Raw genomic sequence first — 52,018 nt, 5'->3', positions numbered from 1 at the left:
ACCCTGTATTGCACACTCTTCCCAAACACGACGCTCTTCCCATCTCTCATAACCCAGAGGTCGCAGGTTCAAATCCTGTCCCCGCTACTGAAGTCGAAGGCCCGGATCCTCAAGGGATCCGGGCCTTCGTGGTGTGCGAACTCATGTGCAGACGACGGGTGCGGCCGCGCCGCCGTGGGGAGTTGGGGAAGCTGTGTTTGACTTGTCTCTCTGTGGGCATGTCGACAAAACGCTGAAGTGACCTCACGGGCTGCGGTATACCGGGTGTACCCAGGTTGCAGGTGGTGCGACGATGGACGTTATGGGGGACAAGGCAACTCTGTACGAGACAGGGCGATTTGTGCAGCCTCCCGGTGAGGAACCGGCCCGCGACGAACTCGGCGAGATGGCGGACGCCGCCGAGGAGGTCCGCCTCCGGCTCGCCGCGGAGTCCGGCGACGTCGAGGCGACGAGCGTCCTCGGAGCCATACTGCTGCGCCGCGGCGACCTCGACGGAGCCGAACCCCAGCTGCGTGCCGCCACCGCGGCCGGCGACCGGGCCGCGGCCAACAACCTCGGCGTCCTCCTCCACCAGCGCGGATACCCCGAGGAGGCCGCCGGCTGGTGGCGGATCGCCGCCGTCGCCGGTTCCGCCGCCGCCGCGCACGCGCTCGGCCGCCACCACCGCGAACGGGGCGACGAGCCCGCCGCCGAGTACTGGCTGCGCCAGTCCGCCGAGCAGGGCCACGCCCTCGGCGCGTACGCGCTCGCCGACCTGCTGGAACACCGGGGCGACAGCGGCTCCGGGCGCTGGATGCGGGCCGCCGCCGAGCGCGGCCACCGCGAGGCCGCCTATCGGCTGGCGCGCGCTCTCGACCGGAGCGCCGTACGAACGGACGAACCGGTGGCCGACAACGCTGTCGAGGAGGCCGAGCAGTGGTACCGGCAGGCCGCCGCGCGCGGCCACCGGCGGGCCGCGCTGCATCTCGGCGCGATCCTGGAGAAGCGCGGGGAGCTGAAGGAGGCCGGGCGCTGGTACCTCACCTCCGCCAAGGACGGCGAGGCGCGGGCGGCCTGCGCCCTCGGGTTCCTGCTGCGGGACGCCGGGGACACCGAGAGCGCCGCCGTGTGGTGGCTGCGGGCCGCCCAGGACGGCGACGGCAACGCGGCCAACGCGCTCGGCGCGCTGCACGCCGAGCGCGGTGAGACGCAGACCGCCGAACGCTGGTACCGGGCGGCGATGGACGCCGGGGACGACAACGGGGCGTACAACCTCGGGCTGCTCTGCGCCGAGCAGGGCCGCACCTCGCAGGCCGAGGAGTGGTACCGCCGGGCCGCCTACGCCGGGCACCGGGAGGCGGCGAACGCGCTGGCCATCCTGCTGCTGCGGGGCGGCGACACGACCGGCGCCGAGCCGTGGTTCTCCAAGGCCGCCGAGGCGGGCAGCGTCGACGCCGCCTTCAACCTCGGCATCCTGCACGCCGGGCGCGGCGAGGAGCGCGGCGCCCTGCGCTGGTACGAGCGGGCCGCCGCCGCCGGGCACACCGAGGCCGCGCTGCAGGTCGGGATGGCCCGGCTGCGGGCGGGGGACGAGCCCGAGGCGGAGCGGCACCTGCGCTGCGCGGCGGGCGGGGGCAGCGCGGAGGCCGCGTACCGGCTGGCCGCCGTGCTGGACGCGCGCCGGCCGCCGGAGCCGGCCCATGAACTCGGCGAGACCGTGCACGAACGCACCGAGTGTGAGGAGTGGTACGAGCGCGCGGCCACGCAGGGGCACCGGCGCGCCCAGGTGCGGGTCGGCATGCTGGCCGCGGCCCGCGGCGACGTGGTGGAGGCGGCGCGCTGGTACCGGGCGGCGGCCGAGGCCGGCTCCCGCAACGGAGCCTTCAACCTGGGGCTGCTGCTGGCGCGGGAGGGGAGCGAGCCGGAGGCGGCGGTGTGGTGGACCCGGGCGGCGGACGCCGGGCACGGCCGGGCGGCGCTGCGGCTGGCCCTGGTCTACGCCCGCCGCGGCGAGCTGGCCGAGGGGCAGCGGTGGGCCGACCGGGCGGTGCTGCTGGGGCCGGCCGAGGTGTCGGAACGGGCGGGACGGCTGCGGGACGCGCTGCGGGAGGAACTCTCTGCGTGACGCTGCGCTGGGCTTCGGCGGATTTGCTTTCCCGCCCACCCGCCCGACTCGCTTGGCCGGACGGTGGCCCCGCCCAGCCTGAGGTAATCGATTTGCTTCTGCCGGGATTCCTCGCGTAGTGTCGTGTTCACCGACGCGGGGTGGAGCAGCTCGGTAGCTCGCTGGGCTCATAACCCAGAGGTCGCAGGTTCAAATCCTGTCCCCGCTACTGATGATCGAGGGCCGGAATCCAGAGATGGGTTCCGGCCCTCAGTCGTTCAGCCCTGGGACGTTTCTACGGCGTTCTTACGCGCTCGCGCAGGTCGGGCACAGCCCCCGGTACGTCACCTCGACGTTCGACACCGTGAAGCCGAAGCGCTCGGAGTCGGGCAGGTCGGCGAGCGGGTTGCCCGTCGGGTGGACGTCACGGATCGAGCCGCACCGGGCGCAGATCAGGTGGTGGTGCGGCTGGTGCGCGTTCGGGTCGTACCGCTTGGCGCGCTGGTCGGTGGTGACCTCGAGCACCTCGCCGAGTGTGACCAGCTCACCCAGCGTGTTGTAGACCGTGGCCCGGGAGATCTCGGGGAGCTTGGCGACGGCCCTGGCGTGCACCTCGTCGGCTGTCAGGTGCACGTGCTCGCCGTCCAGGACCTCGGCCACGACGCGACGCTGTGCGGTCATCCGCCATCCGCGTCCACGCAGCCGTTCCAGAAGGTCGCTCATGGCTACCAGACTAACAGCAAGGGGGACCAGGTCAGGAATAGGTGTGACTTTGGATCGTTACCCGACTTAGACAAAGTCCGAGGCGTGGAGGGCCGCTGCCGGCTCCCGTGCCGGGGCCCAGCAGCGGATGATGTCGCGCACCGAGACGATCCCGGCGGGTTCGCCCCGGTCGAGCACGATCAGGTGCCGGAAGCCGCCGTGGGCCATGGCGCGGGCGGCCTCCTCCAGGGTCCAGGTCGGGGCGGCGAAGACGACGTCGTTGGTGGTGTGGGCGTGGATGGGCTCCGTGTCCGGGTCCTGGCCCAGGCCGACGGAGTTGAGGATGTCGCGTTCGGTGAGGATGCCGATGCCGCCGGCGTCCGGGTCGTGGACGATGGCGGCGCCGATCCGGCGGGCGGACATCAGGGCGGCTGCCTGGCGGAGGGTGTGTGCGGGGCCGACGGTGAGGACCACCGTGCTCATGGCGTCACGGACGAGCATGGGATGGGGCCACCTCCTGGTCCCTGATTGTTCAGGGATTCACAAGTTCACAAGTGGGCGGTGGCTTCAGAGTGCCAGGTAAAGGGAAAGTCAACAAGAGGGCGCGCGAGGACAGTTGAGGGCGTGCGCAGGTGTCCCGTGCTGCTCAGTGGCGCTGGTTGAGATACCCCAGCATCTCGTCGTGCAGCAGACCGTTGGAGGCGGCCGCGTTGCCGCTGTGCGGACCCGGGCTGCCGTCGAGGCCGGTGAAGCTGCCGCCGGCCTCCGTCACGATGATCGCGTTGGCCGCCATGTCCCACAGGGACAGCTCCGGTTCGGCGCACAGGTCCACGGAGCCCTCGGCGACCATCATGTAGGGCCAGAAGTCGCCGTACGCGCGCGTGCGCCACACCTCTCGGGTGAGGTCGAGGAAGCCGTTCAGCCGGCCCTGCTCCTCCCAGCCGGAGAGAGAGGAGTACGCGAAGGACGCGTCCGCGAGGCTGCCGACGCGGGAGACGTGCATGCGGCCGGCGGAGGTCAGGCTGCGGCCGGTGAACGCGCCGTGGTCCTTGGCGGCCCACCAGCGGCGGCCGAGGGCGGGGGCGGAGACGAGGCCGACGACGGGCTGGTAGCCGGTCTCACCCGCCTCCATCAGGGAGATGAGGGTGGCCCAGACGGGGACGCCTCGAACGTAGTTCTTGGTGCCGTCGATCGGGTCGATGACCCAGCGGCGGGGGCCGGTGCCGGTGATGCCGTACTCCTCGCCGAGGATGGCGTCCCGGGGGCGGGCGCGCTGGAGCTGGCCGCGGATGAGTTCTTCCGCGGCCTTGTCCGCCTCGCTCACCGGGGTCATGTCCGGCTTCGTTTCCACCTTCAGGTCGAGGGCCTTGAAGCGGGCCATGGTGGCGGCGTCGGCGGCGTCCGCGAGGACGTGGGCGAGGCGGAGGTCGTCGAGGTAGTCCGGCATGTGAGGAACGGTATCTGTCCGGGGTTGTGCGGGGCTACAGGGGGCGGTGGTGCGGGCGCGTCCCTCTTCCGATCGGGAGGTGGGACAACTCCCCGGCGCTGCGAGGGCACCCTGCGCTGCACCGGCCCAGGGCTGGGTCCCGCTCACCGGCGCCGGCCGGGTGCCTCCCCAGACACTTAAGGCACTGGGGGAGGCACGCATGCCCGCAGCTACGAACGTACGTGCCCCGTAAGGGGCGCGTGGAACTGCGCGATCAGCCACTGCGGGCCCGCACGTGACAGTGCGCCTCGCCCCCCGTGATCCCGGCCCGGGGCCCCTTGACAGTGCCTGGCGCCCCGTCAACTCTGGGCGCAGAGCCGATCGTCCCGCAGGGAGGCGATGATGCCTGGAGCCCGGGAGTCGTTGCTGGACGCCGCTGCGGCGGCCCTCGCGCGCCGGGCGTGGTCGGCGGTGCGGATGGTGGACGTGGCCGCGGCGGCCGGGGTGTCACGGCAGACCCTGTACAACGAGTTCGGCAGCAAGGACGGCCTGGCGCGCGCCCTGGTGCGGCGGGAGGCCGACGGCTATCTCGCCGGGGTCGACCGCGCCCTCGCCGGGTCCGCCGAACCTCGGGAGCGGCTCGCCGCGACCGCCGAGTGGACCGCCTCCGTCGCCGGCGGCAACCCGCTGGTCCGGGCCATGCTGACCGGCTGCTGGAGCGAGCGCCTGCCGGCGCCGGCGCTCGCGGCCGTGCCGTCCACCTCCGCCGTACCCGCGCAGCGCCGTGCGGACGGGCTGCTGCCGTCGCCCGGCGACTTCGTGCGGATGGTCCGGGACCGCGCGGTCGCCGCCCTGACCGGCCCGGCGGCCGCCGCCGGCCTGAGCCGCTCCTGTGAAGTGGCCGTCCGCCTCGGCCTCTCCTGCGTCGCCGCACCACCGGCCGACGGCAGTGTCGCCGAACTCGTACTCGCCGCCCTGGCGGCACCTAGTGGGACGACCCCGACAACTGCAGGCCGATCACGCCCAGGATGACGAAGCTGATCGAGACGATCTTGAGGGTGGACACCAGATCGCCGAGGAAGACCATGCCGTAGACGGCGGTGCCCGCGGCGCCGATGCCGGTCCAGACCGCGTAGGCGGGGCCGACGTCGAGCCGCTTCAGGGACAGGGTCAGCAGACCGAAACTGCCCAGCGCGAACGAGGCGAAGGCGACCGTCGGCCACAGCCGGGTGAATCCGTGGGAGAGCTTCAGGCACACGGCGAAACCGGTCTCCAGCATCCCGGCCACTATGACCAGCAGCCACGCCATGTGCGGTCCTCCCGTAGATCCGGATCTCCGGCTCGGTGCGATTATGCACTTGCCGGACCCGGGGCCCCGCAAACAACGCGGTGCTCAGTCGCCTTCCTTGCGCTCCCGCGTGGACAGCAGCCGGCGCAGCGAGTACAGCCGTGCGGGGTCCGCGTGGCCCTCCGCCACCCACGCGTCGAGCGCGCAGTCCGGCTCGTCGTGGCTGCACGCGCGCGGGCAGCCCTCGGTGCCCGGCTCCAGGTCCGGGAAGGCGTGGATCACCCGGGACGGGTCGATGTGGGCGAGCCCGAAGGAACGGACGCCCGGGGTGTCGACGACCCAGCCGTCCCCGGCGCCCAGGGGGAGGGCGAGCGCGGACGTCGTGGTGTGCCGGCCCCGGCCCGTCACCGCGTTCACATGGCCGGTCGTACGGCGCCGCTCCTCGGGCACCAGCGCGTTCACCAGCGTCGTCTTGCCCACGCCGGAGTGCCCGACGAAGGCGGTGACCCTGCCGTCCAGATATTCCCGGACCCGGTCCGCCGCGCCGCCCTTCTCCAGCTCCTCGCGGCTGGTGACGACGTACGGGATGTCCAGCGCGCCGTACAGCTCCAGCAGTTTGTCCGGCGGCGCCAGGTCCGACTTGGTCATCACCAGCAGCGGTTCCAGGCCGCCGTCGTAGGCCGCGACCAGACAGCGGTCGATCAGGCGCGGGCGCGGCTCGGGGTCGGCGAGTGCGGTCACGACGGCCAGCTGGTCGGCGTTGGCGACGACCACCCGCTCGTAGGGGTCGTCGTCGTCGGCGGTACGGCGCAGCAGCGACGTCCGCTCCTCGATGCGCACGATCCGCGCCAGGGTGTCCTTCTTGCCGGACAGGTCGCCGACCAGGGCCACCCGGTCGCCCACGACGGCCGCCTTGCGGCCCAGTTCGCGGGCCTTCATCGCGAGGACCGTGCGGTCCTCGACGAGGCAGGTCAGCCGGCCCCGGTCGACGGTGAGGACCATGCCCTCGGCCGCGTCCTCGTGCTTGGGCCGGATGTGCGTGCGCGGCCGGTTGCCCTTGCGGTTGGGACGGCTGCGGATGTCGTCCTCGTCGGTGTGCTTGCCGTAGCGGCGCATGACCCGTCCCTACTGTCCGAGCATCCCGGTCCACAGGTCGGGGAAGTCGGGCAGCGTCTTCGCCGTCGTCGCCACGTTCTCGATCTGTACGCCGTCGACCGCCAGGCCGATGATCGCACCGGCGGTCGCCATGCGGTGGTCCTCGTAGGTGTGGAAGATCCCGCCGTGCAGCGCGCGCGGGCGGATGTGCAGGCCGTCGGCCGTCTCGGTGACGTCGCCGCCGAGTTCGTTGATCTCCTTGGTGAGCGCGGCCAACCGGTCCGTCTCGTGCAGCCGCAGGTGGGCCACCCCGCGCAGGGTCGAGGGGGAGTCCGCGAGGGCGGCCACGGCGGCGATGCCCGGGGTCAGCTCGCCCACCTCGCCGAGGTCCACGTCGATGCCGTGGACCGCGCCGGAGCCGGTGAACTCCAGACCGTACTCGGTCAGTTCGCAGGAACCGCCCATCTCGGTGAAGATCTCCCGGAGTCGGTCACCCGGCTGGGTGGTCCGGGCCGGCCAGTCCGGGATCAGCACCTTGCCGCCGGTGACCAGGGCCGCCGCCAGGAACGGCTGGGCGTTGGACAGGTCCGGCTCGATCGTCAGGTCCCGGCCGAGCACCGCGCCCGGCGTCACCCGCCACACGTTCGGCTCGCCGCCGGACTCCGGGGTGTCCACCTGGGCCCCGACCGCGCGCAGCATGTCCACCGTCATCCGGATGTGCGGCATGGACGGCAGGGTCGCGCCGGTGTGCCGGACCTCCACGCCCTGGTTGAAGCGCGGGCCGGACAGCAGCAGCGCCGAGACGAACTGGGACGACGAGGAGGCGTCGATCGACACCGGCCCGCCCTCCAGGGCACCCCCGCCGTGCACGGTCAGCGGCAGCGCGCCCCGGCCGTCGTCGTCGATCCGGGCGCCGAGCGCGCGCAGCGCGTCGATCACGCCGTGCAGGGGACGCTCGTACGACCGCGGGTCGCCGTCGAACCGGATGGGGCCGTCGGCCAGTGCGGCCACCGGCGGCAGGAAGCGCATCACGGTGCCGGCGTTGCCGACGTCGACCGTGGCCGGGCCGTGCAGACCCGTCGGCAGGACCCGCCAGGCCTCGCCGCTGCCGTTCGGGCCGCCCGCGACGGTGGAGCTGGAGGAGACGGTCTCCTCGATCTCGACGCCCATCGCGCGCAGCGCACCCGCCATCAGCAGGGTGTCGCGTGAGCGCAGGGGGCGGCGCAGCCAGCCCGGCTCGGAGGCGAGGGCGGCCAGCACGAGGGCGCGGTTGGTGACCGACTTGGACCCCGGCACGTGGACGGTCGCGTCGACGGCTCCGCTCGCGAGCGGTGCGGGCCAGAGGGCGGTGTGGGCGGTGTTCGGGGCCATGGGGCCACTTTATAAGGAGCGGTCGCCGTCAACCTTCCAGCAGCCAGCGCCCTCCGCCGATCAGTGAGCACACGGACACCGCGTGGAACAGGAACAGCCACAGCCCCGCCGGTACGTGCGTGAGGCGGGCGAGCTGGTCCGCGTCCGAGTCCCCGGCGCCCCCGCGGGACCGCTTGGCCTGTAGTTCGAACGCCGGACGCACCCCGCCGAACAGCAGGAACCACACCACCACGTAGGCGAACGCCGCCTGCACCTGCGGCCCCGCCAGCCACGACACCAGCAGGAACGCGCCACCCGTCACGACGACCGTCAGTACCCCGTACGCGTTCCGGATCATCACCAGCATCACCACCAGCAGGGCCGTCGCCGCCCACAGCAGCAGCGTGACGCGCCCGGCGGCGAGCAGGGCCGCCCCGCCCAGACCCAGCAGCGGCGGGGCCGTGTAACCGGCGGCCGCGGTGAGGATCATGCCGAGCCCGTGCGGCTTGCCGCGGCTGACGGTGAGGCCGCTGGTGTCGGAGTGCAGGCGGATGCCGGTGAGCTGCCTGCCGGTGAGCAGCGCGACCAGCCCGTGCCCGCCCTCGTGCGCGATGGTGATCGCGTTGCGCGACAGGCGCCACAGCGGATGCGGTACGACGACGGCGAGCGCGGCGGCCAGCGTGACGAGCACCACCCACAGATCGGGGTCGGGCTGGGAGCCGGTGAGACGGTCCCAGAGATCGGGCAGCGCGGTGGCGGCTGAGCTGTCCATGTTCGTCGGTTGCTCCCTGTGCTCCGGACCGAGTCTGGCAGTGTGGCACGTATGTGCGGACGGTATGCATCCAGTCGTAGGCCCGAGGATCTCGCGGGGATCTTCGAGATCGAGAAGTGGGAACCCGAGGAGACCCTGGAACCGGACTACAACGTGGCGCCGACCAAGGAGGTCTACGCCGTTCTGGACCGTCCCCTGAAAGACGCGGACGACCCGGCTCCGGTTCGCCAGCTGCGCAAGCTGAAGTGGGGGCTCGTCCCCTCCTGGGCCAAGTCGCCCGAGGGCGGCGCCCGGATGATCAACGCGCGCGCGGAGACCGTGCACGAGAAGCCGGCCTACCGCCGCGCCTTCGCCGCCCGGCGCTGCATCCTGCCCGCCGACGGCTACTACGAGTGGGTCACCGGCCGGCAGGAGCGCGACCTGGAGGTCGAGGGCAAGAAGAAGCGGCCGCGCAAACAGCCGTACTTCGTGCTGCCCGCCGACGGCTCGGTGTTCGCGATGGCCGGGCTGTACGAGTTCTGGCGGGACCGGACCCTGCCCGACGACCATCCGCAGGCCTGGTGGGTGACCTGCTCGGTGATCACCACCGAGGCCGAGCAGGCCCCGCTGGCGGTCGCCCCCGCCGACGGCCCGCACGCCCTGGCGGACATCCACCCCCGGATGCCGCTGATGCTGACCCCGGACCGCTGGGACGCCTGGCTCGACCCCGCCCGCACCGACCCCGACGACCTGCGCGAGCTGCTGGCCCCGCCCCCGCCCGGCCTGATGCGCGCCTTCCCGGTGTCCACGGCCGTCAGCAACGTCCGCAACAACGGCCCGGAGCTGATGAACGAGCTGACGGCACCGGAAGTCGGCACACTGTTCTGACGTGACAGACGTGACGGCCATGAATGAAGAAGCAGGCGGGACGAGCGTGACGACAGAGACCGCCGAGACCGACGCCGGAACCGCCCGCATCACCTGGCACGCGGCCGAGAGGGCGCGCCTCGTCCTCGCCGTCAGCCATGGCGCCGGCGGCGGTGTCGAGGCCCGTGACCTCCAGGCGCTCGCCCGGACCCTGCCCGCGGACGGTGTGAGCGTCGCCCTCGTCGAACAGCCCTGGCGGGTGGCCGGCAAGAAGGTCGCGCCCGCACCGAAGACCCTCGACACCGGCTGGCGCGGCGTCTGGCCCGCGCTCGCCCGGCCGGGCCTGCCGGTGATCTCCGGCGGCCGCAGCGCGGGTGCCCGCGTCGCCTGCCGTACGGCCGCCGAACTCGGCGCCCACGCGGTGCTCGCCCTGAGCTTCCCGCTGCACCCGCCCGGCAAGCCGGAGAAGTCCCGCGCCGACGAGCTGCTCGGGGCCGGGGTGCCCACCCTGGTCGTCCAGGGCGGCAACGACCCCTTCGGCAGGCCGGAGGAGTTCCCCGACGGACGGTTCGAACTGACCGAGGTGCCGTACGGCGATCACGGCTTCGCCGTCCCCAAGCGCGCGGAGATCACCCAGGACCAGGCCCTGGACCTCGTCACGGGCGCCGTCGCGCAGTGGGTCGCGTCACTCGGGTAGCCCCTGGGAATGCCGGGCGGCGGCCCGCTGTTGTGGCGGACAAGACGTGCTGAGGCACCGGCACCGACGTCGTACGAGAGGAAGTCCGCCGCATGGGTTCGACCGCTTGCCCGCCCCGCAGCGCCCGTACCGATCTTGACTGGACGGTGCTGCACGCGGCGAGGACCGCGCCTATTCGAGGGGCGGCGGGGACGGATCGTCGTCTATCCTCCGATTCGAGTGGGGTCGGCTTCGGTCCCACGACCACACTGGAGGAGGTGGGTCCGGTTCCCGGTACCGACGCAGGGACCGACAACGGCCAGGCGGAGCTGCCCGAGGGCCGGGGCGACAGCCCGGAGTCGAGCGCGGAGCGCACCGCGCGCTTCGAACGGGACGCGCTCGAATTCCTCGACCAGATGTACTCGGCCGCGCTGCGCATGACGCGCAACCCGGCCGACGCCGAGGACCTGGTGCAGGAGACCTACGCCAAGGCGTACGCGTCCTTCCACCAGTTCCGCGAGGGCACCAACCTCAAGGCGTGGCTGTACCGGATCCTGACCAACACCTTCATCAACTCCTACCGCAAGAAGCAGCGCGAGCCCCAGCGCAGCGCGGCGGAGGAGATCGAGGACTGGCAGCTCGCGCGTGCCGAGTCGCACATGTCGACGGGCCTGCGCTCCGCCGAGTCGCAGGCGCTGGACCACCTGCCCGACTCGGACGTGAAGGAAGCGCTGCAGGCGATCCCCGAGGAGTTCCGCATCGCCGTCTACCTGGCCGACGTAGAGGGCTTTGCGTACAAGGAGATCGCGGACATCATGGGGACACCCATCGGTACGGTGATGTCCCGGCTGCACCGGGGCCGCCGCCAGCTGCGCGGCATGCTGGAGGACTACGCCCGTGAGCGTGGACTGGTCCCGGCCGGCGCGGGAGAGTCGAACGAAGCGAAAGGCTCGGGCTCATGAGCTGCGGAGAGCCGCACGAGACGGACTGCAGTGAGGTCCTCGACCACCTGTACGAGTTCCTCGACAGCGAGATGCCGGACGTCGATCGCGACAAGTTCCAGCACCACTTCGAGGAATGCTCGCCGTGCCTGGAGAAGTACGGCCTGGAGCAGGCCGTGAAGAAGCTGGTCAAGCGCTGCTGCGGGCACGACGACGTACCGGCCGACCTGCGCGCCAAGGTCATGGGGCGGCTCGACCTGATCCGCTCCGGCCAGGCCGTGCCGGATCACGACGTGACGGCGACACCCCAGGAGTCCTGAGCGACCCCCGCCGGGGACCCGTCACCCGAATGCGCTAATCCTCGGCTCATACGCCCCGCACCCCGAATTCCCGTCCTAGGCTCCGAGCCTGACAGGCACGGTCGGGGGAGGTGCGATGGAGGCGGTTCCGGCACGCGCGCGCGTCTACGTGGCCTGCGTCGCCCTGCCGGCCGGCTGCTGCCTGTGGCCGCTCCCGGGCACCCACACCCGCTGGTGGGCGCTCGCCCTGCTCGCCGCGCTGTACGCGGTCTGCGAACACGTCGTACGACGCCGCGCCGGCGGCACGTTCTACCCCGTCCTGCTCGCCGGAGCCTTCCTGCTGCCCCCGCCGGCCGCCGCCCTCGTCCCGCTGCCCGCCGCCCTGCTCCCGCCGGCCGGACCCCGCGAGGCGCCCGTGCGGCGGGTGTGGCGGGCCGCCGAACAGGTGCTCGCCGTCTGGGCCGCCGCCCGGGTGCACTGGGCGCTCGGCGGCCGGGACGCCGTCGTCGCGCCCGCCTTCCCGTACGTCCTCGTGCCCGCCGGCGCGGCCGTCCTCGCCTTCTGCCTGGTGCTCGCCGCACTCGACGGCGGCATCCTCGTGCTCGCCGTCGGCGTGCCGGCCCGGCGGGCCTGGCGCGGACTGCTCTCCCGCTCCCTCGCCCCGGTCGCCGTGCACGGACTCGCCGGGCTGATGATGGCCGTGCTCTGGCGCAGCCCCTACGGCCCGGTCTCCGCGCTGCTCGTGCTGCTGCCGATGTGCGTCTCCTGCTGGGTGTTCGCCCAGTACCACCGCGAACGCGCCGCCCACCAGGCCACCATCCGCGCACTCGTCCAGGCCGTCGACATCAAGGACGGCTACACCCGCGGCCACAGCGAACGCGTCGGCCACGCCTCCGTGCTGATCGCCCGCGAACTCGGCATGGACGGCGAGCGCGTCGAGGTGCTCCGTTTCGCCGGCATCCTGCACGACGTCGGGAAGCTCGGCGTGCCCACCCGGCTGCTCCGCAAGAACGGGCCGCTCACCCCCGAGGAACGGCGGATCATCGAACTCCACCCCGAGTACGGCCACGAGATGGTGCGCGGCATCTCCTTCCTCGGCGAGGCCCGCGCGGCGATCCTGCACCACCACGAACGGCTCGACGGCAGCGGCTACCCGTACGGCCTCGTCGGCACCCAGATCCCCGAGTGCGCCCGGATCGTCGCCGTCGCCGACGCCTTCGACGCCATGACCTCCACCCGCTCCTACAGCCGGGCCCGGCCCGTCGGGACGGCGCTCGCCGAACTCGAGCGGTGCGCCGGCACCCAGTTCGACCCGCGCGTGGTCACCGCCCTCACCCGTGCCCTCGACCGGTACGGCTGGCACCCCGCCGTCACCGCCGACGAGCCGCCGGGCGCCGTTCCCGCGGCGCGCGCGGACACCAGCACCACCGGGGCGCCCCGGTGACGCCGCTGCGGCTCATCCACGCCTGCGCCGCGCTCACGGCCGCCACCTGCCTCGCCGCCGTGCTGTGGTCCGGCGTCGAGCAGGGCGGCGTCGCGCTCGCCTTCGGCGTGCTCATCGCCGTCGGCGAGCTGACCCGCTGGACCGGGGACCGGCCCCGGCAGGCCGCGCCCCTCGGCACCGCCGGCTCGCTGTCGTACGCGCTGCTGGGCGCCGACGCCGGACAGCCCACCCTGCACGGCGCGACCCAGGTGGTCACCGTCGTCCTCGCCGCCTCCCTGCTCGGCAGCGTGCCGCACATCTGGCGCGGCAGCAGCCCGAGCCTCGACCACCTCGCCCGCCGCGTCCTCACCGTCGGCTTCGCCGCCGTCTGCTTTCAACCCCTCTACAACCGGGGCGAGTTCGACCGCTGGAGCGGCCACGCCTACGCCCTGCTGCTCGTCGCGCTCCTGCTGCTCACCGCCCTGTGCGACGCCGTGCTCGCCGCCGCCCTCGCCCACTCCCGCACCCGCTGGCCGTTCCTCCCGCTGCTCCGCGACGAACTGCGCGGGCTGTACGGCATCGGGTCCGCGGTGTGCGCCACCGGCGCCGTCATCGCGCTCGGGGTCGCCGTCGTCGGCCTCTGGGCCCTGCCCGTGTTCTGCCTGCCCCTGCTGCTCACCCAGCTGTCGATCCGCCGGTACGCCGCCGTGCGCGCCACCTACCGGCAGACCATCGCCTCCCTCGCGCGGGCCACCGAGATAGCCGGCTACACCCCCACCGGGCACGCCCGCCGCGTCGCCGCCCTCGGCCTGGCCGTCGGCCGGGACCTGGGCCTGAGCCGGCTCGAACTGACCGTCCTGGAGTACGCGGCCCTCATGCACGACATCGGCCAGCTCAGCCTCCTCGACCCGGTCCCGGCGGGGGCCACCGCCGGCCTCCCGGCGCAGGAGCAGCGCCGCATCGCCCTCCTCGGTGGCGCCGTCGTACGGCAGACCGGGGTGGACGCCGAGGTCGCCGTGGTCGTGGAGCGGCAGGCCGACCCCTACCGGGAGCAGCCGGTCGCCGCGCGGATCGTGCGCGCGGTGAACGCCTACGAGGAGAAGGCCCGCGACGCCGGCCCCGAGGGACCCCTGACGGCCCTGGAGGAGCTGCGCCTGGCCACCGCCGCGGATTACGCTCCGGACGTCGTGGACGCACTGGCCCGCGTCCTCGCCCGGGACTGGCTGACCATGCCCCGGGCGGGGTAGTCCATGGGAGCAGGCTGGGTAACCCATGGGTAATGAGCGCCCGTCCCGTCGTACGTGGTTGGATGCGAGGGAGATGGTGTTCGGGGGCACAAGCCAGCCCAAGGTGTGGAAACTGGAACTGGCAGGCGGGAATCGTGAGGATCTTCGGCAAGGGACGGCACCGGCCCTCCGCCTCCTGGCGGCAGGCCACCGACCGGGCGTTCACGCTCATCGGCGACGGCCGGTACGAGGACGCGGGCGAGCTGCTGACACGCGCCGCCGACCTGGAACCCTGGCTGTCGGAGTCCTGGTTCAACCTGGCCCTGCTGCACAAGTTCCGGCACGACTGGGAGCAGGCGCGCGCCGCCGGACTGCGCGCGGTCGCCCTGCTCGACCGGGAGGCCGGCGCCCCCGACTGGTGGAACGTGGGCATCGCCGCGACCGCCCTGCAGGACTGGCCGCTGGCCAGGCGCGCCTGGCAGGCGTACGGCCTCAAGGTGCCCGGCGGGACGACCGCGCCCGGTGAGCCGCTCGGCATGGACCTGGGCAGCGCGGCCGTACGGCTGTCCCCGGAGGGCGAGGCCGAGGTCGTCTGGGGCCGCAGGCTGGACCCCGCCCGGATGGAGGTGCTGTCCATCCCGCTGCCCTCGTCCGGGCGCCGCTGGGGCGAGGTCGTGCTGCACGACGGGGTCCCGCACGGCGAGCGCACGACGTCCGCCGGGCAAACCTACCCGGTGTTCGACGAGATCGAGCTGTGGGCGCCCTCGCCCGTGCCGACCTGGGTGGTGCTGCTGGAGGCGGCGACCGAGGCGGACCGCGACGCGCTGGAGCAGCTGGCGGCCGACGCCGGGTTCGCGGCGGAGGACTGGTCGTCCTCGGTGCGGCTGCTGTGCCGGATGTGCAGCGAGTCCCGGATGCCGTCGGACGAGGGGGACGGGGTGCACCTGGACCCCCACGACCACAGTGAGCCGGGACATCCCGGGCCGCTGGGACACCGCACGGACGGGCAGCTGTGGGTTCCGGAGCGGGAGTGCGGGGTGGCTGCGCCGGCTTCGCTGGTCCGGGGGTTGCTGGACGGGTGGGTCGCCGACAGTCCTGATTCCCGTGACTGGCGGGATCTCGAAGAGGTGTGCTGACGGCCGCCTTCCGACTGCGGGTGCGTTGTGGCTGGTCGCGCAGTTCCCCGCGCCCCCTACGAGGCGCCCCGCGTACCCTGTATCAGCATTCACTCCCAGTTTTTTGCAGGAAGGCGTACGTCGGTCATGGCGCAGCAGGACACCGATCAGCAGCACGTGGGCGTGCTCCCCGTGGATGACGAGGGGTACGTCGTCGACACGGAGGACTGCGAGGAGCGCGAGGCCGGCTGGCGGGAGCGTGGCACCTCGCGGCCGATCACGGTCGTCGGCAACCCGGTGCTGCACACGGAGTGCAAGGACGTCACCGAGTTCGGTGAAGAGCTCCAGCAGCTGGTCGCGGACATGTTCGCCTCGCAGCGCACCGCCGAGGGCGTAGGCCTGGCCGCCAACCAGATCGGCGTCGACCTCAAGGTCTTCGTCTACGACTGCCAGGACGACAACGGCGCCCGGCACGTCGGCGTGGTCTGCAACCCCAAGCCGGTCGACCTGCCGGCCGAGCGGCGCAGCCTCGACGACAGCAACGAGGGCTGCCTGTCCGTGCCGACGGCGTACGCCCCGCTCGCGCGTCCCGACTACGCCGAGGTGACCGGCCAGGACGAGAAGGGCAACCCGGTCAAGGTGCGCGGCACCGGGTACTTCGCGCGCTGTTTGCAGCACGAGACCGACCATCTCTACGGCTACCTGTACATCGACCGGCTGTCCAAGCGCGACCGCAAGGACGCGCTGCGGCAGATGGCCGAGAACGAGCCACGCTACCCCGTGGTCGCCAACGACTAGTGGACACGTGTGACGCCGGGGCGCCCGGCCGGGATCCCTCCCGGCCGGGCGCCTTCGTACTGCCGGGCCGGGCGGGTCTGTTCCGTACGCCTGGGGCTCGTTAATCAGTCACACAAGGGGGGTTTCTCGGCACCTTGGGGTAGTGAGTGGAGCAAATCCGTTCCCAGACCGGTCAGTTGTGGTGCTGAATGTAAGTGCGGGGATACGCAACGCGCACGTCCGGCACAGCGGTAGGGGGGTGCGCTCCTGGCGGCTGAGAGGGGTTTGTACGTGCATGCTTTCCCACACGGCACCACATCGACGCCTACGACGGCGGTAGTCCCACCCTCGCTGGCACTCCCGGTGATCGAGTCCGCCTTTCCTCGGCAACTGCACCCGTATTGGCCCAAGTTGCAGGAGAAGACCCGGCTGTGGCTGCTCGAAAAGCGGCTCATGCCGGCGGACAAGGTGGAGGAATATGCCGACGGTCTTTGCTACACGGACCTCATGGCGGGGTACTACCTGGGCGCCCCCGACGACGTCCTGCAGGCCATCGCCGACTACAGCGCCTGGTTCTTCGTCTGGGACGACCGGCACGACCGCGACATCGTGCACGGCCGGGCGGGGGACTGGAGGCGGCTCAGGTACCGGCTGCACACCGCGCTCGACGCCCCCCGGCACCACCTGCGCCACCCGGATCCGCTGGTCGCCGGGTTCGCGGACGGCGTGCTGCGGCTGTACGGCTTCCTGCCGCACACCTGGGGCCGGCGGTTCGCCCGGCACTTCCACGCGGTGATCGAGGCGTACGACCGCGAGTTCCGCAACCGCGTCGAAGGCTACATACCCGGTGTCGAGGAATACCTCGCCCTGCGGCGCCTGACCTTCGCACACTGGATATGGACGGACCTGCTGGAGCCGAGCGCCGGGTGCGAACTCCCGGGCGCCGTGCGGAAACACCCGGCATATAACCGTCCGGCGCTGCTCAGCCAGGAATTCGCCGCCTGGTACAACGACCTCTGCTCGCTGCCGAAGGAAATAGCGGGCGACGAGGTGCACAATCTCGGAATCAGTTTCGTCACCCATGAGGGAATGACTCTGGAAGAAGCCGTGGACGCGGTGCGTTGCCGGGTCGAGGAATGCATCAGTGAATTCCTGGATGCGGAACAGGACGCGTTGCTCTTCGCCGACCGTCTCGCCGACGGCACGGTGTACGGAAAGGAACTGAGCGCCGCCGTGCGTGCCTGCGTCGGCAATATGCGGAACTGGTTCAGCTCCGTCTACTGGTTCCACCACGAGTCCGGCCGGTACAGGGTCGACAGCTGGGACGACCGGTCCACGCCCCCGTACGTCAACAACGAAGCGGCAGGTGAGAAATGACCGTCGAGTCTGTGAAGCCCGTGACCGAGGAGACGTGCGTACCGCGGGAGGCGCCACTGGCAGGCGGCGCGGTGCCGGTGCTCGGACACGGCCTGAAACTGGTCCGCGACCCGCTCGCCTTCATGTCCGGGCTGCGGGAGCACGGGGACGTCGTACGCCTGAAGCTCGGGCCCAAGACGGTGTACGCGGTCACCACGCCGGAACTGACCGGCGCGCTCGCGCTCAGCACCGACTACAGGATCGACGGACCGCTGTGGGAGTCGTTGGAGGGCCTGCTCGGCAAGGAGGGCGTGGCCACCGCCAACGGGCCGCGCCACCGGCGCCAGCGGCGCACCATCCAGCCGGCGTTCCGGCAGGACGCCATCCCCGCGTACGGCCCGGTCATGGAGGAGGAGGCGCACGCGCTGACCGAGCGGTGGCGGCCGGGGGGGACCATCGACTGCACCTCCGAGTCGTTCCGGGTCGCCGTGCGGATCGCCGCCCGCTGCCTGCTGCGCGGCGAGTACATGGACGAGCGGGCCGAGCGGCTGAGCGTCGACCTGGCGACCGTCTTCCGCGGGATGTACCGCCGGATGGTGATCCCGCTCGGGCCGCTGTACCGGCTGCCGTTCCCGGCCAACCGCGAATTCAACCGGGCACTGGCCGATTTGCATCTGCTGGTCGACGAGATCGTCGCCGAGCGCAGGGCATCTGGTCAAAAGCCGGACGATTTGCTGACGGCATTGCTGGCGGCGAAGGAAGACAATGGCGAGCCCATCGGGGAACAGGAGATCCACGACCAGGTGGTCGCGATACTCACCCCGGGAAGCGAAACAGTCGCCTCCACGATCATGTGGCTGCTGGAGGTGCTCGCGGCACATCCGGAACACGCGGAGAAGGTGCGCGCCGAGGTCGAATCCGTGACCGGCGGTCAACCCGTCGGATTCGAGCACGTGCGCCGGCTCACGCACACCAACAATGTCGTCGTCGAGGCGATGCGGTTGCGTCCCGCCGTATGGATTCTCACGCGGCGGGCGGTGACCGACACCGCACTCGGTGGCTATCGCATTCCGGCCGGGGCGGACATCGTCTACAGCCCGTACGCCGTCCAGCGCGACCCCCGCTCGTACGGCCGCCACCTCGACTTCGACCCGGACCGCTGGCTGCCCGAGCGGGCGGGGGAGGTGCCGAAGTACGCGATGAGCCCGTTCAGCGTGGGCAACCGCAAGTGCCCCAGCGACCACTTCTCGATGACCCAGCTGAGCCTGATCACCGCGGCGGTCTCGGCGAAGTACCGGTTCGAGCAGGTCAGCGGATCGAACGACGGCACACGGGTGGGCATCACGCTGCGGCCGCACAAGCTGCTGCTGAGGGCGCGGCCCTGGTAGGCGCCCGTGCCCGCCGGCGCGGGTTCAGGCGGCCCGCGGGCCCCGGAACGCGCGCCGGTAGGCCTGCGGGGTGGTGCCGAGCACGCCGACGAAGTGGTGGCGCAGCGCGGCCGCCGTGCCGAAGCCGGTCTGCCCGGCGATCGCGTCCACGGTCTCGTCCGTCCGCTCCAGCAACTCCTGCGCCAGCAGCACCCGCTGGCGCAGGATCCAGCGGTACGGGGTGGTTCCCGTCTCCTGCTGGAAACGGCGGGCGAAGGTGCGCGGGGCCATGTGGGCGCGGGCGGCCAACTGGTCGACGGTGACCTCCTGGTCGAGGTTCGCCTCCATCCAGGTGAGCACCTCCCCGACGGTGTCGCAGGGCCCCTTGGGCAGCGGCCTCTCGATGTACTGCGCCTGCCCGCCGTCCCGGTGCGGCGGTACGACCATCCGCCGGGCGATCTTGTTGGCCACCTCCGGGCCCTGTTCCTTGCGCACGAGGTGCAGACAGGCGTCGATCCCGGCGGCGGTGCCGGCGGAGGTGATCACCGGGTCCTCGTCGACGTACAGCACGTCCGGCTCGACCTCGACCCGTGGGAAGCGCCGCGCGAGCTGTTCGGCGTGGTGCCAGTGGACGGCGCAGCGCCGTCCGTCCAGCAGGCCGGCGGCGGCCAGCACGAACACCCCGGAGCAGACGCTGAGCACGCGCGCCCCGCGGCCGACGGCCCGCCGCAGCGCGTCCAGCATCTCCTCCGGGTACTCCCGCGTGGCGTACGTGTCACCGGCGGGCACCGCGATCAGATCGGCCTCCTCCAGCCGCTCCAGCCCGTGCGGCGTGTGCACGGTGAACCCGCAGTGCGTGCCCAGGGCGGGTCCCTCGGCACTCACCACGGCGAAGTCGTACACCGGAAGACCCTCGTCGCTCCGGTCGATCCCGAACACCTCGCACACCACACCCAGCTCGAACGGATGCACCCCGTCCAGCAGCACCGCGGCCACGTTCTTCAGCATGCCCCCAGTGTGCCCCACCGCTGGCAGTTATTCGATGGTGTACGGCAGTCCTGCCACTCCCGGTCAGGGGTGCGGCGCACGACAGTGGTGTCCATGAACGCAAACCAGATCCAGGCCCTCGTCGGAATGCTCGCCACCTTCGCCCTCCTGGCCTTCATCGCCCTCCCCTCCTTCCTCGGCCTCCTGCACGAGAAGCGCATCGACCGCGAACTGAGGGAGGCACAGGAGAGGCACGGAGGCGAGCCCCGGCAGCGGCAGACTCAGAAGTCCTCGTCCAGGTCCACCGTTCCCTCGACCGCCACCTGGTACGCGGAGGGGCGGCGTTCGAAGAAGTTGGTCAGTTCCTGAACGCCCTGCAGCTCCATGAAGGAGAAGGGGTTCTCCGCGCCGTACACCGGGGGGAAGCCGAGGCGGGTGAGGCGCTGGTCGGCGACACACTCCAGGTACTGGCGCATCGAGTCGGTGTTCATGCCGGGCAGGCCGTCGCCGCACAGGTCGCGGGCGAACTGCAGCTCCGCCTCGACGGCTTCCCGGAGCATGTCGGTGACCTGCTGCCGGAGCTGGTCGTCGAACAGGTCCGGCTCCTCCTTGCGGACCGTGTCGACCACGTCGAAGGCGAAGCTCATGTGCATGGTCTCGTCACGGAACACCCAGTTGGTGCCCGTGGCGAGGCCGTGCAGCAGACCCCGGCTGCGGAACCAGTAGACGTACGCGAAGGCGCCGTAGAAGAACAGGCCCTCGATGCACGCGGCGAAGCAGATCAGGTTGAGCAGGAAGCGGCGGCGATCCGCCCTCGACTCCAGGCGGTCGATCTTCTCGACCGAGTCCATCCACCTGAAGCAGAACTCCGCCTTTTCGCGGATGGACGGGATGTTCTCCACGGCCGCGAACGCGGCGGCCCGGTCCTCCGGGTCGGGGAGGTAGGTGTCGAGCAGCGTCAGATAGAACTGGACGTGCACGGCCTCCTCGAAGAGCTGGCGGGAGAGGTAGAGCCGCGCCTCGGGGGAGTTGATGTGCTTGTACAGGGTCAGCACGAGGTTGTTCGCGACGATCGAGTCGCCCGTCGCGAAGAACGCCACCAGGCGGCCGATCAGGTGCTGTTCGGCGGGCGTCATCCTCGCCAGGTCGGCGACGTCCGAGTGGAGGTCGACCTCCTCCACGTGCCAGGTGTTCTTGATGGCGTCCCGGTAGCGCTCGTAGAAGTCCGGGTAGCGCATGGGGCGCAGCGTCAGCTCGAAGCCCGGGTCGAGCAGGTTGGTGTTGCGGGAAGTCATTACTGGCAGGCCTCGCAGGACTCGGGGTTTTCCAGGGAACAGGCGACCGCGTCGGGGTCGGCGACCTGCTGCACGGGTACGGTCGCCCGCGCGGCCGCACGGGCGATGCGCGTCGCCGGTCGGGAACGCAGGTAGTACGTCGTCTTCAGGCCCTGTTTCCAGGCGTACGCGTACATCGAGGAGAGCTTGCCGATCGTCGGCGTCTCCAGAAACAGGTTCAGGGACTGGGCCTGGTCCAGGTACGGGGTGCGGGCCGCGGCCATGTCGATCAGGCCGCGCTGCGGGATCTCCCACGCCGTGCGGTACAGCCGCCGTACGTCCTCGGGGATCCACGCGAAGTCCTGCACCGAGCCGTTCGCCTCGCGCAGCGCCTCCCGGGTGCGGGCGTCCCACACGCCGAGGTCCTTCAGGTCCCGCACCAGGTAGGAGTTGACCTGGAGGAACTCACCCGACAGCGTCTCGCGCTTGAACAGGTTGGACACCTGCGGCTCGATGCACTCGTACACGCCCGCGATGGAGGCGATCGTCGCGGTGGGCGCGATCGCGAGGAGCAGCGAGTTGCGCAGGCCGACCCGCGCGATCCGCTCGCGCAGTGCCGCCCAGCGCTCCGGCCAGATCCGCTCGGTGTCGTAGTGGTCGGGGTGCAGGACCCCGCGGGCGGTACGGGTCTTGTCCCAGGCCGGGAGCGGGCCGTTGCGCTCGGCGAGGTCGGCGGACGCCTCGTACGCGGCCAGCATGATCCGCTCCGCGATCCGGGTGGACAGCGCCCGCGCCTCGGGGGAGTCGAAGGGCAGCCGCAGCTTGAAGAAGACGTCCTGCAGGCCCATCGCGCCGAGGCCGACCGGACGCCAGCGCGCGTTCGAGCGGCCCGCCTGCTCGGTCGGGTAGAAGTTGATGTCGACGACCCGGTCGAGGAAGGTGACGGCCGTGCGGACCGTCTCGTCCAGCCGCTCCCAGTCGATGTCCCCGCCGGCCACGAACGCGCCGAGGTTCACCGACCCCAGGTTGCAGACCGCCGTCTCCCCGTCGTCGGTGACCTCCAGGATCTCCGTGCACAGGTTGGAGGAGTGGATGACGTGGCCCGGCTCGGCCGTCTGGTTGGCGGTGCGGTTGGCGGCGTCCTTGAACGTCATCCAGCCGTTGCCCGTCTGCGCGAGGGTCCGCATCATGCGGCCGTACAGCTCACGCGCCGGCATCGTCTTCTTCGCCAGGCCCTTCGCCTCGGCCGCGCGGTAGGCCGCGTCGAACTCCGCACCCCACAGGTCGACCAGCTCCGGCACGTCCGCCGGGGAGAACAGCGACCAGGGCCCGTCGGCGTCCACCCGGCGCATGAACTCGTCCGGCACCCAGTGCGCGAGGTTCAGGTTGTGCGTACGGCGGGCGTCCTCACCGGTGTTGTCCCGCAGCTCCAGGAACTCCTCGAGGTCGGAGTGCCAGGTCTCCAGGTACACCGCCGCCGCGCCCTTGCGTCGGCCGCCCTGGTTCACCGCGGCCACGGAGGCGTCGAGCGTCTTCAGGAACGGCACGATGCCGTTGGAGTGCCCGTTGGTGCCGCGGATCAGCGAACCCCGCGAGCGGATCCGGGAGTACGACAGCCCGATGCCGCCGGCGTGCTTGGAGAGGCGGGCGACCTGGTGGTAGCGGTCGTAGATGGAGTCCAGCTCGTCCAGCGGGGAGTCGAGGAGGTAGCACGACGACATCTGGGGGTGCCGGGTGCCGGAGTTGAACAGGGTGGGGGAGGAGGGCAGGTAGTCGAGGCGGCTCATCAGGCCGTAGAGCGCGGCGACCTCGTCCACGGACCTGGAGGTGTCGTCCTCGGCCAGCCCGCTCGCCACGCGCAGCATGAAGTGCTGGGGCGTCTCGATGACGCGCCGGGTGATCGGGTGCCGGAGCAGATAGCGGCTGTGCAGGGTGCGCAGACCGAAGTAGCCGAACCGGTCGTCGGCGGCGGTGTCGACCAGCGCGTCCAGCCGCTCGGCGTGCAGCCGCACGAACTCGGCGGTGCGGTCGGCGATGAGCCCCTCGCGGTGACCGACGGCCACGGACCCGGTGAAGGAGGTCACGCCCTGCGAGGCGGCCTCGGCGCGGATCGCGAGGGTCAGCAGCCTGGCCGCCAGCTTCGAGTAGGCGGGGTCCTCGGAGATGAGGCCGGCCGCGGCCTCCGTGGCCAGCTCGCGCAACTCCGCCTCGTCCGCGCGCGCCGACCGCCCGCGCAGCGCGGCGGCGGCGACCCGGCCGGGGTCGGCGTCGGGGAGGTCGGCGGTCAGCTCGGTCAGGGTCCGCAGCAGCGCGGCACCGGGACCGTCGGTCTTCAGCTCGGTGACTGAAGCCGGGTCGGCTGGCGCGATGGTCACGTGGGGCTCTCCCTCGCTCGGCACGGGGCCTTGCGGAGGGCAGCGGGCAGCGCGAGCGCGCACGGCGCCGCGTCCGCCGGCCCACTCCACGAGGCCCGGACGTCTGTGGACACCCGGACCAGGAAGGGCCGGGCGCGCTGTCGGCAGGTCCTCGGACTGACTCCTGTGCGCGGCGTCCCTACGGAACAGACACGCACAAGTACACCGTTGCGGGACAGTTCCGGATTCGCACCGGATTCCCCTGCGGCGACAGCGAGCATGAGCATACATCTTGTGCTGGGCTGTGGTGTCACCCCCAGATGTTGTGTTGCGTCCGCTTCATAGCGTCAACTTGTAGGTAAGGAGCGTGAAGTCGTCCAGCTCCGGCACGGGATTCCAGTCCCGCTCGGGCGTTCGCACGAAGCCCAGACGTTCGTAGATGCGGTGCGCTGTGTGCATGGTCGGCTGGGTCGACAGCACGACGGCTGTGCAGCCCGCGTCCCGCGCGCGGTCCAGGCAGGCCCGGACGAGGGCCTCACCGGCACCCCGGCCCCGTGCTTCGGCGGCGACGGCGAGGGCCCTGATCTCGGCCTCGCCGGGGCGCGCGATGTCGGCGACGGGTCCCCCGGACGGGACGAAGGCGACGCCCCCGAGGAGGTGGTCGCCGGCGACGGCGACGAGGACCTCGGCGTGGGCGGCGCGGGCCGCGACGTCCTTGAGGACCGGAAGGTAGGGGTCGCTCTCGCCGTAGTCCAGGAGGCCGTCGTCCAGGTAGGCGCGGCCCGTCATCTCTCCCAGCGCCTGGTATTCGGTCGGGTCGGCGGGGCGGATGTGGATGTCCATGCCGGTCAGTGTGTACGACAGCGGGCCGCCGATGGTGGTGCGTTTCGGCGGCCCGCTGCGGGTGGTGAGGCTTGATCGCTCAGTGAGCGCTTCCCGCCGTTGCCGGAGGCAGTTCCACCTGGACTCCCGCGTCGCCGGCGTCGGCCGTGTAGTCGTCGGGGGATGTCTCGTCGATGCCCGCCGGGGCGTTCACGGCCCTCAGGACGAAGGTGAGGACCACGGTGACGGCGACGTTGAGGACGAACGCCGTGAGGGCGATGTACCCCATCTCGCCGATGCCCGGGATCTTCGCCGCGGAGCCGCCGAAGTGCGCCTGCGTCGGCGAGGCGACCCCGTACGCGGCGACCGTGCCGTAGACCATGCCGACCGCCCAGCCGGCCAGCAGCGCCCAGCGGTGGAACCAGCGGGTGAACAGGCCGCCGACGAGGGCCGGGAAGGTCTGCAGGATCCAGATGCCGCCCAGCAGCTGGAAGTTGATGGCGACCGTCTTGTCCATGGTGAGGACGAAGACCAGCGCGCCCAGCTTCACCAGCAGCGACACGATCTTGGAGACCTGGGCCTCCTGCTTGGGCGTGGCGTCCGGCTTGATGAAGTCCTTGTAGATGTTGCGGGTGAACAGGTTCGCGGCCGCGATGGACATGATGGCCGCCGGCACCAGCGCGCCGATGCCGATCGCCGCGAAGGCCACGCCCGCGAACCAGTCCGGGAACATGTTCTCGAACAGCTGCGGGATCGCCAGCTGCCCGTTGGTGACCTTCACCCCGGCCGCGATCGCCATGAAGCCCAGCAGGGCCAGCAGGCCCAGCATCAGCGAGTACAGGGGCAGGATCGTGGTGTTGCGCCGGATCACCTCACGGCTGCGCGAGGACAGCGTCGCGGTGATCGAGTGCGGGTACATGAACAGGGCCAGCGCGGAGCCGACCGCCAGCGTGGCGTACGTCCACTGCTTGTCGGCGCCCGGGACGAGACCGCCCGCGCCCGTCGTAGTGAACTTGTGGTTCGCCGCGGCGAAGATGTCGTCGAACCCGCCCAGCTTGATGGGGATGTAGATGATGGCCACCGCGATGACGATGTAGATCAGCGCGTCCTTGACGAACGCGATGAGCGCGGGGGCGCGCAGCCCGGAGGAGTAGGTGTACGCGGCCAGCACCGCGAACGCGATGAGCAGCGGCAGGTCCTTCACGAACCCGTTGGCGTGCGCCCCGCCGCCGACGCCCATGACGTCCAGTACGGCCTGGATGCCGACGAGTTGGAGGGCGATGTACGGCATGGTGGCGAGGATGCCGGTGACGGCGACCGCCAGCGACAGGCTCTTGGAGCCGAACCGGCCGCGCACGAAGTCCGAGGTGGTCACATAGCCGTGCCGGTGCGAGACCGACCACAGCCGGGGCAGGAAGGTGAAGATCAGCGGGTACACCAGGATCGTGTACGGCACCGCGAAGAAGCCGGCCGCGCCCGCCGCGTAGATGGCGGCCGGTACGGCGACGAAGGTGTAGGCCGTGTACAGGTCGCCGCCGAGCAGGAACCAGGTGACCCAGGTGCCGAACGACCGCCCGCCCAGGCCCCATTCGTCCAGGGAGTGCTCGTCGTCGGCCTTGCGCCAGCGGGCGGCCAGGAAGCCCATGACGGTGACGGCCACGAAGAAGAAGATGAAGACGCCGAGAGCGACGCCGTTGACCCCGGTCTTCATTCCGCCGCACCACCCTTCTGCGAGGTGCGGGCGCGCTGGTCACGCTGCCACAGCTTGTACGCCAGCATGGTCAGGGCGGTCGCGATGATCACCCACAGCATCTGGTACCAGTAGAAGAACGGGATACCGATGAACGCCGGGTCGCTCTTGGCGTACGAGCCGACCCACATCATCGCCACGAACGGTGCGCACAGGCACAGGGCGATGGTCACGCGCACCGGCGTGACCACCGCTGGTTTCACTTCACTTGACTCCGGCATGCGGCCGCTCCGTCCCCTTTGCCGATCAGGTGTAATGCGCAGGCAATGTAAGCGACGGTTTCCGCCCCGGGGAAGGCCCGCGGAAACAGCGAATCCGGCAGGCGGCTTCACGATGACCGGGGCGGATGGTTCCGTCCCTCATGAGTTGCCGTACTGCCGGATTCGGTTGACAGCGGATCGGGGTCGTCCCCGGAACGTCGTATCCGGACTTCAGTCCAGCGGCCGCTTGAGCCGGGCCACGAACTTGTAGCGGTCCCCGCGGTACACCGACCGCACCCATTCGACCGGTTTGCCCTCGCGGTCCAGCGAGTGCCGGGACAGCATCAGCATGGGCAGGCCGACGTCGGTGCCGAGCAGGCCGGCCTCGCGCGGGGTGGCCAGGGAGGTCTCGATGGTCTCCTCGGCCTCGGCGAGGTGGACGTCGTAGACCTCGGCGAGGGCGGTGTAGAGGGAGGTGTACTTGACCAGCGAGCGCCGCAGGGCCGGGAAGCGCTTGGCGGACAGGTGCGTGGTCTCGATGGCCATGGGCTCGCCGTTGGCCATGCGCAGCCGCTCGATGCGCAGCACCCGCCCGCCGGCCGTGATGTCGAGCAGTCCGGCGAGCCGGTCGTCGGCGGTGATGTAGCCGATGTCCAGCAGCTGGGAGGTCGGCTCCAGCCCCTGGGCGCGCATGTCCTCGGTGTACGAGGTCAGTTGCAGTGCCTGGGAGACCTTGGGCTTGGCGACGAACGTGCCCTTGCCCTGGATCCGCTCCAGCCGGCCCTCGACGACCAGTTCCTGAAGGGCCTGGCGGACGGTCGTGCGGGAGGTGTCGAACTCGGCCGCCAGCGTGCGCTCCGGCGGGACCGGCGTGCCCGGCGCCTGGGTCCGGGTCATGTCGAGCAGGTGCTTCTTCAAGCGGTAGTACTTGGGCACGCGCGCGGTACGGACGGTTCCGCCGGCCTCGTTCTCCGCACTGCTGACGTCGGTGCTCATGCTCTGCCTTCCCGGCTCCTGATGCCGACTGCGACGGCATCCCATCGGCCACGGCTCACATCGTGGCACGGCTTCGTGTGACAGGGGTCCACCCGCACGCTCCGTGATCTCCTCTGTATACCGTCGTGACCCCGGTTGGTCTAGTCCAACGGTGCGGTCGGCGGGCGCTGTCCGGCGGAACTGGTCCGTCCGATCTGTCGCTTGCGCAATGAAAGGTTCCTGCATATCTCGGTCCCGTCACGGACGCCCGGAGCCCTGTTGAACACCCTTGACAGGCCTATTGGTCTGGGCCAAGCTCCCCCTACTGGTCTACACCATTGGTCCAGGTCCCGGCCCCGTGGGCGGTACGCACCTTCAACGGTCACCGCAGGGAGCCTGGGGGGTTTGAGGCATCCCTGAGGAGGGTGGCGTGAAGCGCAAGCTGATAGCCGCGATCGGTATCGCGGGCATGGTCGTCTCCATCGCGGCGTGTGGCAGTGACAAGGACGACAGCAAGGCCGGGGGGACGGACGCCAAGGAGCTGACCGTCTGGCTCACCGTCGACGCCCAGAACAACTGGCCGAACCTGGTGAAGGCCGCCGACGCCGCCGTCCAGAAGGCGCACCCGGGCATCAAGATCAAGCACGAGTACTACGGCTGGCCGGACAAGAACACCAAGCTGGACGCCGTCCTCGCCACGGACAAGGCCCCCGACGTGGTCGAGATGGGCAACACCGAGATGCTCGGCTACATGGTCAAGGGCGCCTTCGCCCCCGTCGACCCGGCCAAGTTCGACAACTCCTCCGCGTGGCTGGACGGCCTCAAGGCCTCGGTGACGTACGACGGCAAGACCTACGGCGTGCCGTACTACGCCGGTGGCCGCGTTGCCACCTGGCGCAAGGACATCGCCGCCTCGGCCGGGATCAAGTCGACGCCGAAGACCTACGCCGAGCTGACCGCCGACCTGGACAAGGTGCAGAAGAAGGAGGGCGGCAAGTTCAACGCCTGGTACCAGCCCACCCGTGACTGGTACGCGGCCATGTCCTTCGTCTACGACGCCGGCGGCTCCATCGCCAAGCAGGACGGCGGCCAGTGGAAGGGCAACCTCTCCTCGCCCGAGTCGATCAAGGGCCTGACCGAGTTCAAGAACGTCATCGACAAGTACATGCACGGTGACAAGACCAAGGACGAGTCCGACCGTTACATCGTCTACGGCCAGGGCAAGTCCGACCTGATCTTCGGTGCCGCGTGGGAGGGCGCGACCGCGGCCGACCCGAAGAACGACAAGACCGGCAAGCTCAAGGACGACCTCGAGAACTTCGTGATGCCCGGTCCGTCCGGCAAGAACATGCCGGTCTTCCTCGGCGGCTCCGACCTCGCCATCCCGGTGAAGTCCAAGGCGCAGGGCGTGGCCGCCGAGTGGATCAACGCGTTCACCGGCGCCAAGGGCCAGAAGGGCCTGATCGCCAAGGGCAACCTGCCCAACAACAAGACCGACCTCGCGACGCTGAAGAGCGACCCGGCGACCGCCGTGCCGGCCACCGCCGCCGAGTCCAACTGGTTCGTCCCGATGGCGCCCGGCTGGGGCCAGGTAGAGAAGGCCCAGGTGCTGCAGACCATGCTGCAGAACATCGGCACCGGCAAGCAGTCGGTCCAGGCCGCCGCGAAGACGGCGGACGCCGCGATCGACAAGGTCATCAACACCAAGTGACGTGACGGCAGGGCCTCGTAGAGCCTTGGGGGGTTCCGGGGGCGGGGCCCTGCCGCCCGTACGGCCGTGCGACCGAGGCGTCGCGCGGCCCTGCCGGATGTGCGCCGTGCGAGCCCGACCACCCCGCACGGCCGGGTCTTCGTACCGCCAGAGGGACCGCTGAGGAGCGCGCGATGAGTGCCGCAGACACGACCACCCCCGCCAAGGTGCCGCCGCCGCGGCACGCACCGCCACCAGGCGTCCAGGCCGGACCGCGCACGTCGCGCAGAACGGGCGGGGCCACCACCCCCTGGCTGCTGCTCGCGCCCTGTCTGCTGGTCCTCGCCGTGGTCATGGGCTACCCGCTGGTCCGGCTGGTCTCCCTGTCCTTCCAGAAGTTCGGGCAGTCCCAGCTGTGGGGCTTCCAGCCGGCCGAGTCCGTCGGCTTCCACAACTTCTCCGCCGTGCTGGGCGACAGCGAGTTCTGGCAGGTCGTCGTCCGCACGATCGTCTTCGCGGCCGGCTCGGTCATCCTCACGATGGTCCTCGGCATGCTGGTCGCCCTGCTGCTCCAGCGTGTCTCCGGCTGGGTGAAGACCCTCATCAACATCGCCCTGGTGGCCAGCTGGGGCATGCCCGTCATCGTCGCCACCACCGTCTTCAAGTGGCTCTTCGACGCCGACTACGGCATCCTCAACGCCCTGCTCAGCAAGCTGCCCGGCGTCGACATGATCGGCCACAACTGGTTCGCCAGCGGACCCCAGGGCCTCGCCGTCATCATGCTGCTGGTGGTCTGGGGCGCCGTGCCCTTCGTGGTCATCACCCTCAGCGCCGGCCTCACCCAGGTCCCCAAGGAACTGGAGGAGGCCGCCCGGCTCGACGGCGCGACCGCCTGGGGCGTCTTCCGGCACGTCACCCTGCCCATCCTCAAGCCGATCATCGTGATGCTCACGACCCTGTCGGTCATCTGGGACATGGGCGTCTTCCCCCAGGTCTTCGTCATGCGCGGCGGCCACCCGGAGGCCGACTTCCAGATCCTGGCGACCTACTCCTACGACCGCGCCTTCGTGCTCAACGACTACGCGCAGGGCTCGGCGATCGCCCTGATCACCGTCCTGCTGCTGCTCGGCGTGGTCGCCGTGTACATGCGCCAGATGCTGAAGATCGGAGAGGTCGAATGAGCCTCGCTGCCGCACCCCGCCGCAAGTCCCGGCTCGGCTGGAACATCCTCGGCCTGCTGGTGTTCCTGACCGTCGGCTTCCCCGTCTACTGGATGCTCAACACGGCGTTCAAGCCGGCCAAGGACGCCATCGACCCGGACCCGAGCCTGTTCCCCACCGGGATCACCCTGGACAACTTCCGCCGCGCGCTGGACATAGCCGACTTCTGGGGCCCGGTCGGCCGCAGCCTGATCGTGTCCCTGTCCGTCGTGGTGGTCGGCATCGTCGTCGGCATGCTCGCCGCGCTCGCCATCTCCCGGTTCGCCTTCCGCGGCCGCAAGGTCGTGATCGTCGGCATCCTCGCGGTGCAGATGGTCCCGCTGGTCGCCATGATCATCCCGGTCTTCCTGCTGCTGAACGACCTCGACCAGTACGACAAGCTGTCCGGTCTGATCATCACCTACCTGACGTTCGTCCTGCCGTTCACCGTGTGGACGCTGCGCGGCTTCATCGTCAACATCCCCAAGGAGCTGGAGGAGGCCGCGATGGTCGACGGCTGCTCCCGCACCGGCGCCTTCATTCGCGTCGTCTTCCCCCTGCTGGCCCCCGGCATGGTCGCCACCTCCGTCTACGCCTTCATCCAGGCCTGGAACGAGTACCTCTACGCCCTGATGCTGCTCAGCCAGGAACACCAGACCGCGACCGTGTGGCTCAGCAACTTCAGCACCAAGCACGGCACCGAATACGCCCCGATGATGGCCGGAGCCACGATGATGGCCGTGCCGATCGTCGTTCTGTTCCTCCTCGTCCAGCGCAAGATGGCCGCGGGCCTGACCGCGGGCGCCGTGAAGGGATAACGCCACCCGATGACGACATTCGCCAGCGGCACCGACACACTCACCCGGGACGCGCTCACCGTGCTGCAGCCCGGCTTCACCGGAACCACCGCCCCCGACTGGCTGCTGCGCCGCCTCGGCGAGGGCCTCGCCTCCGTCGGACTGTTCGGCCGCAACATCGCCACACCCGCCCAGGTCGCGGCCCTCACCGCCCAACTGCGCGCCGAACGCGACGACGTGCTGGTCGCCATCGACGAGGAGGGCGGTGACGTCACCCGCCTGGAGGTGCGCACCGGCTCCTCGTTCCCCGGCAACCACGCCCTCGGCACCGTCGACGACGTCGAGCTGACCCGCCAGGTGGCCCGCGAGCTCGGCCGCCGCCTGGCCGCCTGCGGCGTCAACCTCAACTGGGCCCCCTCCGCCGACGTCAACTCCAACCCCGCCAACCCGGTCATCGGCGTCCGCTCCTTCGGCGCCGACACCGGCCTGGTCGCCCGGCACACCGCCGCCTATGTCACCGGCCTGCAGTCGGCCGGCGTCGCCGCGTGCACCAAGCACTTCCCCGGGCACGGCGACACCGCGGTCGACTCCCACCACGCGCTGCCCCGCATCGACGTCGACACGGCCGTCCTCGCCGCCCGTGACCTGGCGCCCTTCCGCGCCGCCATCGCCGCCGGCACCCGCGCCGTGATGAGCGCCCACATCCTGGTCCCGGCCCTGGACCCGGACCGTCCGGCAACGTTGTCGCGGCCCGTCCTCACCGACCTGCTGCGCGGCGAGCTGGGCTACGGCGGCCTGATCGTCACCGACGGCATGGAGATGAAGGCGATCGCCGACACCTACGGCATCGAGCACGGCAGCGTCCTCGCGATCGCCGCGGGCGCCGACGCGATCTGCGTGGGCGGCGGCCTCGCCGACGACGAGACGGTACGGCGCCTGCGCGACGCCCTGGTCGCGGCCGTACGCTCCGGCGAGCTGCCCGAGGAACGGCTCGCCGACGCCGCCCGCCGGGTCCGCGAGCTGGCCGCCTGGACCTCCGGCGCCGCCACCACGCGGACCGGGCCAGACCCCGAGGTGGGGCTGCGCGCCGCCCGCCGGGCGGTCCGGGTGACCGCCGGTGAGCTGCCCTTCGGCCCGCTCACCGAGGCGCCCTACGTCGCCGCGTTCACCCCCGTCGCCAACATCGCCGTCGGCGACGAGACGCCCTGGGGCGTGGCCGCCGAACTCGCCCGGCTGCTGCCGGGCACCGTGACGGGCAGCTTCACCGGCGACGACGCGGGCCACGCCGCCCTCACCGCGGCCGGCTCCCGCCGCGTGGTCGCCGTGGTCCGCGACGAACACCGCCACCCCTGGATGAGCACGGCCCTCGACACCCTCCTCAAGGCGCGCCCCGACACGATCGTCGTAGAAATGGGCGTCCCCCAGTCCCCACCCCGAGGCACCCTCCACGTGGCCACCCACGGAGCTTCTCGCGTCTGCGGCCAGGCAGCGGCAGAGGTACTGACGGGCGCCTGAGCGCCCGAAGGGGCGCGGGGAACTGCGCGACAAGCCACAGTCAACCCGCGCCCCGAAGTCAACCGAACCCGGCAGACGGATCCGCTAAATCCCCTGCCACTCAGGCTTGTTCACATAAGTGTGCCGGAAGTAATCCGCAAGCTTCAGCTTGGAAGCCGCCCCCTCGTCGACGACAACCGTCGCATGCGGATGCAACTGCAACGCCGACGCCGGGCACACCGCGGCCACCGGCCCCTCCACACTCGCGGCGACGGCGTCGGCCTTCCCCTCGCCCGTCGCGAGCAGCACCAGATGCCGCGCCTCCAGAATCGTCCCGATGCCCTGCGTGATCACGTGGTGCGGCACCTGGTCGATCCGCCCGTCGAAGAACCGCGCGTTGTCGATCAGCGTCTGCTCGGTCAGCGTCTTGATCCGCGTCCGGGACGCAATTGACGAGCACGGCTCGTTGAACCCGATGTGCCCGTCCGTACCGATCCCGAGCAGCTGCAGGTCCACCCCGCCGGCCGCGGCCAGCGCCCGGTCGTACGACACGCACGCGGCCTGGACGTCCTCCGCCGTGCCGTCCGGCCCGATGAACGCCTCCATCGGGATCCCGAGCGGCTCCAGCACCTCCCGGCGCAGCACCGAGCGGTAGGACTCGGGGTGCTCGGACGGCAGCCCCACGTACTCGTCGAGCTGGGCTATCCGCGCCCGTGAGGTGTCCACGGCACAGGCGCGCACCTTGGCGCTCAGTGCCTGGTAGACGGGCAGCGGGGTCGAGCCGGTGGCCACGCCGAGCAGGGCGTCGGGCTTGCGCCGCAGCAGCTGGGCCATGGCCTCGGCGATCAGCTCGCCGCCCGCCGCGGCGTCCGGAACGATGACAACTTCCACGCTGGGCCTGCCGTTCTGAAGTCGCTATGTGGTTTAGACCAATCTAACAGAATTCAGCCTCCCAGGCCCGTGCCGGGAAGCCAGGCGAAATTGCCATGACCATCTGTCCCCGCGGGGCACCCGCGCGGGCTAGGCTGCGTGGCATCACGTGCCATCAAGCCATTGGCGGCGCACCCGCTCCGGTGCATGGACAGGCGTTCGTGGTCTAGTCCACAATGTTCTGGAGCGATACAAAAGCCTCCGCCCTCCCCGCACAGGAGGACGGACCGAGGAACCGGCGCTCTCTGCCCTGACTGCCCCGGCTCCTCGACCTCGGCCGACCGGGACCGCACACCCCACGGCCGATGATGCTCCGGGCTGCGGTGCCGGGTGGGTTGAGGGTCCCTCCCAGGCGCCGCGGCCCGCGGGTGTTTTTCGGCCCCTCGCGTCCCGCCGGGTACGCTCGCACACGTGCCCTCCATGAACGACCTCGTACGCGAGCACACGGCCCTGGACGACTCCGACCTGGAGTGGCTCCACCTGCTGGTCTCGGAGTGGCAGCTGCTCTCCGACCTCTCCTTCGCCGACCTCGTCCTGTGGGTGCCCACCCGCGACGGCACGCGGTACGTCTCGGTCGCCCAGATGCGCCCCAACACGGGCCCGACCTCGTACCAGGACGACATGGTCGGCCACCTCGTCCCGCGCGGCCGCAGGCCCATGCTGGACGCGGCGCTCGACGAGGGCCGGATCGTGCGCGAGGGCGACCCGGAGTGGCGCGAGGAGGTCCCCGTACGGGTCGAGTCCATCCCCGTACGGCGTGAGGGCCGCGTCCTCGGTGTCATCGCGCGCAACACCAACCTGCTCACCGTCCGTACCCCGAGCCGCCTCGAACTGACGTATCTGCAGAGCGCTTCCGACCTCGCCCAGATGATCGCGGCCGGCTCCTTCCCGTTCCCCGACCAGCAGGTCGACATGGACGCCTCGCCGCGCGTCGGCGACGGGCTGATCCGGCTCGACGCGGACGGCCTCGTCCAGTACGCCTCGCCGAACGCCCTGTCCGCCTACCACCGCCTCGGCCTCGCCTCCGACCTCGTCGGCCAGCCGCTGGGCCAGACGACGGCCGAACTCGCCCCGACCCGGGGTCCGGTGGACGAGGCGCTCGCCAAGGTGGCCAGCGGATGGGCGCCGCGCGAGTTCGAGATCGAGGCCACCGAGGGGGTGATCCAGTTCCGGGCGATCCCGCTCAAGCCCAAGGGCACCCGCATCGGTTCGCTGGTGCTGCTCCGGGACGTCACCGAACTGCGCCGCCGCGAGCGCGAGTTGATCACCAAGGACGCGACCATCCGGGAGATCCACCACCGGGTGAAGAACAATCTCCAGACCGTCGCCGCCCTGCTCCGCCTCCAGGCCCGGCGCATCGGCTCCGACCGTGGCCGGGAGGCCCTGGAGGAGGCCGTACGGCGGGTCGGCTCGATCGCGATCGTGCACGAGACGCTCTCGCAGAACCTCGACGAGCGCGTGGAGTTCGACGACATCGCCGACCGGGTGCTCGCGATGGTCGCCGAGATCTCACCGGGCAAGGTGGCCGGCCGGCGCAGCGGGCGGTTCGGGATCCTGGACGCCGAGGTCGCCACCCCGCTGTCGATGGTCCTCACCGAGGTCCTGCAGAACGCCCTGGAGCACGGTTTCCGGGAGGGCGACACCGGCACGGTCGAGGTCTCCGCGCTGCGCGGTGGCACCAGCAAGGAACCGCGCCTCCTGGTCACCGTCCAGGACGACGGGGTCGGCCTGCCCGAGGGCTTCGACCCGCACCGCTCGGGCAACCTCGGCCTGCAGATCGTACGGACGCTGGTGGAGGGGGAGTTGGGCGGCGCGTTCGACATGGTCCCGGCGCCGGAGCGGGGGACGCGGGTGATCCTCGACCTTCCCGTCCGGGCGCAGAAGCAGGGCGAACGGACCGGCGCCGAACAGCATTGACGCACGGGTGCGCAGGGAGCCCGAGACAGCATTGAGCCCCGGATCACTGGGTGATCCGGGGCTGAAGCTCGAAGCTATGCGCATCGGGGGTACTGCGCGCTGCGGCTCGGGGGCGGGAGATGCGTGCTCGCTGCACGCGCCGCCAAGCTCAGGCTGTCAAGCAGGGTGGGAGTGTCAGGCGGAGGCCTGACGAGCCCGGTTGCGAGCGGCGCGGCGCTTCATCGCGCGGCGCTCGTCCTCGCTGAGACCACCCCAGACGCCGGAGTCCTGACCGGACTCGAGCGCCCACTGCAGACACTGCTCAACAACAGGGCAGCGACGGCAGACGGCCTTGGCTTCCTCGATCTGCAGCAGCGCAGGACCGGTGTTGCCGATGGGGAAGAAGAGCTCGGGGTCTTCCTCGCGGCAAACGGCGTTGTGACGCCAGTCCATGGCTGCTACCTCTCCTTGGTATTACATGCAAGTTGCTTGTGAATGTGAACGCTTTCACGAATCCCTCAACAAGTGAAGGGCCGACCGTCGAGTCTCCCCGGCGTTGGTCCTGGGTTTGAAGAGGGGTTCTGGTGATCAGTGGAGGCCGGTGTTGCGGGCCGTCCCGATCGCCATGTAGAGACTCGCAAACCTCGGCGGCGGATACAACCCCTTCCGGAAAGTTTTTTTTGATTCCTCGGTGTCGACTAGGTCACAGCCGTACTTCCATGGGGTGGATCCTGGCCTAAACGTTCGAGTGAAAGGAGTTTGGCGCGTTCCGCTCACACAATCACACGCAGTGCACGGCGTACACCTGTGAACGTCACGCTCGTACGCAGTCCCAGGTGGTCGCCGTCCATCTGGAGCGGCAGGGGCGCCTTCGAATGCAAGGTGAACCGGTCCAGGTCGTGCAGTGACAATGCGTGCCTGCCGTGGGGGCCGCGCTCGGGGGACGAAGTGAGCAACTGCGTCCCATACCGGGCAACCGAGGCGGTCGAGAGGCGGCTGAGACCGAGCACGTCGATGCCCGTGTCGAACGAGGCCTTAGGTGACGTGTACATCGGGCGATTGCCGAGATACGTCCAAGGGGACGTGTTCGAGACTATGGCGACAACCAGGTCGGTGACCGGGTCCGCGCCCGGCCGCTCCAGTGTGATGTTCCCGTGGCGGCGGTTCGGCTCGCCGAGGAACTGCCGGACGACCTGACGGACGTACAACGCGTGCGTCGACTTCTTCCCGCGCTCCCGCTGCTGCTCGACCCGGCCGACCACACCCGCGTCGAAGCCGAGGCCGGCGTTGAAGGTGAACCAGCGGGCCGGGACCGTCTCGTCCTCGCTGCCGGGCGTGCCGGAGGCCAGGCCGAGGCCGACGACCCGCTCACGGCCCTCGCGCAGCGCGTCCAGCAGGGCGCCGGTGGCCTCCACGGGCTCGTTGGGCAGGCCCAGGGCACGGGCGAAAACATTGGTGGAACCGCCGGGCACCACGGCGAGGCCCGGCAGCCGCTCGGGGTCGGGGCCGGCGTGCAGGAGTCCGTTCACGACCTCGTTGACGGTGCCGTCGCCGCCGAGGGCCACAACCATGCGGATGTCGTCGCTCTCCGCGGCCTGCTGCCCGAGGTCGCGGGCGTGGCCCCGGTACTCGGTGGTGACCACCTCGAGCTTCATCTCGCTGGCCAGGGCGTGGATCAGCACATCGCGCCTGCGGGCACTGGTGGTGGTTGCCGCCGGGTTGACCACGAGAAGTGCACGCATGGAGGGCAGCGTACCTACTGGGAAGTACCGGGCCCAGCCCGAGGTAGGGATCCGGTAAGAGACCGACTGCGCGAGCCGGACCGAGTGAGCCCAGGGCCGGTTCCCGCCTGCGGGTGCGCCGTGGCCGGCCGCGCAGTTCCCCGCGCCCTTTACGGGGCTGCCCCGCTCGCGCCGTCTTCGCCTGCGGGCCCGCCGTGGCCGGCCGCGCAGTTCCCCTCGCCCCTGACGGGGCACGTCCCAGCCCGCCGTAGCTGCGGGCATGCGTGCCTCCCCCAGTGCCTAAGGGCCTGGGGGACCCCCAGGGCGTCACGGGTGGGCGCAGCGGCACCCCGCAAGCGCGGGCTGGTGTACCCCCCGGCCCGCTGCGGTGCTGGGCGGCTTGGCGGCGCCGGTGGGTGCAGTCGTCGTACCTCGGGGCGGCGCGGATACCCTGCAAGGGTGAGCCGTGAGCAGAACCCCACCACCGCGCCCGCCGAAGCAGCCGCCACCGAGGAGCCCCGCCCCCGTCGGCTGACGTACGCCGCCGCCCTCGCCGCCCTGGAGGGCATCGCGCTGCTCGCCGCGGGCGTGTGGGTGTGCGTCGAGGCCCTCACCGGCTCCCCCGACAGCCGGCAGCAGGCCGTCGCCCTGGGCATCACCCTCGGCCTCCTCGCCCTGCTCCCGCTGCTCGCCGCCCGCGGTTTGCTGCGCCGCCGCGGCTGGAGCCGCGGCCCGGCGGTCATCACGCAGATCATGGGCCTGTTCTGCGCCTACTACCTGCTCCAGGCCGACAGCCTCGCCATCCCGGCCGGCATCGTCATCGCGGCCATGTCCGTCGCCGCCCTGGTCCTGCTGGTGAGCCCCACGACGGCCCAGGCCCTCGGCATCAAGGGACCGGGCCGCACCGAATAGGGGCCTACCCCCTACTCCTCGACGAGCAGCTTCTCCCGCAGCTGCGCCAGCGTGCGGGCCAGCAGCCGGGACACGTGCATCTGGGAGATGCCGACCTCCTGCGCGATCTGCGACTGGGTCATGTTCCCGAAGAAGCGCAGCAACAGGATCCGCTTCTCGCGCGGCGGCAGATCCTCCAGCAGCGGCTTGAGGGACTCCCGGTACTCCACGCCCTCCAGCGCCTCGTCCTCGGCGCCGAGGGTATCGGCCACCGCCGGGGACTCGTCGTCGGTGTCGGGGACGTCCAGCGACAGCGTGGAGTACGCGTTGGCGGACTCCAGGCCCTCCAGGACCTCCTCCTCGGAGATGGCCAGCTTCTCGGCCAGCTCATGGACCGTGGGGGAGCGCCCGTGCAGTTGGGACAGCTCCGCCGTGGCCGTCGTCAGCGCGAGACGCAGCTCCTGCAGGCGGCGCGGGACGCGCACCGCCCAGCCCTTGTCGCGGAAGTGCCGCTTGATCTCGCCGACGACGGTCGGGGTGGCGTACGTGGAGAACTCCACGCCGCGCTCCGGGTCGAAGCGGTCAACGGACTTGATCAGGCCGATGGTGGCGACCTGGGTGAGGTCGTCCAGCGGCTCGCCGCGGTTGCGGAAGCGGCGCGCCAGGTGCTCCACGAGCGGCAGGTGCATGCGGACGAGCTGGTTGCGCAGCTCCGCGTACTCCGGGCTGCCCGCGTTGAGCTTGCGCAGCTCGACGAACATCGCCCGCGCACCGCTGCGGTCGTGCGGATCGTGCGGTGCGGCCCGCACGGCCTCGGCGCGCAGCGCGTCGTCCCCGGCGTCTCGCTCGTGCTCGCTCATCGCTCCGCCCGTCGCCCTTTCACGAGCCCTCGCCCCCGCGCGGGCGGCGGATCCGGTTCCGCGCTGCGCTTGAGGGGGCGCGCTCTGCACGGCACCGTCCCGGCCGGCCGGCCCGGAGTCGTCCTCCGGGTGTGGCCTGGCCTGCTCGGGAATGCCGTCGATGCCGTCCGCCATGCGTCGGGAACCGGCCGCAGGGCCCGCGCCCTGCGTCGGTAGCTCCCGTGTGCCGCGCTCTTCGTCCTGCACCGGCCCGTCCCCGTCCCTCACGCCGGCCCGGGTCCCGCGCCGCGCTGTTTGTAGAGGCTGATCGACACGGTCTTGTCCTCGTCGACGGCGGACGAGACCTTGCCCGCGAGGGCCGAGAGCACGGTCCACGCGAAGGTGTCCCGCGAGGGCGCGTGTCCGTCGGTGGTGGGCGCCGACACCGTGACCTCCAGCGAGTCGTCGACCAGCCGGAAGACACAGCTGAGCACGGAGCCCTGCACGGCCTGCTGGAGCAGGATCGCGCACGCCTCGTCCACGGCGATGCGCAGATCCTCGATCTCGTCCAGGGTGAAGTCCAAACGGGCCGCGAGGCCGGCCGTGGCCGTCCGCAGCACCGACAGGTAGGCACCCGCGGCCGGCAGCCGGACTTCCACGAAGTCCTGGGTCGCGGGCTCGCCTGCGATCTGGGACACCCTCACCTCCATGGTGGTACAAGCTTTACGGGGCCGAGGGTCGCCCCCCGGGGTAACGCGTCGGTGGTTCCGCGGTGACGCTATCGCGCTCGGAACGTTCCTGTCCCCGGGGCCCCAACCCCCTGGCGTCACTCACAGTAAACCTCTGTATACGCTCCGTGTCTAGAGGGTCTGCGGGCCCAAATGGGAAGTGCGCGCGCCGGGTTGACGTACCCATGCGTCACACGCTCGAACCGTCGACGTCAGCGGTCACATGCAGTGTCACACGAGAACGCGGCCGGTCACAGGAGAACCCGATCCGTCATACAAGATCCGTCATGCAAGGATCCCTCAGACGAGAACGTGGTCGACGAAGCACCAGCGCCAGTCCTCGCCCGGCTCGAAGGTCCGCATCACCGGATGCCCGGACTGTTCATGGTGTTCCGTCGCGTGTCTGCCCGGCGAGGAATCGCAGCAGCCGACGTGGCCACAGGTCAGGCAGAGCCGCAGCTGAACCGGATGCGTCCCGCGCGCGAGGCACTCCGGACAGGTCTCGCCGAGCGGACGGGGTTCGGGGTGCGGCAGCGCGTCGGCATGCGTGCACTGTTTCATGATTGCCAGATTACGACGGGTGTGCGGGTGGCCGCGCGGAGAAAGAGGGCGGGCGAAGATCATGGACGTGATGCCGCTGCTGTTGCTGGTGGCGGGCAGTGCGGCGGTGGCGGCGGCGGCCCGGCGCACCCCGGCGCCGGCCCCCCTGCTGCTGGTCGCGGTGGGCCTGGTGGTGTCGTACGTGCCGGGGGTGCCCGACTACACGCTCGACCCGGACATCGTCCTGCCGCTGCTGCTGCCTCCGCTGCTGTACACCTCGGCCGTCGACAGTTCCTACCTCGACCTGCGCGCCCAGCTGAGACCCGTGGCGCTGCTGTCCGTCGGGTACGTGCTCTTCGCGACCTTCGCCGTCGGCTGGGCCGCCTATCTGATTGTTCCCGGGCTGCCGTTGACCGCCGCGCTGGTGCTCGGCGCCGTGGTCGCGCCGCCGGACGCCGTCGCCGCCACCGCCGTCGCGCGCCGGGTCGGACTGCCGTCCCGGATCACCACCATCCTGCAGGGCGAGTCCCTGCTGAACGACGCCACCGCGATCACCGCCTACAAGGTGGCCCTCGCCGCGGCCGTCGGCGAGGGCGCGACCTGGGCGGGCGGCATCGGCGAGTTCCTGCTCGCGGCGGTCGGCGGCGTCGGCGTCGGCCTGGTCCTGATGGCGCCCCTGCACTGGCTGCGCACCCACCTGAAGGAGCCGCTCCTGCAGAACACGCTGTCCCTGCTGATCCCGTTCGTCGCCTACGGCGTCGCCGAACAGGTGCACGCCTCCGGGGTGCTCGCCGTGGTGGTCGTCGCCCTCTATCTCGGTCACCGCGCGTGGGAGGTCGATTTCGCCACCCGCCTTCAGGAGGACGCGGTGTGGAAGATGGTCGCCTTCATCCTGGAGTCGGCTGTCTTCGCGCTGATCGGCCTGCAACTACCCGTCGTCCTCAAGGGCCTCGGGGCGTACGAGGGTCTCGACGCCGCCTGGTACGCGGTGGCGGTCTTCCTGGTGGTGGTCGTGGCCCGGTTCGCCTGGGTCTACCCCGCGGCCTTCGTCCCCCGCCTGCTGTCGGCCGGCATCCGGGAACGCGAGGAGAACCCCACCTGGCGGGGCGCGATGGTCACCGGCTGGGCCGGCATGCGCGGCGTCGTCTCCCTCGCCATCGCCTTCTCCATCCCGCTCACCGTGCACGGCGGCCACCCCTTCCCGCAGCGCAACCTGATCCTGTTCCTGACCTTCACCACCGTCATCGGCACGCTGGTCGTGCAGGGCGTGACCCTGCCCCCGCTGATCCGCCTGCTGAAGTTCCCCGGACGTGACCGGCAGTCCGAGACGCTCGCCGAGGCCAACGCCCAGGCACAGGCCTCGCGCGCCGCCGAGAGCCACCTGGACGACCTCCTCGCCGACGAACGCAACGCCCTGCCCCCGCCGCTCGCCGACCGCCTGCGCTCGGTCCTGGAGCGCCGCCGCAACGCCGTCTGGGAGCGGCTCGGCCAGGTCAACCCGGTCACCGGCGAATCCGTCGACGACACCTACCGACGGCTGTCCAGCGAGATGATCAGCGCCGAACGCGAGGTGTTCGTCCGGCTCCGCGACCACCGCTACATCGACGACGAGATGCTCCGCGCGCTGCTCCGCAGACTCGACCTGGAGGAGGCGGCCGCCTACCGTGAGGCCGGTTAGGGCTCTCCACAGGTGTCTACGGGAACGGCCGCCCCGTCACGACCGCGGCGATCGTCGTCCCGCGCGCGAAGGCGCCCTCCTCGGCGAGGACGACAAGTCCATGGAGCAACTTGGCGACATAGAGACGTTCGACGGGCAGGCCGTGCCGTTGCCCGAAGTCCGCGGCGAAGGCGTCGAGCGCAGGGGTCGTACGGGCGTAACCACCGAAGTGGAACCGGTCGTCGACGGTCCACGTGCCGCTGCGGGCGCCGAACGCGCGCTCCTGCAGGGCCTGTATCTCGGCCGTGAGGAAGCCGCCCTTGAGGACCGCCATGCCGAGCGCGCGCTGGTCCGGGGCCAGCCCGGCCGCGAGCCCGGCAAGGGTGCCGCCGGTGCCGCACGCCACCGCGACGACGTCGGCGTGCCCGCGCAGCTCCTCGCCGAGGGCCCGGCAGCCGCGCACCGCCTCGGCGTTGCTGCCGCCCTCCGGCACGACGTATGCCCCCTCGGCGCCGGCCGCGCGCAGGATCGCGGACAGCGTCTCCGGCTCGGTCTTGCGCCGGTACACCGACCTCTCGACGAAGTGCAGGCGCATACCGTCGGCCGCGCACCGGCTCAGGGACGGGTTGAGGGGGCGGCCGGCCAGTTCCTGCCCGCGGACCACCCCGGTGGTCGGCACGCCGAGCAGCCGTCCCGCCGCAGCGGTGGCCCGCAGATGGTTGGAGTAGGCCCCGCCGAAGGTCACCAGCGCCCGGCCCCGCGCCGCCTCGATGTTCGGCACCAGCTTGCGCCACTTGTTGCCGATCAGCTCCGGGTGGATCAGATCGTCCCGCTTCAGCAGCAGCCGCAGCCCGTGCCGGCCGAAACGATCGTCCCCGACCTCCTGCAACGGCGAGGGAAGGCACGGGGCGAACGGCTCGACACTGGTCACCCCACCATTCTCGCCCGCACCCACCCCGCCGCCCGCGCTCAGTCCGTCAGTCGCACACCGTCCGTGGGCTCGACTCGGTCCGCCCGTCGCGCTCGATAGCCGCGCTCAATCCGTGAGCCGCGCTCACCCGCCGGTCGCGCTCGCCCGCCGCCCGCGCTCGCCCGTCAGCCGCAGTCGGTCCGCCCGTCGCGCCCAGCCCGTCAGCCGCACCCGGCCCGCCGGCCGCACGCAGTCCGCCAGTCGCGCTCCACCAGGCAGTCGCATTCAGCCCGTCGGCCCCGCGCAGCGCGTAAGCCGTACTCAGCCCCTGGGCCGCGCCCTCAGTCCTTCAGTCGCTCCCTGACCCGCTCCCGTAGCCAGGTCATCGTGAAGCCGCGTGGGTCGATCTTGCCCGGCTGCCATTCCCGGTGGCCGATCACCGATCGCTCCGTCCAGCCGTGGTGCCGGCAGAGGGCCGCCGCGACCCGCTCGATCGCGTCCAGTTGCGCATGCGGCCACGGATCCTCACCGTCGCCGAGGTTCTCGCACTCGAAGCCGTAGAAGTGCCGGTTGCCGTCGGTGTTCGCCTCGTTGTCCGGCGGCAGCCCCTTCTCGGCGATCACCGCGCGCAGCACGTCGTCGTCGCCGAGCCCCGCGTGGTTGGCGCGGCCGTAGCCGACCAGGTGGACCCGGCCGTCCTTGGTGATCACGCCGTGGCACAGCGGACCCGGCAGCCCCGCACGGCCGTCCCGGCAGACCTCGACCGTGCCGGCGGCGCCCCGCGTCGCGGTGTGGTGGATCATCACCCCGTGGACCGGCCCCCAGGGACCCTTGTGGTTGCGGTTGTGCTGCCGCCAGTCGCCGACCTCGACGACCGTGACGCCCTCCCCGCGGAGTGCGTCCAGAAATCCGCTCGCGGACATGGGTGGGGCCATGACCGCCTCCTTCGCACCGTGCCGGATGGCCGCCGGACGCGGCCCTTTCGTCCTGCCTGCTTCTACCGAAACCGGACGTCCGGGACGACATCGTTCGCACACTGTGCGAGCCGATCCGGACAAGTGCCGGGCTTGAGGGGCATCGAGGGCGGCGCCGGACAAGATCCCTCTTTCTGCCCAGTCGTGCGATGATCCATTCCCGCTCTTTCGGGTAATGGCGCGACCGCGCTCCGTGATGGAAGGCTCGACCACGAGACCGGTGGCCCGTGCGATTCGGCACCGGGCATACATGGGAGGGCATTTCTTTATGTCGGTAGGCGAAGAGGTCCGCACGGAGCAGGGCAAGCCGCAGCAGTCCCTCGGCACGGCGGCCGCGCGGAACCTGGCCACCACCACCAAGTCCGTGCCGCAGATGCAGGAGATCAGCTCCCGCTGGCTGCTGCGCACACTGCCGTGGGTGGATGTACAGGGCGGCACGTACCGCGTGAACCGGCGGCTGACGTTCGCCGTCGGGGACGGCCGCATCACCTTCGTGAAGACGGGGGACCAGGTCGAGGTCATCCCGGCCGAACTCGGCGAGCTGCCGGCCCTCCGCGCGTACGAGGACGACGAGGTACTGACCGAGCTGTCCCGCCGCTGCCGCCAGCGCGACGTCGCGGCCGGTGAGGTCATCGCGTCCTTCGGCAGCCAGGCGGACGAGGTGTACCTGCTCGCCCACGGCAGGGTGGAGAAGATCGGCACGGGCCCGTACGGCGACGACTCCGTCCTCGGCGTCCTCGCCGACGGCGCCTACTTCGGCGAGCAGGCGCTCCTCGACCCGGACGCCATCTGGGAGTACACCGCACGCGCGGACACCGCGTGCACCATGCTGATCCTCAGCCGCCAGGACTTCGAGCAGGTCGCCGAACGCTCGGACTCGCTGCGCGAACACGTGCAGCACCTGCGTTCGATCCCCGATCAGCGCACCAACAAGTACGGCGAGAAGGCCGTCGAGCTGTCCGCCGGCCACAACGGCGAGCCGGACATCCCGCACACCTTCGTCGACTACGAGGCCCGGCCCCGCGAGTACGAACTGAGCATCGCCCAGACGGTGCTGCGCATCCACTCCCGCGTGGCCGACCTGTACAACCAGCCGATGAACCAGACCGAGCAGCAGTTGCGGCTCACCGTCGAGGCACTGAAGGAGCGCCAGGAGCACGAGCTGGTCAACAACCGCCAGTTCGGCCTGCTCCACAACTGCGAGTACGACCAGCGGCTCCAGCCGCACGACGGCGTGCCCAGCCCGGACGACATGGACGAGCTGCTCAGCCGCCGACGGGGCACCAAGCTGTTCCTCGCCCACCCGCGGGCGATCGCCGCTTTCGGGCGCGAGCTGAACAAGCGCGGACTGGTCCCGGAGACCATCGAGATCGGCGGCAACCGCATTCCCACCTGGCGTGGTGTGCCGATCTACCCGTGCAGCAAGATCCCCGTCAGCGAGGCCCGGACGACGTCGATCATCGCCATGCGTACCGGCGAGGCCGACCAGGGCGTCATCGGCCTGCGGCAGTCCGGCCTCCCCGACGAGATCGAACCCAGCCTCTCCGTCCGTTTCATGGGCATCAACGAGCAGGCCATCATCAAGTACCTGGTGACGGCGTACTACTCGGCGGCCGTACTGGTCCCCGACGCGCTGGGAGTGCTGGAGAACGTCGAGATCGGCCGGTGGAGGTGACGTTTCCGCACTTCGCGGCCGTGTCCGCACCGGCCGGGGCGGGTAGACCCTCGGGGGTACGCGTCCAGCCGGTGCGGGAACACAGCCGTCCGCGGACTCCGCGAGGGGGAGCCATGACCGAGTTCATGACGGAGGCCAAGGAGCGTGTCCCCGGGACACCCCGGCCCGGGCCGCACGTGTCCAGGGGCGTGGCCGGGAAAACCGTCGGCGCGAGCTGTGCCTGCGCGCACGACGGGCAGGAAGCGGTGATCCTGCTGGAGCGCACCCGGGCCGTCGTCGACCCGGAACTCCGCGCCGCGATCGAGTCGTTGCCCGGCTCCATGCGCGCCGTCGTGCTCTACCACTTCGGCTGGCAGCACGCGGACGGCACCCCGGCCGCCGGCAGCGCGGGCAAGGCCATAAGGCCCGCGCTCGTCCTCGCCGCGGCTGCCGCACTCGGTGGTACGGCGGCCAGGACCGCGGCCGTCCGGGCCGCTGCTGCGGTGGAACTGGTCCACAACTTCACGCTGTTGCACGATGACGTGATGGACCGGGACACCTCCCGCCGCCACCGGCCCACGGCCTGGACGGTGTTCGGCGACGCCGACGCCATCCTCGCCGGGGACGCCCTCCAGGCACTGGCCCTGCGGCTGCTCGCCGAGGACACGCACCCGGCGGCGCCCGCGGCGGCCGCCCGCCTCGCGGCCTGCGTCGTCGAACTGTGCGCCGGACAGCACACCGACACGGCAATGGAGCGGCGCGCCCCGGACGAGGTCACCCTCGACGAGGTGCTCGCGATGGCCGAGGCGAAGACGGGTGCGCTGCTGGGCTGCGCCTGCGCCATCGGCGCGCTCTACGCGGGCGCGTCCCAGGAGGAGGTCGCTGCGCTCGACGGCTTCGGGCGCCAGGCCGGGCTCGCCTTCCAGTTGATCGACGACGTCATCGGGATATGGGGCGACCCCGGGCGCACCGGGAAACCGGCCGGCGCGGACCTGGCCGCCCGCAAGAAGTCCCTGCCGGTGGTGGCCGCGCTGACCTCAGGAACCCCGGCGGCGGACGAACTCGCCGAGTTGTACGCCAAGCCGTACGCGGAGGGCGACGCGGACAACGGGGAGATCGCCCGCACCGCCGTGGCGGTGGAACGGGCCGGTGGCCGGGACTGGGCGCAGACCGAGGCGGCCGACCGAATGGCCCACGCCATGCAGGAACTGGCACGCGCGGTGCCGGACCCGGAAGCGGCGGACGGCCTGCTGGGACTGGCCGAGTTCGTGACCCGCCGCACCAGCTGAGTCTGCCGCCGGCGGACTCCGGCCGGACGGGCCCCGCGCATCCCCACAGTGCGCGGGGCCCGTCCGGTGCCCGGTACCCGGTGCCGAGGCGGATGCCGGAGGCGTGGCGCCCGGTCGCGGCCTACCCTGAGGACATGGGCGGCGAGGAGCATGTCTGTCCGGTCTGCGGGCGGCCCGTCGACACGGTCGTCCGGCGGCACAAGACGCTGGGCGCCTGGGTGCCGGTGTGGGGCCCCGGCCCGTGCCACGCCCCGGACTGCCCGTCCCGCACCCCACCCGATGACGCGGCCACCGCTGCCACCGGCCCCGGGGACGGCGAGGGCTCCCGGCCCGGGACGACCGTCGCGAGGAATTCAGGCGCCGGCCGCCCCGCCACGCCGTAGCGTGACCGTATGCCGAAGCTCCCGCACATCGTCCACCTTACCGAGCGTTCCCTGTGGGACGCGGCCCGAGAACGCGGCACGTACGAGGTCTCGACCCGTGGCCGCACGCTCCGGGAGGAGGGATTCATCCACTTCTCCGGCCGCGAGCAGCTCCCGCGCATCGCCGCCTTCCTGTACGGCGACTACGACGGGCCGGACGAACTGGTCGTGCTGGTCGTGGATCCCGCCCGGCTCGGCGTGCCCGTGAGGTACGAGTCCATGGAGCCGGGCGGCGAGGAGTTCCCGCACGTCTACGGCCCGGTGCCGGTCGAGGCCGTCGTCGAGGTGGAGCCCTGGAGCTGAGGGAGGAAGGACGTCAGCCGGCGGGACGCTGGAGGAACCGCAGCATGTTGCCGGCCGGGTCGCGGAAGGCGCAGTCGCGCACCCCGTACGGCTGGTCCGTCGGCTCCTGCAGGACATCCCCGCCGGCCTCGCGGACCCGCTCGTACAGCGCGTCGCAGTCGGTGGTGGTGAAGATGACCCCGCGCAGCATGCCCTTGGCGAGCAGTTCGGCCATCGCCTGCCGGTCGGCGGGGGAGGCGTCCGGGTTCGCGCCCGGCGGCTCCAGGACGACCTCCACGTCCGGCTGGAGCGGGGACCCCAGCGTCAGCCAGCGCATCCCCTCCCAGGACACGTCGTTGCGCACTTCCAGGCCCAGGACGTCGCAGTAGAAGGCGACCGCCTTGTCATGGTCGTCGACGGCGATGAAGCACTGCTTCAGTTTCAGATCCATGGGCCCACGCTAGGCGCTGCGCGAGCCGGAAGCCGGTGTGTCGGGCCGTACGACGTCCGCGGGTCCGCCGTGTGCCGGTGGCTCGTCAGCTCATGGTCCAGACGTAGGGGTCGTGGGGGACGGGTTGGCCGGTCGGGCGGGCCGCGGCCGGGCGGGGCCGGGTGGTCCGGATGCCCGAGGAGGCGGCCAGGGCCTGGACGACGTCGGCCTCCGTGACCTCGTGCGGCTCCTTCGAGGGCGCGTCCGAGCGGGCCCGGCGGGTCCTGACCAGCGCCGCCGCCTCGTCCAGCAGGCTCACGGCCGCACCGGGCAGGGCTTGATCGGGGACGTGGTCGCGGGCGAGGGCGGCGGCGGCCTCCAGGGCGTCGTCGGTGAAGCCCGCCTCGTGGTGGAACATCAGCCGGGGCCGGACGACACGGAGAATCTCCCGTACGTCGTCCTCGGGAGGCTCCTGGAGGAAGACGGGCTGCACGAGCCGTTCCAGACCGGGGTCGCGGTCCCGGCGTTCGTACTCCGCCCGGCCGCAGTCGCCGATGACGCGGACGGCGGGTTCTTCGAGCAGGGAGCGGAACAGACCGAGGGGTGTGGTCGTGCCCTCCGGGAGATGCAGGGGAGTCAGCGCGCCGTCGAGGTGGAGGATCAGCCCCCGCCGGCCGGCGACCTCGGCGAGCAGCTCGGCGATCAGCGCGCCCGCGCGGGCCCGGTGCCTAGGGTCGGCCAGCACCGCGGCGAGATCCAGCGACCGCAGGGTGCGCCCGCCCAGGCTGTCCGGGACCCGGCGCTCGGCGACGGCCCGCGCGACCCCCACGGTCACGGCCTCCTTGCCGATGCCCGGCTCCCCCACCAGGAGGGGGACCCGGCGCCGGTGCCGGGTCAGGACCTGGACCACCCGGTCGATCTCGGCGGCACGGCCGATGACCGGCACCGCGTCGCGGCCGGGGTCGCGGGTGAGCGTCTGGAGCAGGCCGGCGGACCGCAGGCGCTCCGCGATCCGGGACCGGGCCCCGCCGGTGTCGGCGCCCAGATTGCGCAGGACACCGGCCACCGTGTCGTCATCCTGGAGGAGCAGGGCGAGCAGGATGTGCACAGGCTCCACGTACCCGTGGTCGGAGGAGGCGGCCTCCTGACCGGCGATGTCGAGCGTGGCCGCCGCCTCGGCGGTGTAGTAGACGGGAGGGCGTCCCGGGTTCTTGGGCCCCTTGTCGAAGGCGGCCCGCGTCGCGTCGACGACCGCGCCGGTCGGCACCCCGAGCAACTGCTCGAACCCGGAGGCGGTGCCGCTCTCCTCGGCTTCCAGGGCGACGGCCAGCAGCAGATGCCCCGGCCTCAGGTAGTTCTGGCGGAGCAGCTCCACCTGCTCGAAGCCGACGGCCACCACCCGGTCCGCCCGCTCACTCCTGTGCGGGCTGCGGCTCTTGGCCATCGGCCGTCCCCTCCAGTGTCCCTTCCAACGTCCCTTCCATCCCCAGCAGATCGTCCCGCGCCCGTGCCGTGTGCGGATGCTCAGGGCCGAGCAGCCGCTCGCGCTCCGCCACCAGCTGCCGCAGCAACGCCAGCGCCTCCTCCCGTTCGCCGGCCGATTGTTCACCGGCCGACCGCTCGCCGGTCCGCGCGAGGTTGCGGGCCAGCATGTGCCGGGTCCGCAGGGTGTGCGGATGTTCGACGCCGAGGACCCGGCTCCGGTCGGCGAGCAGGATGCGCAGCATGCCCACGGCCTCCTCCCGGTGCCCCGCCTCGCCGAGGTTGACCGCCAGGAACTGCCGTGTGCGCAGCGTGTCCTCGTGGTCGGGGCCCAGCAGCCGTACCTGGTCGGCGAGCAGCCGGCGCAGCAGACCCGCGGCCTCCACCGGGGTGCCCGCGCCGCCCAGGCTGTGCGCGTAGGACTGCCGGGTGCGCAGGGTGTCGGCGTGCTCGGGGCCGAGGACGCGGGTCTGCTCGTCGAGGATCTTGCGCAGTTCCTCGGCCGCGCCCGTCCAGTCGCCGTCCTTGCCCCGGTCGACGGCGGCGACCTGCCGCTTGCGCAGCTCGGGGCCCGCCGTGGCGGCGAAGGCGCGGTTGATGCCGAGTGCGATGCGGTGCGCGGTGCCGCTGCCCCGGTTGAGCGGCCGGGGCAGCCCCTCGGACGCCATGACGGACTTCAGCCGCTGGTACAGGTCCTCGACCGTCAGCAGTTCCGGCCCGCCGACGACGCCCTCGCGCAGCAGCCGTATCAGCCGCCCGGAGAACGCGGTGTGGTCCTCGCCGGGCAGCGCGAGGGCCACCTGGTCGCGCTGGGCCGAGGTCATCACGTACGAGCCGGCCACGTCCAGCTGCCCGAGCCGCTCGTCCTCCGCGCCCAGCGCGTCGCCGACGGCCCGGCCGGAGAAGCAGCAGTCGAGGACGACGACCTTGGTCTCGGCGGGACTGTCCAGCACGGCGTCGCGCAGCTTGTCGTACTCCAGGGAGTTGAACTCGGGGGCGGCCCACTCGCTGTCGGGCAGCGCCAGGTACAGCTCGTGCCGGCGGCCGCCGACCAGGCCGTGACCGGCGTAGTAGACGAGCAGCAGGTCCTCGGCCTCGGCCACCGCCGACCGCAGCCGCCCTCCGACGGTGCGCAGGTCGCCGTCGTCGAGCAGCAGCGTGCAGTGCGCGGAGGGGACCAGCCCGAAGTACGGGTCGGTGAGGAGCGCGGCCAGATCGGTGAGGGTGCGATGGACGGCGGGCAGGTCCGGCAGCGCCGGGTCGGCGTACCGGCCGGCGCCGATCAGGACCAGCCGGGAGCGGTGGCGGTCGGGCAGCCGCACGTCACTCCCGCGCGTCCGGGCCCGAAGTCCCCTCGGGGTTCCCCTGTGCGGCCCCCTCCGGGGCCTCCGCCAGCGCCTCCCGCAAAAGCTCCGCCACATCCTCGGCCGCGACCCGCTTGGCGTCGATCTCCACCGTCGGCCCGCCCTCCCGACGGATCTCCAGCCGTACGTCGCTGCGCCGGGGCTGGGTGATCCAGGCGCGCAGACAGGAGGCGAGCACGGTGAGCGGGCCGCCGGCGCCGAGCAGGACGGTCACCGTGTCCAGCGCGGTGCCGAGATGCCCGTCCACCGGCTCGGACCCGGTCAGCCGGACCCGTCCGGCCAGCCCCGCGTCACCGCGCAGCCAGTCCGTCAGCGACTCCGCGTCGGAAACGGGATCCTTGCTGAGTACGGAGATGAGTGCGGTCGCCACGGTCCCCCCGAAGTCCTCGAAGTCCTCGACGCGCTACGGCGTTGAGGAGATCCAGTGTAGGGCGGGACGGGCCGGGAGTGACCGCTCGTCACAGAGGAGGACCGTACGGCGCCGGTGCTCACCAGGGCCGGCGGCGTGGCCGCGTGAACGTCCGGGCCACGCAGGTCGGGATCACCGCGCTCTCCTCGTGCGGCCGGGCCCGGTACGCGCTCGGCGTCTCTCCGACCAGCTCGGTGAACCGGGAGCTGAATGAGCCCAGCGAGGTACAGCCGACGGCGAGGCACACCTCCGTCACGCTGAGGTCCCCACGCCGCAGCAGCGACTTCGCCCGCTCAACCCGGCGTGTCATGAGATAGCTGTACGGCGTCTCCCCGAACGCCTTGCGGAAGCTGCGCTGGAAGTGCCCCGGCGACATCAACGCCCCCCGGGCCAGCTCGGCCATGTCGAGCGGCTCGGCGTACTCACGGTCCATCCGGTCCCGCACTCGCCGCAGCCGCCTGAGGTCCTCCAAGGTCACGCAACCAGAATGGCACGCCCGTTCGCCGGGCGGCCCCGTTTCCGCCCGACGGTCACCGTCACCCGGCGGTGCGCACGCTCAGGGCCGCGACCGACCAGTCGAGGGCGGGCGCGAGGGGTTCCGGGGCCGGCCAGCCGTTGACGACGGCCAGCAGCTGTGCGTACCGCTCGCGCCGGGAGTCGTTCGCGGTGCACAGCCGCCGCAGCATCCAGGGGCGCAGCCCGCTGTCGTCGGGCCGGCCGAGGAGACGCGCGCAGTCCGCGCCCAGCGCCGCGACGACGCGCTCCGCCTCGGGGGAGCAGGGGTCGATACCGCACGCGAGGGCGGCGTTCGCGTGGTCCCGGGCGAGGGCGGCCACATCCGGCCGGGGCGGCCGCCCGGTGCGACCGTCGTCCGTATGATCCTCGACCGCGCGCCGCACACCGGCGCGGAACGCCGGGTCCTCGAGCAGTTCCGCCAGCTCCACCCACGCGGCGAGCTGCTCCTCCGTGGGTGCGCCGGGCAGTTCGGGCGTGAGGGACCGGCGGGCGCCGGCGTGGGCGCCCCCGCCGCTCCCCGCGAAGACGGCGTCGAGGAACTCGCCGGTCAGTCGTCGGCGCTCGTCCTCGCCGAGCCGGGCCAGTCGGTGCATGCGTGCCATCTCCTCAGGGCCGGCCCCGCGCTCGGCCACGGCCGTCAGCACGGCCCGCCGCAGACGCAGGACGCCGATCTGTGCCTCCAGCGCGGCGGCGTGCCGCGCGGCGACCTCACCGAGCGACAGCTCCCGCTTCACGACCCGCCGGATCACGTCGAGCCCGAGCCCCAGCTCGCGCAGCGTCCGCACCAACGCCAGCCGCGC

The 52,018-nt window shown here is 71.5% G+C and carries 52 protein-coding genes, 1 tRNA gene and 1 riboswitch (1 of these 54 only partly in view); of the genes, 25 read left to right on the top strand and 28 right to left on the bottom strand.

The genetic code is table 11. From position 1 onward, the window contains the following. Window positions 1-292: 292 nt before the first annotated feature. Together ABZ854_RS09565 and ABZ854_RS09560 are read left to right on the top strand one after the other, a co-directional pair. Window positions 293-2,104 carry a tetratricopeptide repeat protein gene (locus ABZ854_RS09565; protein ID WP_361206803.1) on the top strand — a complete coding sequence of 604 codons (1,812 nt, stop codon included), beginning with the start codon at window positions 293-295 and terminating at the stop codon, window positions 2,102-2,104. Window positions 2,105-2,238: 134 nt separating this feature from the next. Further along, window positions 2,239-2,312 (top strand) — tRNA-Met (locus tag ABZ854_RS09560). A 77-nt stretch (window positions 2,313-2,389) separates the two neighbouring features. Here ABZ854_RS09560 and ABZ854_RS09555 read toward each other — a convergent pair. The 3 genes from ABZ854_RS09555 to hisN all read right to left on the bottom strand — a co-directional run bounded on the left by ABZ854_RS09555 (window position 2,390) and on the right by hisN (window position 4,232). Continuing rightward, entirely contained in the window at window positions 2,390-2,806 is a 417-nt protein-coding gene (locus ABZ854_RS09555; protein ID WP_129306713.1) for a Fur family transcriptional regulator, read from the bottom strand. 66 nt (window positions 2,807-2,872) lie between these two features. Next, window positions 2,873-3,286 carry a CBS domain-containing protein gene (locus ABZ854_RS09550; protein WP_361206799.1) on the bottom strand — a complete coding sequence of 138 codons (414 nt, stop codon included), beginning with the start codon at window positions 3,284-3,286 and terminating at the stop codon, window positions 2,873-2,875. A gap of 145 nt (window positions 3,287-3,431) precedes the next feature. Then, window positions 3,432-4,232, bottom strand: coding sequence for a histidinol-phosphatase (gene hisN, locus ABZ854_RS09545; RefSeq protein WP_361206797.1), 801 nt, complete (start codon window positions 4,230-4,232; stop codon window positions 3,432-3,434). A gap of 381 nt (window positions 4,233-4,613) precedes the next feature. On the opposite strand from hisN, the gene ABZ854_RS09540 reads away from it, so the two are divergent. Further along, window positions 4,614-5,243 carry a TetR/AcrR family transcriptional regulator gene (locus ABZ854_RS09540; protein WP_361206796.1) on the top strand — a complete coding sequence of 210 codons (630 nt, stop codon included), beginning with the start codon at window positions 4,614-4,616 and terminating at the stop codon, window positions 5,241-5,243. On the opposite strand, the gene ABZ854_RS09535 is transcribed toward ABZ854_RS09540, so the two are convergent. The 4 genes from ABZ854_RS09535 to ABZ854_RS09520 form a co-directional block, all read right to left on the bottom strand. Further along, window positions 5,197-5,520, bottom strand: a complete 324-nt coding sequence (locus ABZ854_RS09535) for a multidrug efflux SMR transporter (RefSeq protein WP_361206794.1) — start codon at window positions 5,518-5,520, stop codon at window positions 5,197-5,199. The genes ABZ854_RS09540 and ABZ854_RS09535 overlap by 47 nt on opposite strands. An 84-nt stretch (window positions 5,521-5,604) precedes the next feature. Continuing rightward, a complete protein-coding gene (gene rsgA / locus ABZ854_RS09530) occupies window positions 5,605-6,615 on the bottom strand; it encodes a ribosome small subunit-dependent GTPase A (protein WP_361206791.1) in 1,011 nt (336 codons plus the stop codon). Window positions 6,616-6,624: 9 nt separating this feature from the next. Continuing rightward, on the bottom strand, window positions 6,625-7,965 hold the full coding sequence (aroA, locus tag ABZ854_RS09525; RefSeq protein ID WP_361206788.1) for a 3-phosphoshikimate 1-carboxyvinyltransferase: 1,341 nt from the start codon (window positions 7,963-7,965) through the stop codon (window positions 6,625-6,627). 28 nt (window positions 7,966-7,993) lie between these two features. Then, window positions 7,994-8,716, bottom strand: a complete 723-nt coding sequence (locus tag ABZ854_RS09520; RefSeq protein WP_361206785.1) for a M50 family metallopeptidase — start codon at window positions 8,714-8,716, stop codon at window positions 7,994-7,996. 51 nt (window positions 8,717-8,767) lie between these two features. On the opposite strand from ABZ854_RS09520, the gene ABZ854_RS09515 reads away from it, so the two are divergent. The 10 genes from ABZ854_RS09515 (at window position 8,768) to ABZ854_RS09470 (ending at window position 18,763) form a co-directional block, all read left to right on the top strand. Beyond that, on the top strand, window positions 8,768-9,583 hold the full coding sequence (locus tag ABZ854_RS09515; RefSeq protein WP_361206782.1) for an SOS response-associated peptidase: 816 nt from the start codon (window positions 8,768-8,770) through the stop codon (window positions 9,581-9,583). Window positions 9,584-9,602: 19 nt separating this feature from the next. Further along, window positions 9,603-10,259 carry an alpha/beta family hydrolase gene (locus ABZ854_RS09510; RefSeq protein ID WP_361206843.1) on the top strand — a complete coding sequence of 219 codons (657 nt, stop codon included), beginning with the start codon at window positions 9,603-9,605 and terminating at the stop codon, window positions 10,257-10,259. A gap of 257 nt (window positions 10,260-10,516) precedes the next feature. Then, window positions 10,517-11,200: an RNA polymerase sigma factor SigR gene (gene sigR, locus ABZ854_RS09505; protein ID WP_206739242.1), complete on the top strand. Its 684-nt coding sequence runs from the start codon at window positions 10,517-10,519 to the stop codon at window positions 11,198-11,200. Beyond that, window positions 11,197-11,499, top strand: a complete 303-nt coding sequence (gene rsrA / locus ABZ854_RS09500; RefSeq protein ID WP_129306695.1) for a mycothiol system anti-sigma-R factor — start codon at window positions 11,197-11,199, stop codon at window positions 11,497-11,499. The genes sigR and rsrA overlap by 4 nt, the downstream gene beginning before the upstream one ends. Before the next feature lie 115 nt (window positions 11,500-11,614). Next, complete coding sequence (locus ABZ854_RS09495) at window positions 11,615-12,922, top strand: HD-GYP domain-containing protein (RefSeq protein WP_361206777.1); 1,308 nt, start codon at window positions 11,615-11,617, stop codon at window positions 12,920-12,922. After that, entirely contained in the window at window positions 12,919-14,148 is a 1,230-nt protein-coding gene (locus tag ABZ854_RS09490) for an HD domain-containing protein (protein ID WP_361206774.1), read from the top strand. Before ABZ854_RS09495 ends, ABZ854_RS09490 begins: the two co-directional genes overlap by 4 nt. Window positions 14,149-14,282: 134 nt before the next feature. Beyond that, window positions 14,283-15,263, top strand: coding sequence for a hypothetical protein (locus tag ABZ854_RS09485; protein ID WP_361206772.1), 981 nt, complete (start codon window positions 14,283-14,285; stop codon window positions 15,261-15,263). A gap of 126 nt (window positions 15,264-15,389) precedes the next feature. Further along, window positions 15,390-16,040: a peptide deformylase gene (def, locus tag ABZ854_RS09480; RefSeq protein ID WP_361206769.1), complete on the top strand. Its 651-nt coding sequence runs from the start codon at window positions 15,390-15,392 to the stop codon at window positions 16,038-16,040. A 270-nt stretch (window positions 16,041-16,310) separates the two neighbouring features. Further along, on the top strand, window positions 16,311-17,396 hold the full coding sequence (gene cyc1 / locus ABZ854_RS09475) for an epi-isozizaene synthase (RefSeq protein ID WP_361206767.1): 1,086 nt from the start codon (window positions 16,311-16,313) through the stop codon (window positions 17,394-17,396). Then, a complete protein-coding gene (locus ABZ854_RS09470) occupies window positions 17,393-18,763 on the top strand; it encodes a cytochrome P450 (protein ID WP_361206764.1) in 1,371 nt (456 codons plus the stop codon). The genes cyc1 and ABZ854_RS09470 overlap by 4 nt, the downstream gene beginning before the upstream one ends. 24 nt (window positions 18,764-18,787) lie before the next feature. On the opposite strand, the gene ABZ854_RS09465 is transcribed toward ABZ854_RS09470, so the two are convergent. Next, the gene (locus tag ABZ854_RS09465; RefSeq protein WP_361206761.1) at window positions 18,788-19,750 is read right to left on the bottom strand and encodes a helix-turn-helix domain-containing protein; all 963 of its coding nucleotides are present in this window, start codon (window positions 19,748-19,750) and stop codon (window positions 18,788-18,790) included. Between the two features lie 93 nt (window positions 19,751-19,843). On the opposite strand from ABZ854_RS09465, the gene ABZ854_RS09460 reads away from it, so the two are divergent. After that, window positions 19,844-20,098: a hypothetical protein gene (locus ABZ854_RS09460; protein ID WP_361206758.1), complete on the top strand. Its 255-nt coding sequence runs from the start codon at window positions 19,844-19,846 to the stop codon at window positions 20,096-20,098. On the opposite strand, the gene ABZ854_RS09455 is transcribed toward ABZ854_RS09460, so the two are convergent. The 6 genes from ABZ854_RS09455 to ABZ854_RS09430 all read right to left on the bottom strand — a co-directional run bounded on the left by ABZ854_RS09455 (window position 20,011) and on the right by ABZ854_RS09430 (window position 27,125). Then, the gene (locus ABZ854_RS09455) at window positions 20,011-21,024 is read right to left on the bottom strand and encodes a ribonucleotide-diphosphate reductase subunit beta (protein ID WP_361206755.1); all 1,014 of its coding nucleotides are present in this window, start codon (window positions 21,022-21,024) and stop codon (window positions 20,011-20,013) included. The genes ABZ854_RS09460 and ABZ854_RS09455 overlap by 88 nt on opposite strands. Continuing rightward, window positions 21,024-23,378, bottom strand: coding sequence for a ribonucleoside-diphosphate reductase subunit alpha (locus ABZ854_RS09450; protein WP_361206752.1), 2,355 nt, complete (start codon window positions 23,376-23,378; stop codon window positions 21,024-21,026). Before ABZ854_RS09450 ends, ABZ854_RS09455 begins: the two co-directional genes overlap by 1 nt. 146 nt (window positions 23,379-23,524) lie before the next feature. After that, window positions 23,525-23,619: riboswitch (cobalamin riboswitch) on the bottom strand. A gap of 77 nt (window positions 23,620-23,696) precedes the next feature. Next, a complete protein-coding gene (locus ABZ854_RS09445) occupies window positions 23,697-24,200 on the bottom strand; it encodes a GNAT family N-acetyltransferase (RefSeq protein WP_361206749.1) in 504 nt (167 codons plus the stop codon). Between the two features lie 79 nt (window positions 24,201-24,279). Then, window positions 24,280-25,890 (bottom strand): monocarboxylate uptake permease MctP, encoded by a 1,611-nt coding sequence (mctP, locus tag ABZ854_RS09440; protein WP_361206746.1) that lies wholly within the window; start codon window positions 25,888-25,890, stop codon window positions 24,280-24,282. Continuing rightward, a complete protein-coding gene (locus tag ABZ854_RS09435; protein ID WP_361206743.1) occupies window positions 25,887-26,150 on the bottom strand; it encodes a DUF3311 domain-containing protein in 264 nt (87 codons plus the stop codon). The genes mctP and ABZ854_RS09435 overlap by 4 nt, the downstream gene beginning before the upstream one ends. Before the next feature lie 210 nt (window positions 26,151-26,360). After that, window positions 26,361-27,125: a GntR family transcriptional regulator gene (locus ABZ854_RS09430; RefSeq protein WP_361206740.1), complete on the bottom strand. Its 765-nt coding sequence runs from the start codon at window positions 27,123-27,125 to the stop codon at window positions 26,361-26,363. A gap of 409 nt (window positions 27,126-27,534) precedes the next feature. Between ABZ854_RS09430 and ABZ854_RS09425 the strand changes: the two genes are divergently transcribed. From ABZ854_RS09425 to ABZ854_RS09410, 4 genes are all read left to right on the top strand, one after another. After that, window positions 27,535-28,815 carry an extracellular solute-binding protein gene (locus ABZ854_RS09425; RefSeq protein WP_361206737.1) on the top strand — a complete coding sequence of 427 codons (1,281 nt, stop codon included), beginning with the start codon at window positions 27,535-27,537 and terminating at the stop codon, window positions 28,813-28,815. A 173-nt stretch (window positions 28,816-28,988) separates the two neighbouring features. After that, on the top strand, window positions 28,989-29,975 hold the full coding sequence (locus ABZ854_RS09420) for a sugar ABC transporter permease (RefSeq protein WP_129306668.1): 987 nt from the start codon (window positions 28,989-28,991) through the stop codon (window positions 29,973-29,975). Then, a complete protein-coding gene (locus ABZ854_RS09415) occupies window positions 29,972-30,811 on the top strand; it encodes a carbohydrate ABC transporter permease (RefSeq protein WP_361206734.1) in 840 nt (279 codons plus the stop codon). Before ABZ854_RS09420 ends, ABZ854_RS09415 begins: the two co-directional genes overlap by 4 nt. 9 nt (window positions 30,812-30,820) lie before the next feature. Further along, window positions 30,821-32,305 carry a glycoside hydrolase family 3 protein gene (locus tag ABZ854_RS09410; protein WP_361206732.1) on the top strand — a complete coding sequence of 495 codons (1,485 nt, stop codon included), beginning with the start codon at window positions 30,821-30,823 and terminating at the stop codon, window positions 32,303-32,305. 84 nt (window positions 32,306-32,389) lie between these two features. Here ABZ854_RS09410 and nagB read toward each other — a convergent pair whose 3' ends face one another. Then, a complete protein-coding gene (gene nagB, locus ABZ854_RS09405; protein WP_361206729.1) occupies window positions 32,390-33,175 on the bottom strand; it encodes a glucosamine-6-phosphate deaminase in 786 nt (261 codons plus the stop codon). A 459-nt stretch (window positions 33,176-33,634) separates the two neighbouring features. Here nagB and ABZ854_RS09400 point away from each other — a divergent pair, with 459 nt between their 5' ends. Next, window positions 33,635-35,131 (top strand): PAS domain-containing sensor histidine kinase, encoded by a 1,497-nt coding sequence (locus tag ABZ854_RS09400; protein WP_361206840.1) that lies wholly within the window; start codon window positions 33,635-33,637, stop codon window positions 35,129-35,131. Between the two features lie 174 nt (window positions 35,132-35,305). Here ABZ854_RS09400 and ABZ854_RS09395 read toward each other — a convergent pair whose 3' ends face one another. Next, complete coding sequence (locus ABZ854_RS09395) at window positions 35,306-35,563, bottom strand: WhiB family transcriptional regulator (RefSeq protein ID WP_040248489.1); 258 nt, start codon at window positions 35,561-35,563, stop codon at window positions 35,306-35,308. A 320-nt stretch (window positions 35,564-35,883) separates the two neighbouring features. Then, window positions 35,884-36,852: a diacylglycerol kinase family protein gene (locus ABZ854_RS09390; RefSeq protein ID WP_361206726.1), complete on the bottom strand. Its 969-nt coding sequence runs from the start codon at window positions 36,850-36,852 to the stop codon at window positions 35,884-35,886. A 438-nt stretch (window positions 36,853-37,290) separates the two neighbouring features. On the opposite strand from ABZ854_RS09390, the gene ABZ854_RS09385 reads away from it, so the two are divergent. Further along, window positions 37,291-37,743, top strand: coding sequence for a hypothetical protein (locus ABZ854_RS09385; RefSeq protein WP_361206723.1), 453 nt, complete (start codon window positions 37,291-37,293; stop codon window positions 37,741-37,743). Window positions 37,744-37,754: 11 nt separating this feature from the next. On the opposite strand, the gene ABZ854_RS09380 is transcribed toward ABZ854_RS09385, so the two are convergent. The 3 genes from ABZ854_RS09380 to ABZ854_RS09370 form a co-directional block, all read right to left on the bottom strand. Further along, window positions 37,755-38,828, bottom strand: a complete 1,074-nt coding sequence (locus ABZ854_RS09380) for an RNA polymerase sigma factor SigF (protein ID WP_361206722.1) — start codon at window positions 38,826-38,828, stop codon at window positions 37,755-37,757. A 17-nt stretch (window positions 38,829-38,845) separates the two neighbouring features. After that, window positions 38,846-39,259 (bottom strand): anti-sigma regulatory factor, encoded by a 414-nt coding sequence (locus ABZ854_RS09375; RefSeq protein ID WP_129306657.1) that lies wholly within the window; start codon window positions 39,257-39,259, stop codon window positions 38,846-38,848. A 330-nt stretch (window positions 39,260-39,589) separates the two neighbouring features. Continuing rightward, window positions 39,590-39,850 carry a UBP-type zinc finger domain-containing protein gene (locus tag ABZ854_RS09370; RefSeq protein ID WP_129306655.1) on the bottom strand — a complete coding sequence of 87 codons (261 nt, stop codon included), beginning with the start codon at window positions 39,848-39,850 and terminating at the stop codon, window positions 39,590-39,592. Window positions 39,851-39,911: 61 nt separating this feature from the next. Here ABZ854_RS09370 and ABZ854_RS09365 point away from each other — a divergent pair, with 61 nt between their 5' ends. Next, window positions 39,912-41,507: a Na+/H+ antiporter gene (locus ABZ854_RS09365; RefSeq protein WP_361206719.1), complete on the top strand. Its 1,596-nt coding sequence runs from the start codon at window positions 39,912-39,914 to the stop codon at window positions 41,505-41,507. 16 nt (window positions 41,508-41,523) lie between these two features. On the opposite strand, the gene ABZ854_RS09360 is transcribed toward ABZ854_RS09365, so the two are convergent. Both ABZ854_RS09360 and ABZ854_RS09355 read right to left on the bottom strand, forming a co-directional pair. Beyond that, window positions 41,524-42,417 (bottom strand): pyridoxal-phosphate dependent enzyme, encoded by an 894-nt coding sequence (locus ABZ854_RS09360; protein WP_361206717.1) that lies wholly within the window; start codon window positions 42,415-42,417, stop codon window positions 41,524-41,526. 320 nt (window positions 42,418-42,737) lie between these two features. Next, window positions 42,738-43,331 carry an N-acetylmuramoyl-L-alanine amidase gene (locus ABZ854_RS09355; protein WP_361206715.1) on the bottom strand — a complete coding sequence of 198 codons (594 nt, stop codon included), beginning with the start codon at window positions 43,329-43,331 and terminating at the stop codon, window positions 42,738-42,740. A gap of 307 nt (window positions 43,332-43,638) precedes the next feature. Between ABZ854_RS09355 and ABZ854_RS09350 the strand changes: the two genes are divergently transcribed. From ABZ854_RS09350 to ABZ854_RS09335, 4 genes are all read left to right on the top strand, one after another. Then, window positions 43,639-45,045: a family 2B encapsulin nanocompartment shell protein gene (locus tag ABZ854_RS09350; protein WP_361206712.1), complete on the top strand. Its 1,407-nt coding sequence runs from the start codon at window positions 43,639-43,641 to the stop codon at window positions 45,043-45,045. Between the two features lie 113 nt (window positions 45,046-45,158). Continuing rightward, window positions 45,159-46,313 (top strand): family 2 encapsulin nanocompartment cargo protein polyprenyl transferase, encoded by a 1,155-nt coding sequence (locus ABZ854_RS09345; RefSeq protein ID WP_361206708.1) that lies wholly within the window; start codon window positions 45,159-45,161, stop codon window positions 46,311-46,313. A 134-nt stretch (window positions 46,314-46,447) separates the two neighbouring features. Then, the gene (locus tag ABZ854_RS09340; RefSeq protein WP_361206705.1) at window positions 46,448-46,696 is read left to right on the top strand and encodes a hypothetical protein; all 249 of its coding nucleotides are present in this window, start codon (window positions 46,448-46,450) and stop codon (window positions 46,694-46,696) included. Between the two features lie 9 nt (window positions 46,697-46,705). Then, entirely contained in the window at window positions 46,706-47,038 is a 333-nt protein-coding gene (locus ABZ854_RS09335; RefSeq protein WP_361206702.1) for a DUF952 domain-containing protein, read from the top strand. A 13-nt stretch (window positions 47,039-47,051) separates the two neighbouring features. Here the strand turns inward: ABZ854_RS09335 and ABZ854_RS09330 are convergent, their stop codons facing one another. The 6 genes from ABZ854_RS09330 to ABZ854_RS09305 all read right to left on the bottom strand — a co-directional run. Then, a complete protein-coding gene (locus tag ABZ854_RS09330; protein WP_361206699.1) occupies window positions 47,052-47,468 on the bottom strand; it encodes a VOC family protein in 417 nt (138 codons plus the stop codon). A gap of 85 nt (window positions 47,469-47,553) precedes the next feature. Further along, complete coding sequence (locus ABZ854_RS09325) at window positions 47,554-48,891, bottom strand: Clp protease N-terminal domain-containing protein (protein WP_361206696.1); 1,338 nt, start codon at window positions 48,889-48,891, stop codon at window positions 47,554-47,556. Continuing rightward, window positions 48,860-50,251, bottom strand: coding sequence for a tetratricopeptide repeat protein (locus tag ABZ854_RS09320; protein WP_361206693.1), 1,392 nt, complete (start codon window positions 50,249-50,251; stop codon window positions 48,860-48,862). The genes ABZ854_RS09325 and ABZ854_RS09320 overlap by 32 nt, the downstream gene beginning before the upstream one ends. Before the next feature lies 1 nt (window position 50,252). Continuing rightward, window positions 50,253-50,663, bottom strand: a complete 411-nt coding sequence (locus ABZ854_RS09315) for a hypothetical protein (RefSeq protein ID WP_361206690.1) — start codon at window positions 50,661-50,663, stop codon at window positions 50,253-50,255. A 118-nt stretch (window positions 50,664-50,781) separates the two neighbouring features. Then, entirely contained in the window at window positions 50,782-51,180 is a 399-nt protein-coding gene (locus tag ABZ854_RS09310; protein ID WP_361206687.1) for a helix-turn-helix transcriptional regulator, read from the bottom strand. 58 nt (window positions 51,181-51,238) lie between these two features. Beyond that, window positions 51,239-52,018, bottom strand: the 3' portion of a protein-coding gene (locus tag ABZ854_RS09305) for a MerR family transcriptional regulator (protein WP_361206684.1). The gene runs 150 nt beyond the window's last position; 780 of the gene's 930 nt are visible here — the last part of the coding sequence; the start codon falls outside the window, past its right edge; its stop codon occupies window positions 51,239-51,241.

Source organism: Streptomyces sp. NPDC047028 (assembly GCF_040644095.1).
In the GTDB taxonomy this organism is placed as follows: Bacteria; Actinomycetota; Actinomycetes; order Streptomycetales; family Streptomycetaceae; genus Streptomyces.
The sequence above is the reverse complement of the archived record's forward strand: the minus strand, read 5'-3'. Positions and strand labels throughout refer to the sequence as shown.

Coding starts and splice junctions, on each gene's coding strand:
- ABZ854_RS09565 (WP_361206803.1), top strand. CDS start 293: ATGGACGTTATGGGGGACAAGGCAACTCTGTACGAGACAGGGCGATTT.
- ABZ854_RS09555 (WP_129306713.1), bottom strand. CDS start 2,806: ATGAGCGACCTTCTGGAACGGCTGCGTGGACGCGGATGGCGGATGACC.
- ABZ854_RS09550 (WP_361206799.1), bottom strand. CDS start 3,286: ATGCTCGTCCGTGACGCCATGAGCACGGTGGTCCTCACCGTCGGCCCC.
- hisN (WP_361206797.1), bottom strand. CDS start 4,232: ATGCCGGACTACCTCGACGACCTCCGCCTCGCCCACGTCCTCGCGGAC.
- ABZ854_RS09540 (WP_361206796.1), top strand. CDS start 4,614: ATGCCTGGAGCCCGGGAGTCGTTGCTGGACGCCGCTGCGGCGGCCCTC.
- ABZ854_RS09535 (WP_361206794.1), bottom strand. CDS start 5,520: ATGGCGTGGCTGCTGGTCATAGTGGCCGGGATGCTGGAGACCGGTTTC.
- rsgA (WP_361206791.1), bottom strand. CDS start 6,615: ATGCGCCGCTACGGCAAGCACACCGACGAGGACGACATCCGCAGCCGT.
- aroA (WP_361206788.1), bottom strand. CDS start 7,965: ATGGCCCCGAACACCGCCCACACCGCCCTCTGGCCCGCACCGCTCGCG.
- ABZ854_RS09520 (WP_361206785.1), bottom strand. CDS start 8,716: ATGGACAGCTCAGCCGCCACCGCGCTGCCCGATCTCTGGGACCGTCTC.
- ABZ854_RS09515 (WP_361206782.1), top strand. CDS start 8,768: ATGTGCGGACGGTATGCATCCAGTCGTAGGCCCGAGGATCTCGCGGGG.
- ABZ854_RS09510 (WP_361206843.1), top strand. CDS start 9,603: ATGAATGAAGAAGCAGGCGGGACGAGCGTGACGACAGAGACCGCCGAG.
- rsrA (WP_129306695.1), top strand. CDS start 11,197: ATGAGCTGCGGAGAGCCGCACGAGACGGACTGCAGTGAGGTCCTCGAC.
- ABZ854_RS09495 (WP_361206777.1), top strand. CDS start 11,615: ATGGAGGCGGTTCCGGCACGCGCGCGCGTCTACGTGGCCTGCGTCGCC.
- def (WP_361206769.1), top strand. CDS start 15,390: ATGGCGCAGCAGGACACCGATCAGCAGCACGTGGGCGTGCTCCCCGTG.
- ABZ854_RS09470 (WP_361206764.1), top strand. CDS start 17,393: ATGACCGTCGAGTCTGTGAAGCCCGTGACCGAGGAGACGTGCGTACCG.
- ABZ854_RS09465 (WP_361206761.1), bottom strand. CDS start 19,750: ATGCTGAAGAACGTGGCCGCGGTGCTGCTGGACGGGGTGCATCCGTTC.
- ABZ854_RS09460 (WP_361206758.1), top strand. CDS start 19,844: ATGAACGCAAACCAGATCCAGGCCCTCGTCGGAATGCTCGCCACCTTC.
- ABZ854_RS09455 (WP_361206755.1), bottom strand. CDS start 21,024: ATGACTTCCCGCAACACCAACCTGCTCGACCCGGGCTTCGAGCTGACG.
- ABZ854_RS09445 (WP_361206749.1), bottom strand. CDS start 24,200: ATGGACATCCACATCCGCCCCGCCGACCCGACCGAATACCAGGCGCTG.
- mctP (WP_361206746.1), bottom strand. CDS start 25,890: ATGAAGACCGGGGTCAACGGCGTCGCTCTCGGCGTCTTCATCTTCTTC.
- ABZ854_RS09435 (WP_361206743.1), bottom strand. CDS start 26,150: ATGCCGGAGTCAAGTGAAGTGAAACCAGCGGTGGTCACGCCGGTGCGC.
- ABZ854_RS09430 (WP_361206740.1), bottom strand. CDS start 27,125: ATGAGCACCGACGTCAGCAGTGCGGAGAACGAGGCCGGCGGAACCGTC.
- ABZ854_RS09420 (WP_129306668.1), top strand. CDS start 28,989: ATGAGTGCCGCAGACACGACCACCCCCGCCAAGGTGCCGCCGCCGCGG.
- ABZ854_RS09415 (WP_361206734.1), top strand. CDS start 29,972: ATGAGCCTCGCTGCCGCACCCCGCCGCAAGTCCCGGCTCGGCTGGAAC.
- ABZ854_RS09410 (WP_361206732.1), top strand. CDS start 30,821: ATGACGACATTCGCCAGCGGCACCGACACACTCACCCGGGACGCGCTC.
- ABZ854_RS09400 (WP_361206840.1), top strand. CDS start 33,635: ATGAACGACCTCGTACGCGAGCACACGGCCCTGGACGACTCCGACCTG.
- ABZ854_RS09395 (WP_040248489.1), bottom strand. CDS start 35,563: ATGGACTGGCGTCACAACGCCGTTTGCCGCGAGGAAGACCCCGAGCTC.
- ABZ854_RS09390 (WP_361206726.1), bottom strand. CDS start 36,852: ATGCGTGCACTTCTCGTGGTCAACCCGGCGGCAACCACCACCAGTGCC.
- ABZ854_RS09370 (WP_129306655.1), bottom strand. CDS start 39,850: ATGAAACAGTGCACGCATGCCGACGCGCTGCCGCACCCCGAACCCCGT.
- ABZ854_RS09365 (WP_361206719.1), top strand. CDS start 39,912: ATGGACGTGATGCCGCTGCTGTTGCTGGTGGCGGGCAGTGCGGCGGTG.
- ABZ854_RS09355 (WP_361206715.1), bottom strand. CDS start 43,331: ATGGCCCCACCCATGTCCGCGAGCGGATTTCTGGACGCACTCCGCGGG.
- ABZ854_RS09350 (WP_361206712.1), top strand. CDS start 43,639: ATGTCGGTAGGCGAAGAGGTCCGCACGGAGCAGGGCAAGCCGCAGCAG.
- ABZ854_RS09345 (WP_361206708.1), top strand. CDS start 45,159: ATGACCGAGTTCATGACGGAGGCCAAGGAGCGTGTCCCCGGGACACCC.
- ABZ854_RS09340 (WP_361206705.1), top strand. CDS start 46,448: ATGGGCGGCGAGGAGCATGTCTGTCCGGTCTGCGGGCGGCCCGTCGAC.
- ABZ854_RS09335 (WP_361206702.1), top strand. CDS start 46,706: ATGCCGAAGCTCCCGCACATCGTCCACCTTACCGAGCGTTCCCTGTGG.
- ABZ854_RS09330 (WP_361206699.1), bottom strand. CDS start 47,468: ATGGATCTGAAACTGAAGCAGTGCTTCATCGCCGTCGACGACCATGAC.
- ABZ854_RS09325 (WP_361206696.1), bottom strand. CDS start 48,891: ATGGCCAAGAGCCGCAGCCCGCACAGGAGTGAGCGGGCGGACCGGGTG.